General features: G+C 57.3%; 54 protein-coding genes (1 of these 54 running past the window's edge). 19 read left to right on the top strand and 35 right to left on the bottom strand.

The genetic code is table 11. The annotated features are described in order from the left end of the window. A protein-coding gene (gene cysD / locus ACM6J5_RS20745; protein ID WP_371918278.1) for a sulfate adenylyltransferase subunit CysD crosses the window boundary here: on the top strand, nt 1-38 show its 3' end. The gene continues 904 nt to the left of window position 1, outside the view; 38 of the gene's 942 nt are visible here — the last part of the coding sequence; its start codon lies off the left edge, out of view; its stop codon occupies nt 36-38. Beyond that, nucleotides 38-1933 (top strand): sulfate adenylyltransferase subunit CysN, encoded by a 1896-nt coding sequence (cysN, locus tag ACM6J5_RS20740; protein WP_150673532.1) that lies wholly within the window; start codon nt 38-40, stop codon nt 1931-1933. The genes cysD and cysN overlap by 1 nt, the downstream gene beginning before the upstream one ends. A 190-nt stretch (nt 1934-2123) precedes the next feature. Here cysN and ACM6J5_RS20735 read toward each other — a convergent pair whose 3' ends face one another. The 15 genes from ACM6J5_RS20735 to cysK form a co-directional block, all read right to left on the bottom strand. Next, nucleotides 2124-3458, bottom strand: coding sequence for a sulfotransferase family protein (locus tag ACM6J5_RS20735; protein ID WP_095945338.1), 1335 nt, complete (start codon nt 3456-3458; stop codon nt 2124-2126). A gap of 326 nt (nt 3459-3784) precedes the next feature. Continuing rightward, nucleotides 3785-4189, bottom strand: a complete 405-nt coding sequence (locus tag ACM6J5_RS20730) for a hypothetical protein (protein WP_095945339.1) — start codon at nt 4187-4189, stop codon at nt 3785-3787. 163 nt (nt 4190-4352) lie between these two features. Then, complete coding sequence (locus ACM6J5_RS20725) at nt 4353-5792, bottom strand: mannose-1-phosphate guanylyltransferase/mannose-6-phosphate isomerase (RefSeq protein ID WP_095945340.1); 1440 nt, start codon at nt 5790-5792, stop codon at nt 4353-4355. A gap of 5 nt (nt 5793-5797) precedes the next feature. Continuing rightward, nucleotides 5798-6769 (bottom strand): GDP-mannose 4,6-dehydratase, encoded by a 972-nt coding sequence (gmd, locus tag ACM6J5_RS20720; RefSeq protein ID WP_095945341.1) that lies wholly within the window; start codon nt 6767-6769, stop codon nt 5798-5800. Further along, entirely contained in the window at nt 6762-7679 is a 918-nt protein-coding gene (locus ACM6J5_RS20715) for a GDP-mannose 4,6-dehydratase (RefSeq protein WP_095945342.1), read from the bottom strand. Before ACM6J5_RS20715 ends, gmd begins: the two co-directional genes overlap by 8 nt. Before the next feature lie 313 nt (nt 7680-7992). Further along, nucleotides 7993-12147, bottom strand: coding sequence for a glycosyltransferase (locus ACM6J5_RS20710; protein WP_095945343.1), 4155 nt, complete (start codon nt 12145-12147; stop codon nt 7993-7995). Continuing rightward, the gene (locus ACM6J5_RS20705; RefSeq protein WP_172435385.1) at nt 12140-13468 is read right to left on the bottom strand and encodes an ABC transporter ATP-binding protein; all 1329 of its coding nucleotides are present in this window, start codon (nt 13466-13468) and stop codon (nt 12140-12142) included. The genes ACM6J5_RS20710 and ACM6J5_RS20705 overlap by 8 nt, the downstream gene beginning before the upstream one ends. 52 nt (nt 13469-13520) lie before the next feature. After that, nucleotides 13521-14342, bottom strand: coding sequence for an ABC transporter permease (locus tag ACM6J5_RS20700; RefSeq protein WP_095945345.1), 822 nt, complete (start codon nt 14340-14342; stop codon nt 13521-13523). Then, entirely contained in the window at nt 14342-14887 is a 546-nt protein-coding gene (gene rfbC / locus ACM6J5_RS20695) for a dTDP-4-dehydrorhamnose 3,5-epimerase (RefSeq protein WP_095945346.1), read from the bottom strand. The genes ACM6J5_RS20700 and rfbC overlap by 1 nt, the downstream gene beginning before the upstream one ends. Continuing rightward, nucleotides 14884-15771: a glucose-1-phosphate thymidylyltransferase RfbA gene (gene rfbA, locus ACM6J5_RS20690; protein ID WP_095945347.1), complete on the bottom strand. Its 888-nt coding sequence runs from the start codon at nt 15769-15771 to the stop codon at nt 14884-14886. Before rfbA ends, rfbC begins: the two co-directional genes overlap by 4 nt. 2 nt (nt 15772-15773) lie before the next feature. Further along, nucleotides 15774-16670 carry a dTDP-4-dehydrorhamnose reductase gene (gene rfbD, locus ACM6J5_RS20685; RefSeq protein ID WP_095945348.1) on the bottom strand — a complete coding sequence of 299 codons (897 nt, stop codon included), beginning with the start codon at nt 16668-16670 and terminating at the stop codon, nt 15774-15776. Continuing rightward, complete coding sequence (gene rfbB, locus ACM6J5_RS20680; protein ID WP_095945349.1) at nt 16667-17737, bottom strand: dTDP-glucose 4,6-dehydratase; 1071 nt, start codon at nt 17735-17737, stop codon at nt 16667-16669. Before rfbB ends, rfbD begins: the two co-directional genes overlap by 4 nt. A 4-nt stretch (nt 17738-17741) precedes the next feature. Further along, the gene (locus tag ACM6J5_RS20675; RefSeq protein WP_172435384.1) at nt 17742-18725 is read right to left on the bottom strand and encodes a glycosyltransferase family 2 protein; all 984 of its coding nucleotides are present in this window, start codon (nt 18723-18725) and stop codon (nt 17742-17744) included. Between the two features lie 485 nt (nt 18726-19210). Beyond that, the gene (locus ACM6J5_RS20670; RefSeq protein ID WP_414929241.1) at nt 19211-20149 is read right to left on the bottom strand and encodes an aspartyl/asparaginyl beta-hydroxylase domain-containing protein; all 939 of its coding nucleotides are present in this window, start codon (nt 20147-20149) and stop codon (nt 19211-19213) included. A 264-nt stretch (nt 20150-20413) separates the two neighbouring features. Then, the gene (gene cysK / locus ACM6J5_RS20665) at nt 20414-21388 is read right to left on the bottom strand and encodes a cysteine synthase A (RefSeq protein ID WP_095945351.1); all 975 of its coding nucleotides are present in this window, start codon (nt 21386-21388) and stop codon (nt 20414-20416) included. Nucleotides 21389-21518: 130 nt separating this feature from the next. Here cysK and ACM6J5_RS20660 point away from each other — a divergent pair, with 130 nt between their 5' ends. Then, nucleotides 21519-22595, top strand: coding sequence for a DUF748 domain-containing protein (locus ACM6J5_RS20660; protein ID WP_095945352.1), 1077 nt, complete (start codon nt 21519-21521; stop codon nt 22593-22595). Here the strand turns inward: ACM6J5_RS20660 and ACM6J5_RS20655 are convergent. Further along, entirely contained in the window at nt 22592-23092 is a 501-nt protein-coding gene (locus ACM6J5_RS20655; RefSeq protein ID WP_095945353.1) for a DUF2442 domain-containing protein, read from the bottom strand. The two genes, ACM6J5_RS20660 and ACM6J5_RS20655, sit on opposite strands and share 4 nt — an antisense overlap. Next, a complete protein-coding gene (locus ACM6J5_RS20650) occupies nt 23080-23310 on the bottom strand; it encodes a DUF4160 domain-containing protein (protein WP_095945383.1) in 231 nt (76 codons plus the stop codon). The genes ACM6J5_RS20655 and ACM6J5_RS20650 overlap by 13 nt, the downstream gene beginning before the upstream one ends. Nucleotides 23311-23515: 205 nt before the next feature. On the opposite strand from ACM6J5_RS20650, the gene ACM6J5_RS20645 reads away from it, so the two are divergent. Together ACM6J5_RS20645 and ACM6J5_RS20640 are read left to right on the top strand one after the other, a co-directional pair. Next, complete coding sequence (locus tag ACM6J5_RS20645; RefSeq protein ID WP_007984829.1) at nt 23516-24361, top strand: AAA family ATPase; 846 nt, start codon at nt 23516-23518, stop codon at nt 24359-24361. Nucleotides 24362-24373: 12 nt separating this feature from the next. Continuing rightward, nucleotides 24374-25552: a vWA domain-containing protein gene (locus tag ACM6J5_RS20640; protein ID WP_046043874.1), complete on the top strand. Its 1179-nt coding sequence runs from the start codon at nt 24374-24376 to the stop codon at nt 25550-25552. 102 nt (nt 25553-25654) lie between these two features. On the opposite strand, the gene ACM6J5_RS20635 is transcribed toward ACM6J5_RS20640, so the two are convergent. The 4 genes from ACM6J5_RS20635 to ACM6J5_RS20620 form a co-directional block, all read right to left on the bottom strand. Further along, complete coding sequence (locus ACM6J5_RS20635; RefSeq protein WP_414929240.1) at nt 25655-26581, bottom strand: biotin-dependent carboxyltransferase family protein; 927 nt, start codon at nt 26579-26581, stop codon at nt 25655-25657. Beyond that, nucleotides 26578-27282, bottom strand: a complete 705-nt coding sequence (locus ACM6J5_RS20630) for a 5-oxoprolinase subunit B family protein (RefSeq protein WP_150673547.1) — start codon at nt 27280-27282, stop codon at nt 26578-26580. Before ACM6J5_RS20630 ends, ACM6J5_RS20635 begins: the two co-directional genes overlap by 4 nt. After that, nucleotides 27279-28031, bottom strand: coding sequence for a 5-oxoprolinase subunit PxpA (locus tag ACM6J5_RS20625; protein WP_414929239.1), 753 nt, complete (start codon nt 28029-28031; stop codon nt 27279-27281). The genes ACM6J5_RS20630 and ACM6J5_RS20625 overlap by 4 nt, the downstream gene beginning before the upstream one ends. Nucleotides 28032-28104: 73 nt before the next feature. Then, on the bottom strand, nt 28105-29391 hold the full coding sequence (locus tag ACM6J5_RS20620; RefSeq protein ID WP_095945357.1) for an MFS transporter: 1287 nt from the start codon (nt 29389-29391) through the stop codon (nt 28105-28107). A gap of 146 nt (nt 29392-29537) precedes the next feature. Here ACM6J5_RS20620 and ACM6J5_RS20615 point away from each other — a divergent pair, with 146 nt between their 5' ends. From ACM6J5_RS20615 to ACM6J5_RS20600, 4 genes are all read left to right on the top strand, one after another. Continuing rightward, complete coding sequence (locus ACM6J5_RS20615; protein WP_414929238.1) at nt 29538-30467, top strand: LysR family transcriptional regulator; 930 nt, start codon at nt 29538-29540, stop codon at nt 30465-30467. Nucleotides 30468-30579: 112 nt separating this feature from the next. Next, on the top strand, nt 30580-32502 hold the full coding sequence (locus ACM6J5_RS20610; protein ID WP_414929237.1) for an IucA/IucC family protein: 1923 nt from the start codon (nt 30580-30582) through the stop codon (nt 32500-32502). Further along, the gene (locus ACM6J5_RS20605) at nt 32492-33703 is read left to right on the top strand and encodes an MFS transporter (RefSeq protein WP_414929236.1); all 1212 of its coding nucleotides are present in this window, start codon (nt 32492-32494) and stop codon (nt 33701-33703) included. Before ACM6J5_RS20610 ends, ACM6J5_RS20605 begins: the two co-directional genes overlap by 11 nt. A 15-nt stretch (nt 33704-33718) precedes the next feature. Next, entirely contained in the window at nt 33719-35830 is a 2112-nt protein-coding gene (locus ACM6J5_RS20600) for a TonB-dependent receptor (RefSeq protein ID WP_414929235.1), read from the top strand. 44 nt (nt 35831-35874) lie between these two features. Here the strand turns inward: ACM6J5_RS20600 and ACM6J5_RS20595 are convergent, their stop codons facing one another. From ACM6J5_RS20595 to ACM6J5_RS20585, 3 genes are read right to left on the bottom strand one after another with little or no spacing between them, the layout of a single operon-like run. Further along, nucleotides 35875-36417, bottom strand: coding sequence for a DUF2937 family protein (locus ACM6J5_RS20595; RefSeq protein WP_095945362.1), 543 nt, complete (start codon nt 36415-36417; stop codon nt 35875-35877). 13 nt (nt 36418-36430) lie between these two features. Then, nucleotides 36431-37207: a class II glutamine amidotransferase gene (locus ACM6J5_RS20590; RefSeq protein ID WP_095945363.1), complete on the bottom strand. Its 777-nt coding sequence runs from the start codon at nt 37205-37207 to the stop codon at nt 36431-36433. 32 nt (nt 37208-37239) lie between these two features. Beyond that, nucleotides 37240-37737, bottom strand: coding sequence for an MFS transporter (locus tag ACM6J5_RS20585; RefSeq protein WP_095945364.1), 498 nt, complete (start codon nt 37735-37737; stop codon nt 37240-37242). Between the two features lie 211 nt (nt 37738-37948). Here ACM6J5_RS20585 and ACM6J5_RS20580 point away from each other — a divergent pair, with 211 nt between their 5' ends. Both ACM6J5_RS20580 and ACM6J5_RS20575 read left to right on the top strand, forming a co-directional pair. Then, nucleotides 37949-40003 (top strand): S9 family peptidase, encoded by a 2055-nt coding sequence (locus tag ACM6J5_RS20580; protein ID WP_414929234.1) that lies wholly within the window; start codon nt 37949-37951, stop codon nt 40001-40003. Between the two features lie 205 nt (nt 40004-40208). Further along, complete coding sequence (locus ACM6J5_RS20575) at nt 40209-40682, top strand: cyclic nucleotide-binding domain-containing protein (protein WP_414929233.1); 474 nt, start codon at nt 40209-40211, stop codon at nt 40680-40682. On the opposite strand, the gene ACM6J5_RS20570 is transcribed toward ACM6J5_RS20575, so the two are convergent. After that, nucleotides 40679-40969 (bottom strand): hypothetical protein, encoded by a 291-nt coding sequence (locus tag ACM6J5_RS20570; protein WP_008049201.1) that lies wholly within the window; start codon nt 40967-40969, stop codon nt 40679-40681. The genes ACM6J5_RS20575 and ACM6J5_RS20570 overlap by 4 nt on opposite strands. A 95-nt stretch (nt 40970-41064) precedes the next feature. On the opposite strand from ACM6J5_RS20570, the gene ACM6J5_RS20565 reads away from it, so the two are divergent. The 4 genes from ACM6J5_RS20565 to ACM6J5_RS20550 all read left to right on the top strand — a co-directional run bounded on the left by ACM6J5_RS20565 (nt 41065) and on the right by ACM6J5_RS20550 (nt 43313). Beyond that, a complete protein-coding gene (locus ACM6J5_RS20565; RefSeq protein ID WP_046043858.1) occupies nt 41065-41751 on the top strand; it encodes a spermidine synthase in 687 nt (228 codons plus the stop codon). Between the two features lie 50 nt (nt 41752-41801). Beyond that, entirely contained in the window at nt 41802-42173 is a 372-nt protein-coding gene (locus tag ACM6J5_RS20560) for a YajD family HNH nuclease (protein ID WP_007944009.1), read from the top strand. 212 nt (nt 42174-42385) lie between these two features. Beyond that, on the top strand, nt 42386-42856 hold the full coding sequence (locus tag ACM6J5_RS20555) for an RNA methyltransferase (RefSeq protein WP_046043857.1): 471 nt from the start codon (nt 42386-42388) through the stop codon (nt 42854-42856). A gap of 79 nt (nt 42857-42935) precedes the next feature. After that, nucleotides 42936-43313, top strand: coding sequence for a DUF2892 domain-containing protein (locus tag ACM6J5_RS20550; RefSeq protein WP_414929232.1), 378 nt, complete (start codon nt 42936-42938; stop codon nt 43311-43313). 112 nt (nt 43314-43425) lie between these two features. Here the strand turns inward: ACM6J5_RS20550 and ACM6J5_RS20545 are convergent, their stop codons facing one another. Beyond that, nucleotides 43426-44655, bottom strand: coding sequence for a hypothetical protein (locus ACM6J5_RS20545; RefSeq protein WP_414929231.1), 1230 nt, complete (start codon nt 44653-44655; stop codon nt 43426-43428). A 28-nt stretch (nt 44656-44683) separates the two neighbouring features. Next, nucleotides 44684-45133: a YcgN family cysteine cluster protein gene (locus ACM6J5_RS20540; protein ID WP_414929230.1), complete on the bottom strand. Its 450-nt coding sequence runs from the start codon at nt 45131-45133 to the stop codon at nt 44684-44686. Between the two features lie 164 nt (nt 45134-45297). Here ACM6J5_RS20540 and ACM6J5_RS20535 point away from each other — a divergent pair, with 164 nt between their 5' ends. Continuing rightward, nucleotides 45298-45891, top strand: coding sequence for a nitroreductase family protein (locus ACM6J5_RS20535; RefSeq protein ID WP_095945370.1), 594 nt, complete (start codon nt 45298-45300; stop codon nt 45889-45891). 122 nt (nt 45892-46013) lie between these two features. Here the strand turns inward: ACM6J5_RS20535 and ACM6J5_RS20530 are convergent, their stop codons facing one another. From ACM6J5_RS20530 to ACM6J5_RS20505, 6 genes are all read right to left on the bottom strand, one after another. Then, nucleotides 46014-46946 carry a D-2-hydroxyacid dehydrogenase gene (locus tag ACM6J5_RS20530; RefSeq protein ID WP_414929229.1) on the bottom strand — a complete coding sequence of 311 codons (933 nt, stop codon included), beginning with the start codon at nt 46944-46946 and terminating at the stop codon, nt 46014-46016. A 120-nt stretch (nt 46947-47066) separates the two neighbouring features. Next, nucleotides 47067-47360 (bottom strand): YcgL domain-containing protein, encoded by a 294-nt coding sequence (locus ACM6J5_RS20525; RefSeq protein ID WP_033048390.1) that lies wholly within the window; start codon nt 47358-47360, stop codon nt 47067-47069. Then, entirely contained in the window at nt 47357-48490 is a 1134-nt protein-coding gene (gene rnd / locus ACM6J5_RS20520; protein WP_095945372.1) for a ribonuclease D, read from the bottom strand. The genes ACM6J5_RS20525 and rnd overlap by 4 nt, the downstream gene beginning before the upstream one ends. Before the next feature lie 123 nt (nt 48491-48613). Further along, complete coding sequence (locus tag ACM6J5_RS20515) at nt 48614-49276, bottom strand: class I SAM-dependent methyltransferase (RefSeq protein ID WP_095945373.1); 663 nt, start codon at nt 49274-49276, stop codon at nt 48614-48616. 72 nt (nt 49277-49348) lie between these two features. Further along, the gene (locus tag ACM6J5_RS20510; protein WP_095945374.1) at nt 49349-50998 is read right to left on the bottom strand and encodes a phosphoethanolamine transferase; all 1650 of its coding nucleotides are present in this window, start codon (nt 50996-50998) and stop codon (nt 49349-49351) included. 190 nt (nt 50999-51188) lie between these two features. Then, nucleotides 51189-52571, bottom strand: coding sequence for a glutamine synthetase family protein (locus tag ACM6J5_RS20505; protein ID WP_414929228.1), 1383 nt, complete (start codon nt 52569-52571; stop codon nt 51189-51191). A gap of 472 nt (nt 52572-53043) precedes the next feature. On the opposite strand from ACM6J5_RS20505, the gene ACM6J5_RS20500 reads away from it, so the two are divergent. The 3 genes from ACM6J5_RS20500 to ACM6J5_RS20490 all read left to right on the top strand — a co-directional run bounded on the left by ACM6J5_RS20500 (nt 53044) and on the right by ACM6J5_RS20490 (nt 56212). Further along, the gene (locus ACM6J5_RS20500) at nt 53044-54228 is read left to right on the top strand and encodes a cyanate transporter (protein ID WP_150673556.1); all 1185 of its coding nucleotides are present in this window, start codon (nt 53044-53046) and stop codon (nt 54226-54228) included. A gap of 13 nt (nt 54229-54241) precedes the next feature. Further along, entirely contained in the window at nt 54242-55159 is a 918-nt protein-coding gene (locus ACM6J5_RS20495; protein WP_414929227.1) for a DMT family transporter, read from the top strand. A 114-nt stretch (nt 55160-55273) separates the two neighbouring features. Next, nucleotides 55274-56212, top strand: coding sequence for a LysR family transcriptional regulator (locus ACM6J5_RS20490; protein ID WP_150673558.1), 939 nt, complete (start codon nt 55274-55276; stop codon nt 56210-56212). A gap of 3 nt (nt 56213-56215) precedes the next feature. Here ACM6J5_RS20490 and ACM6J5_RS20485 read toward each other — a convergent pair whose 3' ends face one another. Continuing rightward, nucleotides 56216-56581, bottom strand: a complete 366-nt coding sequence (locus tag ACM6J5_RS20485) for a 5-carboxymethyl-2-hydroxymuconate Delta-isomerase (RefSeq protein ID WP_095945380.1) — start codon at nt 56579-56581, stop codon at nt 56216-56218. Nucleotides 56582-56638: 57 nt separating this feature from the next. Continuing rightward, on the bottom strand, nt 56639-57565 hold the full coding sequence (locus ACM6J5_RS20480; RefSeq protein WP_095945381.1) for a LysR substrate-binding domain-containing protein: 927 nt from the start codon (nt 57563-57565) through the stop codon (nt 56639-56641). Nucleotides 57566-57671: the final 106 nt, after the last annotated feature.

The following is a 57671-nucleotide window of genomic DNA, read 5'->3' as shown; positions in this document are numbered from 1 at the left end:
CCAGCATGGAAAAGAAAAAGAAAGAAGGATACTTCTGATGTCCCCTAAAGCCCTGGCAATTGCCCCGCAACAACCCTCGACCATTGAGGCTTACCTCGAACAGCAACAGGGCCAGGACCTGCTGCGTTTTATCACCTGCGGCAGCGTCGACGACGGCAAAAGCACCCTGATCGGTCGCCTGCTGTGGGACTCCCGGCAATTGACCGACGATCAACTGGCAACCCTGAAAAACGAATCGAAAAAATATGGCACCCAAGGTGCTGACATCGACTTTGCGTTGCTGGTCGACGGCTTGTCGGCGGAGCGTGAACAGGGCATCACGATCGATGTGGCCTACCGGTATTTCGCAACTGCCAAACGCAAATTCATCGTGGCCGATACGCCGGGCCATGAGCAATACACGCGCAACATGGTGACCGGTGCATCCACTGCCGACGTGGCAATCATCCTTGTCGATGCGCGGCAAGGCGTGCTGACCCAGACCCGGCGTCACGCCTACCTGACATCACTGATGGGTATCCGTCACGTGGCGCTGGCCGTGAACAAGATGGATCTGGTCAACTTTGATCAGGACACCTTCCAGCGTATCGTCGAGACCTTCCAGGCATTCACCCAGACACTGGGCTTTGAGAAGGTCACGGCCATTCCTGTCAGTGCGCTCAAGGGCGACAACATCACCCAGCGCTCGGCCCACACGCCGTGGTACAACGGCCCAACGCTGATGGGTTACCTGGAAACCGCGCAAATCACCGCACCAGAAGCCGAACGCCTGGTGTTTCCCGTGCAGTGGGTGAATCGGCCGAACGCCTCGTTCCGCGGGTTCAGCGGCTATGTTGGCGAAGGCAAGGTCAACGTCGGCGACGAGATCCGCGTGACCCTCTCCGGTCAAACCGCAACGGTGGCGGAAATTGTCAGCATGGACGGCTCGATGCAACAGGCCGAGCGCGGCGACGCCGTCACCTTGAAGCTCGACCGGGAAATCGATGCATCTCGCGGCGACATCATTTCACTGAGCAAGAACCCGCTGGAAACCACCGACCAGTTTGAAGCAACGCTGGTGTGGATGGACGAAGAAGCCGGGCTGCACGGCCGCAACTACGACATCAAGCTTGCCTCGCAATGGGCCAGCGCCTCCATCACCACCATCAAATACCGGGTGGACATCAACACCCTGGCCCACGACGCCAGCACCCAACTACTGCTGAACGATATCAGCGTGTGTACGCTCGCCATCAGCAAACCAATGGTCTACGACAGCTATCAACACTCGAAGACCCTTGGCAGCTTCATCCTGGTCGATCGCATCAGCAACGCCACGGTTGCCGCCGGCATGATCACCCACAGCCTGCGACGCGCGCAGAACGTGCATAAACAGGCCCTCTCGATCAGCCGCGAAAACCGCGAGAAACTCAACGGCCACAAGGGCAAGGTCATCTGGTTCACCGGCCTGTCCGGTTCGGGCAAATCGACACTGGCCAATGCCCTCGAAGTCGAACTGCACGCCAGTGGTTATCGCACCTACCTGCTTGACGGCGACAACGTCCGCCAGGGCCTGAACAAAGACCTCGGCTTCACCGATGCCGACCGCGTAGAAAACATCCGCCGAATCGCCGAAGTGGCCAAGCTGATGATGGATGCCGGGTTGGTGGTCATGACTGCATTCATTTCACCGTTCAGGAGAGAGCGGCAGATGGCACGGGAACTGATCGGGGAAGAGAATTTTGTCGAGGTCTACGTCAACACACCGTTGGAGGTCTGCGAGCAGCGGGATGTGAAGGGGCTGTACAAGAAAGCGCGGGCGGGGCAGCTACCGAATTTGTCGGGGGTGGGGAGTCCTTATGAGGCGCCGCTTGCGGCAGAGGTTGAGGTGGGCTCAGACGGAATGACGATTAGAGAAACGATTGCAAAAGTCGTAGAAACTATAAAATCATAACCGTGCAGCCCATTGCTCAATAGTGATTATCGAGTCAGGGACGGCAGGCAGCCCCCCTGACTCGATCAGTAGTTTCCTTCCATGGCACCTACTCCATCCGGTTTAAAAACGCCTTTGGAAACTTGGCGCAACTGTCGACGAAAAGCGCGCAGTAATTTCTATGGGAGGAATCCCATGAAACACCCTTTTGTCACGTCGCCACTTCCAGGCTTTCGAACGCATGGCCCTCATCTTCGGCAACCGGCAAAATTGATAACTCAATACCGCCGACAATGTCGCCACTTGCTTTACTTTTTAATACCAACGGCATACTGCAAGGCGTACAGGTCAAGCTGGGGAGCACTTCGAGAGTGATTACACTGAAGTCCTTGGACAATACCGCAGGCAATACATTTCCACCCAGCTCAACCTGGACATCATCTACAACGCCACGAACCTTAAGCCAGAGGGCTGAAGCCCCATTCGCTTGAGCATTGAAAGGTTGCCCTGCATAGATCTCTTTTGGCCCCCAATCAATAACCTCCAGGCTCGCCCGCATCAAATCAGATTTAAGTTGTACACTTTCAGCTTTCAGCCGCTGATTTTCGGCATATAGGCGGGTTACATTAGCATTGTAATCTGCGATACCCTTTTGACTCCGTGAAAAAATATAATCTGCATCTTGAGACTTGCATAGACGCAGCGCTTCCAGATCCCCTCTGGGCGCGATTTCCTTATCTTGCAGTAACTGCTGATAGAGTAGGAAAGCTTTTCTTACATAAAGCCTGGAGTCGTTAATATTGCCTTCGATGGAAATATCCATTGGCTGCTTATGTTTGGACGAGTTCACCTTCAGCGAAAATGGCCCCAAGCAATCAGCCTGATAGGCTTCACCAACAAATTCGAGACACTCCCTGACGACCTGTTCCGGATTTGCAACAATATCATCATAATAAATTCGCTTTACTACGTCGGTGCCAAAGGCTTTCTCTGCAAGTTGGCATGCAGTCACCAGGCGCGTCCAGGTATTGTAGGCATTTTCCTCTTCATAGTCATTGGCACCAACACCACTGAAGTTCATCAGAGAGCTCGCCACCAACTTCGGATTGCGCAAAATATGTATAAATTTTGCATTGGGAAACATACGTAACAACGAGTACACAAAATGCGCATTTTCTGGTGTCGCATCCAACCAGCGCTTCTTGTCGGGGCTGGTGGAAAACTTGACAAACTCGGAGGCGTCCGCCGCATGTTGCGGCTGTGCAGCATTCTCAACAATATTGCTACGCGACTTGAGGATCAAATCATTGCAGGAGACCCCGGCCGCAATACAATAAGACCTGCGCGAGATGTTAGCCGACAAAAGAAACGAACGAGCCAGGCCTTTTGTCCCGAGATCATGCTGCGCTGCCGCATCAGTACTCATTTTATAAATATAATGAGTTTCTTCCAAAGGAAAGATATTAGAGTGCTGCCCCAACACCCATCCCATCAGACTTGTTGCGGAGCGATAACTACCGATAACAAATATTGGTTGAACACTCATTCACTACTCCCGAGCCCCTGAAAACAGGGAAAATTTTAAACTTACAAACAGCAATCGAGACATCACTCTGTACAACCTGCAAACATCCAGAAGCCACTAAACCTGTTAAAAACCAATGCACCTTACAGCGTCTTATGGAATTTCCCTGGCGACTTCTTTATGGTATCGCAACAGCTAAAATTTAATTTTTCTTATCTATTTTCTTGCACCACCCATCAAAAAATCGCTCACACAAAACATCAAATTCAGTAGCTGCGCCGATTATTTCCTAAAGGCGCAGCCTTTAAACTAAAGCATAAAACATACTAAACGATCAAACCGCAAAACTAGCACTTCTTACCAGCAACAACAAACTCATCCACAATTGAATTATCTTTCTTCAATTTAGCAACAATCTTAAACCCAGGGTTCACCCATTTGCCAGTTTTGGCTTCACCTACCATCCCACCTTCAACCCAGAGTTTCGACTCTCCGGCTATTGGCTCAAGCCAAATCTGTATAAGTCCGTTTTTTTGCTCGGCACCCAGCTTATTGGCATCCCACGCGACATCGACAACAGAGCCAGAACAGCTCAGTTCGACAGAAGAGTCACGAGTCACTTTGATGATACCAAAATTCTGGCCCGCTTTTATTTCGGCCCTGGCGACCTCTGTCTTTTTCGGGACATTATCCCCACCGCATGCAACCAAAGCCAATGTCAGGACTGAGAGTACTAGAACTTTTACGCGCACAAATCACCTCTTTAATTGATTAAAATAACTTCAATAAAACTTACTATTGCGAGCACTTCCAGAATTGCTTACCCGGCTTTGCACTTCCCATGAGAGCGAGAAATCATCCGGGTTGGCGTTGACGGATTCGTTGCCATAGGAACAGTCAAGAATCCATCCACCATTACTGAACCCGTCCGTATTGGTCTTCGAAACGCACAATATCGTCTTCACCCAGATACTCACCGCTTTGCACTTCGATCATCATCAGATCAATAACGCCAGGATTTTCCAGGCGATGTTGGTGCCCCGCAGGAATAAAAGTCGACTCATTGGTATTGATCAATCGAGTTTCGCCGCCATTGACTACCTTGGCCATGCCCTGCACTACGATCCAGTGCTCACTGCGGTGGTGATGCATCTGCAGTGACAGTGCCGCGCCGGGTTTAACCACAATGCGCTTGATCTTGAAGCGTGGACCTTCCTCTAGCACGGTATAAGTGCCCCAGGGACGAGACACTGTACGATGCAGGCGATAAGCCTGATGGTTCTGCAACTTCAGACGCTTGGCAACCTGTCTTACCTCTTGCGCCCGATCGGCATGCGCAACGAGCACGGCGTCGGCAGTCTCCACCACGATCAGATTATCTACACCGACAGTTGCAACCAGACGCCCTTGGCTCTGTACAAAAGTGTTGCGACTATCGATAAAGATTGCATCGCATTGAGCACGGTTTTGCTCTGCGTCAGACTCCACCAGATCGCGAAGTGCGGTCCACGAGCCAATGTCGTTCCAGTCGAATATCCCTGGAACCACCGCCACCTTGGCTGAACGTTCCATCAACGCATAGTCGATGGAAATATCAGGCATGGCCGCAAAACTTTGCGCGTGCAACTCGTGCATTTGCGAATTGGCTCCCGTCGAACGCGGGCTTTGCGCGACACAAGCACGGGCCAGCTCGAGCAGCTCAGGCGCATGCTCTTGCAATTGGCTGATCAGCCCCCCGGTGGTGAAGCAGAACATCCCCGAGTTCCAGAGAAAACAGCCGCTATCAAGGTACTCTTGCGCAGTGACCTGATCAGGCTTCTCGACGAAACGCACTACTCGACAACCACCACTTTCATCCAGTCCCTCTCCAGCCTCGATATAACCAAAGCCGGTTTCTGGCGCGGTAGGGCGAATTCCGTAGGTGACCAGATAGCCTTGTCGAGCCAGCGCTACGGCTTGCTCGGTAGCAACCTTGAACCCGGGCAAATCATGGATCAGGTGATCGGCGGCCATTACCACCATTACCGCATCGTCACCCTGCTCTTCGGCCAGTACCAAAGCAGCCACGGCAAGTGCCGATGCGGTATTGCGACCTTGAGGCTCCAGCAGAAAGCGCGCCTGGTGATGGCCAAGCTTGGTACTGGTGAAATGATCACGGCTCTCGAAGTAGTGTTCACGGTTGGTCACCGTAACAATTTCACCACCCTCGGCAATCAAACTGGCGGCGCGCAGGTAGGTTTTCTCGAGCAGCGTCTGACCACCCGGTAAACGCATAAAGGGTTTCGGATGATCCTCGCGTGACACGGGCCACAAACGGGTGCCGGCGCCACCGGAAAGAATGACGGGGATAATCATGGGACTTACTCCCTACCAACGCGGCGCAGGTCAGCTTCAACCATCATCTGAATCAAAGTGTTCAAACTGGTTTTTGGCGCCCAGCCAAGTTTCTGCTCGGCCTTGCCTGGATTACCCAACAACACTTCAACCTCGGCAGGGCGGAAAAATTGTGGATCAATGACAACATAATCCTGATAGTTCAAACCAACATGCTCGAAGGCCAGTTTGCACATATCACGTACTGTGGTGGTTACACCGGTAGCTACCACGTAATCGTCGGCTTGTTCTTGTTGCAGCATCAACCACATGGCTTCGACGTAATCACCGGCAAAGCCCCAGTCACGCTTAGCGTCGATATTGCCCAAGCGCAGTTCTTTCTGCTTGCCCAGCGAGATCCGCGCGACAGCATCAGTAACCTTTCGGGTGACAAATTCAATGCCGCGCAGTGGCGACTCATGGTTGAACAGGATCCCGCTGGAAGCGTGCAGGCCAAAGCTCTCACGATAGTTAACGGTAATCCAGTGGCCATAAAGCTTGGCCACGCCATAGGGGCTACGCGGATAGAACGGAGTGTTCTCGTCCTGGCGCTCGGCCTGAATCAAACCAAACATCTCGCTGGTCGATGCCTGGTAAAAACGCGTCTCCGGTGAAAACTGGCGGATGGCTTCAAGCAAATGCGTGACGCCCAGACCATCTACAACAGCCGTTGTTACCGGCTGGTCCCAAGAGCTACCGACAAAGCTCTGAGCACCAAGGTTATAGATTTCATCAGGCTTGGATTTGATTACGGCGCGCTGAATCGAACAGGCGTCGGCCAGATCGCCTTCATGATAGCGAATCTGATCCTCAACGCCCAGTTCACGCAGCCGCCAGCGCGTATCGCTACTACGTCTTGCCACGAGACCGTGAACCTCGTAACCCTTTTCGAGCAACATCTTGGCCAGGTAAGCGCCGTCCTGCCCGGTAACACCAGTAATCAATGCAGATTTAGACATTTTTTAGTTCTCTTGCTTCCCATTCAGAGAGCACACTCTGAAGAGTTTTCGTGATTGACACTCCAGGCTTCCACCCAGTTTCTTTTTGTAATTTGTTTGAACAGCCAACGACTCTGCGCTGTTCAGACAAACGCAATCGACTTGCGTCCTGTACCAGTTCAACCTCAACTCCGGTCAAACCAGCCATTTGCATGATCAGATCGCGCACTCGCCACTCCACTCCCGAGCAGACGTTGTAAATTTCACCGTTACGTCCATGTTCCAACAACCCCAGATAGGCCTGTAGCACATCACGAACATCGAGAAAGTCACGGGTTACATCAACATCACCGACCTCCAATTGGGCCGGCTGCAAGCCTTGGCGCACGCGAATCAGTTGGCGCGCCATACTCGGAATAACGAAAGATTCACCCTGCCCCGGACCGATATGATTAAACGGACGGGCAATAACAATTCGCCAAGGTTCGCTATAACTCCACTGCTGGCAAAGCAGTTCGGCAGCAACCTTGCTCACGGCATAGGGATTACGCGGGCGTGGTGCCAGACACTCACTGATCGGCAGGTTCTTTTCCTCGACCTGACCATAAACGTCACCCGAGCTGACATATAGAAAAGTGCCGCAAAAGCCGCGGCGCTTGAGCGCTTGCAGCAAGTTCAACGTACCCAGCAAATTAATCTGCAGTGTCCGCTGCGGATCACGAAATGCCTCAGGAACGAAGGTCTGTCCGGCCAGGTGAACGACAGCATCGGGACACTCTTCCTGCAGCCAGGCATCCAGCGAAGCACTATCCAGCAGATTATAAGGCTTAGGTGCAAGTACCTGCCACGATCCAACTTCAGTTGTCGCTAACAGCGCTTGGAGATGCCCGCCGACAAAGCCGGTCAAACCTGTAACAAAAAGTTTTTTCATGTTGGAGTTTTCAATTTCAGTGACCTCATGCGCTTTGAACGGGGCACAATGCAAGCCCCGCATGATAGAGCACTACGGACAAGACAGCGATTGCTTGCAAGCCATCAATATCTGGCCGATAGGCAACACTTATAGAATTTAAACTACGCATCATTCCCTACCCTGCACCAATAAGCCAAACAACAGTTCGCCCATCCAATAGACCCGCACTTCACTGCAGGCCACGCCTACAGAATTCGCCCTAGGCTTAAATGTTTGAGCTGTCAAGCTCCAACAACTCAAACATCGACCAAGAGGTGTACCAAGATCTGCTTTATGCCAGGTTTTTTTCGGCGAACGAGTACGAACTTAGCGGCAACTGGGAGCGGGTTGTGCTGAAGCCGATATCATCAAGAATATTGCTTAGTGATACCCACGCGGCTTCTACTCCCCATTCCTGCAGTGCGAAGCGTTGCCCCGACTCGCTCAACTCATTCCAAAGCGATTCACTTTCATAAACCCGCACAATCGCTTCGGCGAAAGCTTCAGCATCGTCGGCCACAAGAATATTTTTATCGGCCGTCAGCAACATTCCCTCTGCCGCCAACGATGTAGCTACAACTGGCAAACCGTGAGCCATTGATGTACCGATTTTGCCCTTGATACCGGCACCGTAGCGCAGAGGCGCGACGGACACCCGCATCTTGTCCAGCAGTGGTGGCAAGTCTTCGACAAAACCGGTGATGACTACGTCTTCACTTTCGAGCGCCAAAATTTCTGCCGGCGGCTTACTGCCAACCGCGTAGAAGCGCACACCTGGCAATCGCTCTCGCAAAAACGGCATGACTTCGGCAACAAAATACTGAACGGCATCGACGTTTGGAGTGTGCTGGTAACCGCCAACAAACAGGATGTCTCGTCTAGCCTTGTAGCCTACTTCAGTACCTGTGACGTCCATGATCAAAGGGAACAAATGGATTTTTTCATTCGGCAGTTGAGGGCGCAATAATTCTAGTTCATTTGTGCTGACCACAATTGCAGCATCCGCGCCCTTGATTGCCGAGAACTCCACTTCCTTCATGTCTTTAGCTGCACTGGCCTTTGCCGGATCATCCAGCAACTTGGCCTCGCGCTCCATTCTCAGGAAATGCAGGTCTACCGTATGATACAAGACCTTGGCGCGGGGGCAGTGCTTGCGAACCAGTTCCAGATTTCGCTCAACTACTTTAGGGCGCAACAGGTAAACAAGATCATAACGATCCTTGGCTTCCAGCAAATGCTCTTCAACCGTCTTGACATAAGGCCTGTAAAGCACTTCGATGCCTACTCGTTGCAGAGCTTCAGTGTAGCCCGGCATATACAGAAAATTATCTTCCGGAATAAACGTTACTTGGAAGCCCATTTCACGCAGCAGCAAGAACGTATTGAAAGCCAATACTGAACCAGCATCTTCATTGGGCGTTGGGGTGCAGTGATCCAGAATCAAAACCCGTCGAGTGGCCATACGATCCTTTGCAAGATCAAGGTTTTGCCCGTTCTTTTGATATGTCTGCAGACGTTCCTTCCAGCGAGCGAACATTTTTTGCATGTTCACAACCTGATAGGACTTGGCTCCCTGGGTTTCATCCCGCCCCGAAGTCACACCCTCATAATGCACTACGACTGAAAGCGGTTGATAGATAACACGATAGCCCCGATCCCTGATCTTCAGAGCCAGATCGGCATCCTCACAATAGGCTGGCAAATAATGTTCATCAAAACCGCCCAACTCTTCGAATAGATCTTTCGGGACTAGAATCGAAGCCCCTGAGCAGTAATCAACTTCGCGCGCATAGTTATAGACAGGCAAGTCCGGATTCTGATTTCTACCAAAATTCCACGCACTGCCATCTTGCCAGATTATCCCACCGGCTTCTTGCAGAGTACCATCTGGGTAAATAAGCTTCGAACCTGCCAGTCCGGTACCAGGGAACTCCTGGAAAGTCCTGAGCAGCTCATCGAGCCAGCGAGGCAACACTTTTGTATCGTTGTTCAAGAAACACAAATACTTTCCTTTCGCTGCAAGTGCACCATTATTGCAAGAGCGAATGAAGCCCTGATTGACTTCGTTGCAAACCAGGCGAATTCCGTTTACTGCCTTAAGCAGCTCAACGGAGTTATCCGGCGAGCAATCGTCGACAACGATGACTTCAAAAGGAATTCCAGTGGTGTTTTCAGCCACAGAAGCCAGGCAGCGCAGCGTGTAATCACACTTACCGTAGATAGGTACAATGATAGAGACGAGCGGTTGCAACGAGGTCTCGATGCTTATTTCGCCGAACGTATCCTCTGCACATTCGGCGAATTCTTCATTCAATGTCGAAGGATCGACCGAGGGCTGCTTGTATCCAACCTGAACATCTGCCGCCGCAACTACGGACGGAAATTTATTAATCAATAAATTTCTATGTGACGCCTTGGCTTTTGGGCTAAACGGCAATTTCTGATATACACACTTAGCGTTCCTGAGCAAAAGTTTGATGTAGCGTTTGGTCTGTTTGATCGGTGAAAACACCCAACGGCTAATTTCGCGAAGAGGCATAGTCAAACGCCAAGAACTACTACCTTCCAGTTCTGCAATTCGTTCCCGAGCTTCTTTTAGCTCTTCGGTCAACCTGAGTGCCCACTGTCCGCGACGAACGACCTCTTCCTTTTGAGCTTCGTGGTCGACCACTTTCATATTCAGATCAAGCAGTCTCTTATCGTAATCGGCTACGCTGCGTTCGAGGTACGCAATTTTTTCAGCACTCGCAGAAACCTGGTTATTCAGGTTGGCGACTTGGGCATCATGCACCGAGCGAGCCTCATTTGAAGTAGAAAGATGCTCAGTTTGTTCAGCCAACGCTTGAATAAGGCTCACAGTGTGCTCTTCATGCTCAAGTAATAGTTTTTCGAGCGTCTTGAGCTTCAATTGCTCTTCAATCAGAGCTTCACACGACTCAGACAGATTATTGTCTCTTGCGCTATCCAGACTAGCAATTTGCCGATCTTGCTGGAGCAGTAACTCATCAAGTTCCGCCAGTTTTTCCTGCGCATCGCTCAATGCCTGATTGAGCGCCGTCAGCTTGATATCACGCTCGACCAGATTCTGATCAAGACTCGCAATCTGGTTTTCCTTCTCGAGCAACAGGTGCTCAAGGCCCCTTAGTCGTTCCTGCTCTTCACCTCTGACTGCACTCAGGTCAAATAGACTTTTATCAAGGCTCGCAATTTGCAGATCACGCTTGAGTAGCGCCTCATTGAACTCCGCAATCTTGCTATCGCGTTGCTTCAACATCTCGCCCTGATCCGACAGTTCGGCTTCCCGGCTTTCGACGAGCTGATTCAGTTGAATAACTTTCGCATCGCGCTCCAGTACCAAAGCCTCGATCGTCCGAATCTGCGCCTCTCGCTCATTCAAGAGTTGGTCGCGCTCGCCAACGGAGTGGCCAAGGTGGTGTATTTGATTTTCGGAAGCCAGTACCGATTCTTTCAGTATTTCAATATGTTTTTCGCGCTCAGCGACTATTCTACCTAGTCCCTCGACGTTCCGTTCCTTTTCGCCGAGGATCTGGCTGAGGTCACCAATCTGGTTTGCCTGCTGAGTTATCGTGGCTGAGTACCTTGATGCAGTACTACTCGAAATTTTAGCAACGAGGTTCAATAACTCGGCCTGATCGGAGATCAGTTCAACTGAGTAAATCTCGGCGCTAGGAACCTGTATACGATCCAACTCCTCCCACGAGTGAACATCCAGGCAGAGGAGCGTTGCCGTTTCGACACCGTTCGTACTGATATTTCTCGACTTGCTTAGACCGACATAAATATACTTTTCGCTGACGCATATACCTCGTGCATATCCTCCCAGCGCCCTGGAACGGAGCAATTCACCTGCCGGAGAATATTCGCAAAGCCCTTGCTCTTCAGAGTTAGCGATCAGAAGGTTCTCACCAAACGCAGTGAGACTGTGGGGCTGTGAAAGCCCTGCGATCAAATGCTTCCCTGTATTCAAATCTCGTACGTAGCCCGAGTTCCGGGTATGGCCTTTGTAGCCGCGATGTTCGGCGAATTTTCCGAACGCAGAAAATACAACTGCGCCGCCCCATACAGCGAGACAGTTTATATGCAGCGAGTCATCCTCACCTGGGAAGACCCAACGCTGCTCTTCTTCGCCTTCAAGGTTCAACTTGACAATTTCGTTCCCGGTCGTGGCAACGATATAGATATGATCATCGACAATAAGCGCATCGTGAATATCATGAAACTTTACAGTCGACTCGGTTACCTCAAGTGTCTGCTCGCCGTGAATCAACAAAGTGGCAGGTTGCAGTCCTCTTACAAAGTGCCTGGAAGCACGTCCCAAGCCTGTCGCACTAGTGCCATCCAGCTTATGAACTTTATTTTCATTGACTAAAAACAAACCGCCTTCGTTAGGGCTGGAAACCAGAAGCCCCGAGAAAAAGTTAATCATTTATCAAAACCCTAGGAGAAAAGCCAAAATCAATGATTTCCGTCACTATGTCCTGCTTTATCGGCAGCACGCGAAATGCCACGGCATCGATCAACCGATGCAATACGGTTTCATCCTGCCCGAGCGCACCAAATGTTCCGGCATTAAAAAAGTACACTCCCGAACTCAAGATACAATTAAACTCAAACTCCACGTCAATTACTGTACCGGCGCTGACATAGGGAATGGTTAGATCTTGCGAAGGCACCGACAAAACACCGCCTAGTGGAAAACCTGACTTTGTCTTTATTACCGTACCAAATCTGACCAACGTCGCTGACTGGGAAAAATGCACTTGATAGCTATATTTGTACTTTCGACCACGCACCAGCGTATTGACCGGACGACCGTCCAGCGTCTTTATCCCTGGATTCTGAATGTGGGCACCTTGTGAGTCCGTTTCGATCATGCAATCGGACTTCAATCCAGCATCGAAATAGTCTTCAGCTTCTTTCACTGGTACCGGCAAAGCCGTATCGACACCCATTACAGGAACAACTGCAGCCAGCGCGATATCAGAACGAATTTCAGCCCGCTTTTCCTGTGGCGCATAGAGCAATTGCTGATATTTACCGATAATCTCTTTTGGCTCGCCCACCAACAGCAATTCTCCAGCATCCATCAGAATTGCTCTATCGCAAAGCTCCACGACAATATTGCCAGAGTGCGACACAAACAAAATGGTCGTGCCTTTGGCCTTGATACTTTCAATCCGCGAAAAGCACTTACGCTGAAACAATTCATCGCCTACCGACAGGGCCTCATCAACGACGAGCACTTCAGGATCCGAGTTTATCGCCACGGCAAACGCCAATCGAACCGACATACCGCTGGAGTATGTTTTTACGGGCTGATCGATAAACTGGCCTATATCGGCAAACGCTTCGATTTCTGCGTAACGGGCGTCGATTTCTTTTTTTGTGAGACCGAGTACAGCGGCGTTCATATAAACATTTTCACGCCCGGTAAACTCGGGATTAAAACCGGAACCAAGCTCCAAAAGCGCTGCGATCCGACCGTCGACCTTGATATCCCCACCGCTGGGATTCAATGTGCCGCAAATCATTTGTAACAGCGTTGATTTGCCACTGCCATTACGACCGACGATACCCACGGTCTCGCCCTTTCTGACCTCGAACGAAACGTCCTTCAAAGCCCAGAATTCACGATAATATTTCTTGAAGCCACGGGCTAACATCTGCAACAGTCTGTCGCTGGGCTTTTCATATATTTGAAAGCACTTGCTCAGGTTGCTTACCCGAATGGCTACCTGACTACTCAAAGCGGGAATCAGCGCTATTTCATCAGGACTGACGCCGGCCTGCATTTTCTCTTCAGAGGACATCGGCAAATCCCTTTCGCGTTTTCTGGAACCAGGCAAAGCCAAGCCATGAAAAGGTCAATGCGCCAGCAGAATAGCCCAGCAATACCAGGTAATTCGGCCATTCCCCCCAAATCAACACAGCCCTTGCTTGCTCAATAATTGGAACAAGTGGATTCATCTGCATGATTTGTTGGTATTCGGCAGGCAATGACGAAACGGAATAAAATATTCCTGAGAGAAACATCAGCATTGTAATCACGACACCGATGACTTGCGTAATATCACGCAAATACACTCCCAGCGAAGCCAGAGCCCAAGAGATCCCCATTGAAAACATTAATAAGGGCAACATGACAAAAGGCAGAAACAACGCAGTTGAATGAGGTACGCCGAAGAACACGGAATAAAACACCAGCCACACGACAATACTAATTAAACTATGAAACAGTGCGGCGCCCATCGATACCCAAGGAAGAACCTCTAATGGGAAAACAACTTTTTTCACATAGTTCACGTTCGACAGTATCAAGCTTGGGGCACGCCCGACGCACTCCGAGAACACGTTAAAAACAATTAGACCGGCAAACAACACCAAGGCATATTCTGTTTTAGACCCCTCTTCGTGCCCTCCCCATCTTGCATTGAAGACAACGCTGAATACGAAGGTGTAAACCCCAAGCATTAATATCGGGTTAAACAACGACCAAAACAAACCAAGACTGGAGCCCCGGTAACGACCCAATATTTCTCGCTTGGTGAGCGCGGCAATCAGTGCGCGGTTACGCCAGAAACTGGCAACCATTTCGATCGGAGAAGTCGAAAAATGTTGCATTAACCAAACACCTCAGCCTGCGCCAACAAAGCGCCTTGTGCATCTTTCGCCGACAGTGCCGGAGGCTCATTTATCGGCCAATCGATACCCAGTGCCGGGTCATCCCAGCGTATGCACCGCTCATGGGATGGCGCGTAGAAGTCCGTGGTCTTGTAAAGGAATTCCGCGGTGTCCGAGAGCACGACAAATCCATGGGCGAAACCTTCGGGCACCCATAGCTGATGGTTGTTTTCCGCTGACAAATAAGCGCCGACCCACTGCCCGAATGTCGCGGAGTCACGACGAATATCAACGGCCACATCAAACACTTCGCCCTGGACGACGCGAACGAGTTTCCCCTGGGGCTGTTGTACCTGATAGTGCAGGCCGCGTAATACGCCCCTGGTTGAGCGAGAGTGATTGTCCTGTACGAAATGAACGGAACGCCCCACTACCTCTTCAAAAGCGCGCTGATTGAAACTTTCAAAGAAGAACCCGCGCGGGTCACCAAACACTTTAGGTTCGAACAACACAACATCGGAGATGGCTAACGGTGTGGCTTTCATCTGAAAATCGTCTCCTGCAGGAGACGCTTGAGATATTGGCCATAGCCGTTTTTCGAAAGCGGAGCAGCGAGTTTTTCAAGCTGTTCGGCATCGATCCACTTCTGGCGGAAGGCAATCTCTTCCGGGCAGGCGACTTTGAGACCCTGGCGATGCTCAAGTGTGGCAATGAAGTGACTGGCCTCCAGGAGCGAGTCGTGGGTGCCCGTATCCAGCCAGGCGTAACCGCGGCCCATGATTTCCACGGACAGGTTGCCTTGCTCAAGATAAATGCGGTTAAGGTCAGTAATTTCCAGTTCGCCACGAGGCGACGGCTTGATGCTTTTGGCAATCTCGACAACTTGCTTGTCGTAGAAGTACAGACCGGTCACGGCGTAGTTCGACTTTGGCTGGAGCGGTTTCTCTTCCAGGCTGATCGCCTTGCCTTGAGCATCGAACTCCACCACCCCGTAACGTTCCGGGTCGTTGACGTGGTAGGCAAAAACACTGGCCCCATCGACGCGCTCCATGGCGCTCTGCAACAGTTCGTTGAAATGATGGCCGTGATAGATGTTGTCGCCCAGCACCAAGGCGCACGGATCGTTACCGATGAAATCCTCGCCAATGATGAATGCCTGTGCCAGACCATCCGGCGACGCCTGCACCGCATAGGAAATGTTCAAGCCCCAACGGGCGCCATCCCCTAGCAGTTGCTCGAAGCGCGGGGTGTCTTGCGGCGTGGAAATGATCAGGATATCGCGGATACCGGCCAGCATCAGGGTGCTCAGCGGGTAGTAGATCATCGGCTTGTCGTATACCGGCAGCAACTGCTTGGAGATGGACAATGTTGCAGGGTGCAGTCGAGTTCCCGAGCCGCCGGCCAGGATGATTCCTTTACGATTGAACATATTCACTTCTCTAGAATTTCTGTAAGCATCCGTGCCACACCGACTTGCCAATCAGGCAGGCTCAGCGCGAAGGCGTTTCGCAGTTTATGGGTATCGAGGCGGGAGTTGTACGGACGTTTTGCTGGCGTTGGGTATGCTTCAGTACCAATCGCTCCGACCTGCGTCGGGGAGACTTTCAAGTCCACGCCTGCCAACTCGGCTCGTTCAAGCACAAAGCGCGCATAGCGGCACCAGGTGGTTTCACCTGAGGACGCAAGATGGTAGAGCCCGCTCAGTTCCGGGCTTGCGAGGGTGCTGCGCACAGCATGGGCAGTGACGTCGGCCAACAGCTCCGCCCCGGTCGGTGCACCGAACTGATCGTCGATGACGTTCAAGTTCTCGCGCTCACGGGCCAGGCGCAGCATGGTCTTGGCGAAGTTGTTGCCTCGTGCGGCATACACCCAACTGGTACGGAAAATCAGGTGCGCGCAGCCACTGGCCTGAATCGCCTGCTCGCCCGCGAGTTTGCTGGAGCCATAGACACTCAACGGTGCGACCGGATCACTTTCCTGCCAAGGGGTTTCACCGTCGCCGGCGAATACATAGTCCGTGGAGTAATGCACCAGCAAGGCATTCAGAGCCAACGCTTCCCGGGCCAGCACTGCCGGCGCTTCGGCATTCACCCGATGCGCCTGCTGCGATTCGCTTTCAGCCTTGTCGACAGCGGTATACGCCGCGGCATTGACAATAACGTCGGGCGCAAAGCGCTGTACGGTGGCGGCGAGCCCCGCCAGGTCATTCAGATCGCCACAGTAATCCGGGCTGCGGGAGTCCAGTGCGAGCAACTCACCTAGCGGGGCAAGACTGCGTTGCAACTCCCACCCGACCTGGCCGTTTTTACCGAGCAATAGAATTTTCATGCAGTACGTCCGGCGTAGTTTTTCTCCACCCACTGAAGATAAGCACCGGACTGGATATTGCTGACCCAATCCTGGTTATCCAGGTACCACTGGACGGTTTTACGGATGCCGGTTTCAAAGGTTTCTGCCGGTTTCCAGCCCAGTTCGCGCTCAAGCTTGCGAGCGTCGATGGCATAACGGCGGTCATGCCCGGGACGATCGGTCACGTAGGTGATTTGAGCGTTGTAAGGCTGACCGTCGGCGCGTGGACGCATCTCGTCTAGCAAGGCGCAGACCGTATGCACGATGTCCAGGTTCGGCTTTTCGTTCCAGCCGCCCACGTTATAGACCTCACCCACGATGCCGGCTTCCAGCACGCGACGAATGGCGCTGCAGTGGTCTTTGACATACAGCCAGTCACGAATCTGCTGGCCATCACCGTAGACAGGCAATGCCTTGCCGGCCAGTGCGTTGACGATCATCAGCGGAATGAGTTTTTCCGGGAAGTGATACGGCCCGTAGTTGTTCGAGCAGTTCGTCGTCAGTACCGGCAGGCCATAGGTGTGATGGTAGGCACGTACCAGATGATCACTGGCGGCCTTGCTGGCCGAGTAAGGGCTGTTCGGCTCGTACTGGTGGCTTTCGCTGAACGCGGCTTCATCCTTGGCCAGCGAGCCATAGACTTCGTCGGTAGACACATGCAGGAAGCGAAACGACTGCTGCGCATCGGATGCCAGGCCCTTCCAGTAAGCGCGCACGGCTTCCAGCAAGCGGAACGTACCAACGATGTTGGTCTCAATGAAGTCTTCCGGACCGTGAATGGAGCGATCAACATGCGACTCGGCGGCGAAGTTCAGGATTGCGCGAGGTTGATGCTCTTCCAGCAGGCGGGCCACCAGGGCGCTGTCACCGATATCACCACGCACAAATACGTGCCGCTCGTTACCGGCCAGGCTGCTGAGGTTATCCAGGTTGCCTGCATAGGTCAGCTTGTCCAGATTGACCACAGTCTCATCAGACTGAGCCAGCCAGTCCAATACGAAGTTCGCACCGATGAAACCTGCACCGCCAGTTACTAAGATAGTCATTGATTTAGATCTTTTTCAGTAAAGTTGCGAGGATCAGCCCCAGGTTTCCAGCGACCGTCTGCCGGTACAGACCGGCACGCTTGAAACCCAGAATCCTTGGTAAAAGTGGTTTGCTACGCGCTGCCTTGAATTGATCAAGCTTCACCCGATGCTCTTGGCTCAATCGATGACGCATAGATTCCAAAGCATGAATATTTTGAGTATTCCATTCGTAAAAAAGACCCCTGAACGCCATGCGCAAGCGCTTGAGGCGTGCCAGCCAACTGGAGTTGGTCCCTACCACGTTTTCATTGTGCTGACGGTATAGCACCGTTGGTACAGGGTCATAGTGGACAGCGCCACCCGCACCGGAAATCAACTGATACGCCCACCAGTCATGCGAAGGTACATTCAGATTGTCGCCTGCCTCTTGCAGCAACGCGCGTGCGGCCTGGTTAAAAACCATTGTGTTGCCGCCCCCGATATTTTGCACGAGCGCATTGGAAAAGTGCGGCGCAAGAGCAAATTTGGGAGAGTAGCCAAAAGAAAAACCTGATTCGCAAATCAGTTCGGTACGCCCACAGTAAAGGGCCGGCACACCTTCCGGGGCTGACTTCAGCCAGGCTATTGCCTTCTCGAGTTTTTCTTGCTTCCAGATATCGTCCTGATCAGCCCACGCATAGAAGTCTGCGTGAATGTCTGTCCGACAAGTGAGCGAAAGGAAGTTTGCGACGAAGCCTCGACCAGGCCCCTCGATAACCTGGAGACGCCCCGCCCCCCACTGGTCCGTCGTGGCTTGAAGGATGTCCAGCGTCCGGTCCTGGGAGCCATCGTCCGAGACATAGACAGTCCAGTCACAATGAGACTGCTGCTGAAATGACTCAAGCTGCTGGGCTAAAAACGATTCTCCATTGTAGGAACACATCAGTATTGCGACTTTTTCAGTTCGGCAATCACTCAACGTGGTACCGGCGCAAGAATGAAGAAAGCTGGATCCCAAGATACCCACAAAATCTCCTTCCGTGTACATGACAGGTGTAATGTCAATTAGTACTTCTTTATTAAAATCAACACGATAAGGATTCGAATCGTTTTCAGAGCTTGATTATTCAGACAGCGCAAGCGGAGTCAGAACTGCACATCCGAATTCCCACACAACATCCCAAGCAACACTGCCACCCGGCCATCAGCGGTATCTCCACTGGGCTGGGACTGCGTTCTTGAGCACATCCTTCTTGGCTTTCAGCCTGAATTAGGTGAGGGTTCGAACATCTTGCGTACAAACTCCATGTAAAACGAACTCAAATTTTAAAGCAAAATGGAGGCCAACAACACCAGTGAAGCCTGAGACGACATAAATCCGACACAGGACTACCACTGTGGTCTCAGGGCGTTTACGGGGACGAATCGTACTACAAAGCTGTAACAAAGTTCCCACATTACCGAAAGAAAGATCGCCGTTCGGCGGTCTTTTTTCCTATCCGGCGGGACAGCTCAGACAAACAACCAATAGACAAGCAATCCAGATACCGCTGCGGCCAAAACCGGCCGCAAAGCGCGATATGCCTTGGGGTGAAGACGTTTCCACTGCTTGACCACGCCACTGAATTTATCGCTGGAGTTCTTGCTCCAGGCGTAGACCTGGTTGATGCCGCCCACACGTTCGTCGTCCAGGTTCTGAGGGGCAGTGGCGCGGCCCAGCCAGGCGCTGACACTGCGATTGATGCGGGTCATGAAGCGATTGCTCAGCGGACGTTCGATATCGCAGAACAGGATGACACGGGTCTTTGGCGTTTCATTCTTGACCCAGTGCACGTAGGTCTCGTCGAACATCACGTCTTCACCATCGCGCCAGGCGTAAACCTGACCGTCGACAAAGATGCGGCAATTATCGGAATTGGGGGTGGAGAGGCCCAAGTGATAACGCAGGGAACCGCCAAACGGATCACGATGCGGGTTGAGGTGGCTGCCGCCCGGCAGCAGCGCGAACATGGCGCCTTTGACGCTGGGAATGCCGTTGACCAGTTCCACGGTCTTCGGGCACAAGGCTTCGGCGGAAGGCAGCGGTTTGTCATACCACTTGAGATAGAAACGCTTCCAGCCCTTCTTGAAGAACGAGCCAAAACCGGCGTCGTTGTTCTTTGCCGCCGCGCGGATATACCCCTCGTCGAACAAGTGCATCGCTTCGTCGCGAATCACCTCCCAGTTGTCCTTGAGCACATCCAGTTCCGGGAACTTGCTGCGATCCAGATACGGTTTCGAAGGCACACCGGAAAACAGGTACATCAAAGCGTTATAGGGGGCGAACAGTGCCGAATGGTTAACGAACTGGCGCAAAACCGGCAGACGCGCCTTGCCGCGCAAATGCACATAGAGAGTGCTACCGAGAAACACCAACAACAACGAGGCCTTCGCGGCAACCGATAAGGTCATCAACAACTCCTTTGAAGATAAACGACACCGCACCACGTCCATTGCCCGACGTGGCTGCCAGCACGATAAAGACTACTGCCCCGGTGAAAACCTGCACTTTTCAACATTCTTTGTTAATGAATGTGCAACAAAGCACTCATTAACATAAGGTGCCTGAACGCTGACTGATGAAAATCCATCATCAGCCGGACCAGATCAATGGATCGCAACCAGCGACAACGCCTCAACCGTCACCACCAGCCACGACCCGCCAATGTTCAGCGCTTACTGCTGATTCTCCTGCTCGGTAAACAGATCACTGAACAGCATGCTCGACAGGTAACGTTCACCGGAGTCCGGCAGAATCACGACGATGGTCTTGCCCTGCATTTCCGGGGTCTCGGCCAGTCTTACGGCTACCGCCATGGCGGCGCCACAGGAAATCCCGCACAAGATTCCTTCTTCCTGCATCAAGCGCAAGGCCATGGCCTTGGACTCTTCGTCACTGACCAGTTCCACCCGGTCGACGATCGACAAATCGAGGTTCTTCGGCACAAAACCGGCACCGATACCCTGGATCTTGTGCGGGCTTGGCTTGATTTCCTCACCGGCCAGGGCCTGGGTGATCACCGGCGACACCACCGGTTCCACCGCCACCGAGAGTATCGGTTTGCCCTGGGTATTCTTGATATACCGCGAAACGCCGGTGATGGTTCCACCGGTTCCGACGCCTGCCACCAGTACGTCGACCGCGCCGTCGGTATCGTTCCAGATTTCCGGGCCGGTGGTTTTTTCGTGGATGGCCGGGTTGGCCGGGTTGTCGAATTGCGCCGGCATGAAGTACTTCGACGGGTCGCCGGCAACGATTTCACCGGCTTTCTCGATGGCGCCCTTCATGCCTTTGGCCGGCTCGGTCAACACCAGTTCGGCCCCCAGAGCCTTGAGCACCTTGCGGCGCTCGATACTCATGGACGCCGGCATGGTCAGCATCAGTTTGTAGCCACGGGCGGCGGCCACAAAGGCCAGGCCGATGCCGGTATTGCCGGAGGTGGGTTCGACGATGGTCATGCCCGGTTTGAGTTTGCCACTGCCCTCGGCATCCCAGATCATGTTCGCGCCGATCCGGCACTTGACCGAGTAACCCGGGTTGCGCCCTTCGATCTTGGCCAGGATGGTCACACCACGCGGCGCAATGCGATTGATCTGCACCAGCGGCGTGTTGCCGATGGAGTGGGCGTTGTCAACGAAAATGCGGCTCATGGCTGGGTCCTTAACGACAGCATTGAAATAGGGCATCAAGGTAAGCCCTCTTGCCCGCAGGCGTCCAGTCAGGTCGAACGTCCGCTTATCAGTGCAGTCAATGGCTTTAGATCGCCAGAGATTTGCCGCCATGAAACGTCGATACAGCTGGCCCCTGGGGACCCTCATCGGCCTCGTTATGTTGCTGATAACGCTCCACATCGCCTTGCCCTATCTGGTGCGCGACTACCTCAATGAGCGGCTGGCGAACATGGGTGACTACCGCGGCCAGATCACCGACGTGGACCTGGCCCTTTGGCGCGGCGCCTACAAAATCAACGGACTGAAAATCGTCAAGATCGACGGCAAGGTGCCAGTGCCTTTCGTCAACGCGCCGCTGGTCGACCTCTCGGTCAGTTGGCGTTCGCTCTGGTACGACCATGCGGTGGTGGCCAAGGTGCAGTTCATCAATCCCGAGGTCAATTTCGTCGACGGCGGGGCCAACAAGCAAAATTCCCAGACCGGCGAAGGCACCGACTGGCGTGCTCAATTAGGCAAGTTGCTGCCCATTACCCTGAACGAAGTGCGGATCAGCGACGGCAAGATCAGTTTTCGCAACTTCAATTCCAAACCACCCGTGAACATGAATGCCACAAAAGTGGATGCCAACATCCACAACCTGACCAACATAGTCGACACCAAAGGCAAGCGTGATGCGCGCTTCGAAGGCAAAGCGCTGCTGCTGGGGCACGCGCCACTGGAAACCACGGCCACTTTCGATCCATTGAGCGACTTCGAAGACTTCGAGTTTCGCTTGCGCACCACGGATATCGAGCTCAAGCGCTTGAACGACTTCGCCGCGGCCTACGGCAAGTTCGACTTCAATGCAGGCCATGGCGACGTGGTGATCGAAGCCTCGGCCAGCAAGGGGCGACTGACCGGCTACATCAAGCCACTGCTACGCGATGTTGATGTGTTCAACTGGCAGCAGGATGTGGAAAACAAGGACAAAGGACTGTTCCGCTCGATTTGGGAAGCTCTCGTCGGCGGTACCGAGACCCTCTTGAAAAACCAGGGCAAAAACCAGTTTGCGACACGGGTCGAACTCAAGGGCAATGTACATCAGCAAGATGTCAGCGCATTCCAGGCTTTTTTGCAGATTTTACGCAATGGATTCATCCAGGCGTTCAATGCGCGGTATGAACAGCCCCAGCCGGATGCAGGCTAATTTTTGCGCGTGACGATATACCGGCCAGTGTCTTCTGCCGCACGGGGCGAATTCGATTGCTGTTGCAGGAAATCCCAACCCAGACAGGCCAGGGCTAACGATCGCGGCACCGCTTCGCGACCACTGCTGTATCGGGTGATACTGCGGGTACTGACCCCCAGCGCTTCAGCCGCCTGATTAAGCGGTAACCCGGTGCGAGCACGCCAATCGATAAAGATTCGGGTGTTCTCGTCGGCTGCATTTTGCGCCAAGGCATCCAGGTAGAGAGTGTCTGCACCAATCTGGATATCGAGTTCAGGCCATTCGACACTCCAGCCATCGTCACCCAACGTTGCATACTCAAAAGCGACTCCCTGCAAAGGTTGCAGGCCTGGATAGGCCTGCAGGTCGCGGCTCAAATCGAGTATCAGTTGCTGGCCATCGATAAATGTCAGCGCCAAACGATGATCCGACAACGCTTGCACTGCCGATAGCCGTGGTCGTTTCATGGGTAGCATCGTTTCCAATCCTCCAGCAATTGAGTCTGGTGAGCTCTGACCCACTCCAGAGCTTCCCTGAGAATCAGCGGCGGTGCCTTGCCCATCATCACTTCGACAGTTTCCAGGCTCAACATGACGTCCAGTCCGCCACCCGTCAGATGAACATGTGGCGGTGGATGATTTTTTTCGCGCAACTGAATGCGGTATGTATCTCGAAATCGGTGTTTTGTAGACATGCCCGGCATGCTATCGCCAAAATGGCGATATCTCTATACTGGCCAGCAACCGAGACTGAGTCAAGATGTGACGCCCCATTCAGAGACTGAATAAGCCGTCTGCGTTCACAGTCGACCGGGCACCGCGTTATAGTCGGGGCTGACCATTTTATTGCGCCCCCGCCCTGCCTCCTTCAGGTCGGCGTTACCGTTCGAGGATTAGCAGATGAAGTTCGAAGGCACCCAGGCCTACGTCGCCACCGATGACCTGAAGCTGGCGGTCAACGCCGCCATCACCCTGGAGCGGCCGTTGCTGGTCAAGGGCGAACCGGGCACCGGCAAGACCATGCTCGCCGAGCAACTGGCCGAATCCTTTGGCGCCAAGCTGATCACCTGGCACATCAAATCCACCACCAAGGCCCACCAGGGCCTGTACGAGTACGACGCGGTCAGCCGCCTGCGCGATTCGCAGCTTGGCACGGAAAAGGTCCACGACGTTCGCAACTACCTGAAAAAGGGCAAGCTCTGGGAAGCCTTCGAATCCGAAGAGCGGGTCATCCTGCTGATCGACGAGATCGACAAGGCCGACATCGAATTCCCCAACGACCTGCTGCAAGAACTCGACAAGATGGAGTTCTACGTTTACGAGATCGACGAGACCATCAAGGCCAAGAAGCGCCCGATCATCATTATTACCTCCAACAACGAAAAGGAGCTGCCGGACGCCTTCCTGCGCCGCTGCTTCTTCCACTACATCGCCTTCCCCGACCGCGTGACAATGCAGCGGATCGTCGACGTGCACTACCCGGACATCAAGAAAGATCTGGTCAGCGAAGCGCTGGACGTGTTCTTCGACGTGCGCAAGGTGCCGGGCCTGAAGAAGAAGCCTTCGACCTCCGAGCTGGTGGACTGGCTGAAGCTGCTGATGGCCGACAATATCGGCGAAGCGGTGCTGCGCGAGCGCGATCCGACCAAGGCCATCCCGCCTCTGGCCGGTGCGCTGGTGAAAAACGAACAGGACGTGCAACTGCTGGAGCGACTGGCGTTCATGAGCCGTCGCGGCACCCGCTAAGAGGCTGATGCCATGCTGCTCAACCTGTTCAATGAAATGCGCGCAGCCAAGGTACCGGTCTCGGTGCGTGAACTGCTGGACCTGATCAACGCGCTGAAACAGCGCGTGACGTTCGCCGACATGGACGAGTTCTATTACCTGTCCCGGACGATCCTGGTGAAGGACGAAAAGCATTTCGACAAGTTCGACCGAGCGTTCGGTGCTTACTTCAACGGTCTGGAAAAGCTCGACGATCACCTGCAGGCGCTGATCCCCGAAGACTGGCTGCGCAAGGAGTTCGAGCGCTCGCTGACCGATGAAGAACGGGCGGCGATCCAGTCCCTCGGTGGCCTGGACAAGCTGATCGAAGAGTTCAAGAAACGCCTCGAAGAACAGAAGGAACGCCATGCCGGTGGCAACAAGTGGATCGGCACCGGGGGCACCAGCCCGTTCGGCTCCGGCGGTTTCAACCCGGAAGGCATTCGGGTTGGCGATGCCGGCAAGCGCCAGGGCAAGGCGGCCAAGGTCTGGGACCAGCGCGAATACAAGAACCTCGACGATTCCGTCGAGCTGGGTACGCGCAACATCAAGGTCGCCCTGCGGCGCTTGCGCAAGTTTGCCCGTCAGGGCGCGGCGGAAGAGCTGGACATCGATGGCACCATCGACCACACCGCCAAGGATGCCGGCCTGCTGAACATCCAGATGCGGCCGGAGCGGCGCAACACCGTCAAGCTGTTGTTGCTGTTCGACATCGGCGGCTCGATGGACGCCCACGTGAAGATTTGCGAGGAATTGTTCTCGGCCTGCAAGACCGAGTTCAAGCATCTGGAGTACTTCTACTTCCACAACTTCATTTATGAATCGGTGTGGAAGAACAACATGCGTCGCACCTCCGAGCGCACGTCGACCATGGACCTGCTGCACAAGTACGGCGCCGACTACAAGGTGATCTTCATCGGCGACGCCGCCATGGCGCCCTACGAAATCACCCAGGCGGGTGGCAGCGTCGAGCACTGGAACGAAGAAGCCGGTTACGTGTGGATGCAGCGGTTCAAGGAGAAGTACAAGAAGCTCATCTGGATCAACCCGTATCCGAAGGACACCTGGGGCTATACCTCGTCGACCAACATCGTGCGGGATTTGATTGAGGACCAGATGTATCCGCTGACTCTTCGCGGGTTGGAAGAAGGGATGCGGTTTCTTTCCAAGTAATCTTTGTTGTCTGGTCTGACGCCATCGCGAGCAGGCTCGCTCCCACATTGGATCTTTGTCGTGCATAAGATCCCTGTGGGAGCGAGCCTGCTCGCGATGCTTTTAGCTGTTGTTGAAGCGGCGCAAATACTCGATTTGCTCGCGGTGCGCCACTTCCTGCACCACCGGCCGCAACCGCACCCGCGCACCCGGCAAACACTGCGCCAGCCGCGCCAGCGCCAATGGCGTCAACGCTCCCAATCGCGGATATCCACCAATGGTCTGCCGATCATTGAGCAGCACAATCGGCTGCCCGTCGGGCGGCACCTGGACCGCCCCCAACGGAATGCCTTCGGAAATCATCGGTTTGCCCTGGTACTGCAGCGCCGTACCCAACAGGCGAATGCCCATCCGGTCGGCACGACTGTCGAGGCTCCACACGCTGTTGAACGCATCGAACAGGCTCTGCCCGCTGAACTCGCCGATCTGCGCACCAAGCACCAGATCCAGCAATGGCTCGCGAGTGAAATCCGGCACCCATCGGCTCGGCAACTCCCGCAGTAATAGCAGCGAATTCCCCGAGTAGTTCAAGGTCGCGCCTTTGCTCAGCGCATGGCCCATTCCGTCCAGGCCGCCGAGCTCTTCACGGACTACCGTCGCGCTGCTGCCCAGCACTTTCGGTGCATCAAACCCGCCCGGCGCCGCCAGATAGGCCCGGGCGCCGAGCAACGGGCGGGTGAATTGCAAACGCTGGCCTTTGTGTAACCTGAAACTGCGCCACGGGGCCAGCATTTCGCCGTCCACCTGCGCGCCCAGATCCGCTCCAGCCAGGGCCAGCACGCAGTCTTCCTCGGCAACGACAGTGAACCCGCCGAGGGTGATTTCGACTACCGGCGCATCCAGTCCGTTGCCCAACAGCCAGTTACCCCAGGCCATCGAACGCCAATCGGCCGCTCCACCCTGGGTCACGCCCAGATGCCGCACGCCGAATCGACCGGCATCCTGCAACAGGCACAGCGCCGTACTCACTTCAATCGTCAAACGGCTCATGCCAGGGCCTCCAGTGGCGTGTCGTCACCGCCCAGGTTAATGAATTCGGCATGGCCGACCGCTTCGAACCGTACCGTGTCACCGGGTTGCATCAGGCTGTAGCCGTCACGGTTGCGATCGAACAATTTGGCCGGCGTGCGGCCGATCAAATTCCAGCCGCCCGGCGACACCACCGGATAGGCCGCCGTCTGCCGTTCGGCGATGCCGACACTGCCGGCGGCGACTTTCTTGCGTGGCGTGCTCAGGCGCGGCGCGGCGAGCACCTCTTCCACCAGCCCCATGAAGGCGAAGCCCGGGGCAAAACCCAGCGCGAACACTTGATATTCATGCGCGCTGTGGCGACGGATCACCTCCTCTACCGGCAGCCCGCTGCGCTGCGACAACAGGCTCAATTCCGGGCCGACGCTCAAGTCGTACCACACCGGCAACACATGGCAGGTGCCACGAGTGCGCGCGTTGGGCGTCAGGTCGACCAAGGCTTCGGCGATCAGTTCCCGGGCCTGGTTCGGACTCAACGCGGTCAGGTCGTAATGCACCATCAACGTTGTGTAGGACGGCACCAGATCGATCAAACGTTCAGCGAACGCCGCGCGCAGGCTTTCGCTCGCGGCGAGCATCCACGGCACGTTGGTTTCGGCGATTTCATCGAACAGGCGCACCATCAGGCAATCCAGCGCCACCACTTCTACCCGCGGCTTCATGACGCGCTCTGCCGGTTCAAGGCTTCACGGATGCGTTGCACGGCAGCGACCGAGCTGGCGTTGTCGCCGTGCACGCACAAGGTGTTGGCCTGCAAATGCAGGGCGCTGCCGTCGCTGGCGGTGAGCGGATCGCCACGGGCGATGGTCAGCGCCTGCTCGATGATCTTTTCCGGATCGTGATGAACCGCCCCCGGCAGTTGTCGCGACACCAGTCTGCCGGCGCTGTCGTAGGCGCGGTCGGCGAAGGCTTCGAACCACAGGGTCACGCCGTATTCATCGCCCAGTTGTTGGGCGACGCTGTTGTCGCGGGTGGCCATCAACATCAACGGCAGGTTGCGGTCATAGGACGCTACCGCTTGCAGCACCGCACGCAGCTGCGCCGGGTTGGCCATCATGTCGTTGTACATCGCGCCATGGGGTTTGACGTAGCTGACCCGTCCACCCTGGGCTCGGCAGATGCCGTCGAGGGCGCCGATCTGGTAATGCAGGATGTCTTGAAGCTCCTGGGTGGCATAGGCCATGGAGCGACGGCCGAACCCCACCAGGTCCTGATAGGCCGGATGCGCGCCAACTTGCACACCGTGGCCGAGGGCCAGGCTGACGGTCTTGCGCATGATGCTCGGGTCGCCGGCGTGGAAACCGCAGGCGATGTTGGCGCAATCGATGAAGGGCATGATTTCCGCGTCCAGACCCATGGTCCAGCTGCCGAAACTCTCGCCGATGTCGCAGTTCAATAGCAGGCGGCTCACGCTGAACACTCCTGTAGGCTTTATTCTTTTCAGCTGCGGGACATATCCATAAGACAGCCCCGCAGGTTATCAGTTACTGGGCATCGAGTTGCTTGCCACGGGTTTCCGGCAAACTCAGGGCCGCGAGGATCACCACGCCGTAGGAAACCGCCGCAAAGGCACCGATGCCCACACTCAGCGGTACTGTCTGGCTGAGCAGGCCGATCAGCAGCGGGAACAACGCCGCCAGTGCCCGGCCGATGTTGTAGCAAAAACCCTGGCCCGAACCGCGAATGCGCGTGGGGAACAACTCGGTCAGGAATGCGCCCATGCCACTGAAAATCCCCGAGGCAAAGAAGCCCAGCGGAAAGCCCAGCCATAGCATCACGCCGTTGCTGACCGGAAGTTGGGTGTACAGCAACACAATGGTGAACGAGCCGACGGCGAACAGAATGAAGTTCTTTTTACGTCCGAGGATGTCGGTCAAATAGGCGCTGATGACATAACCGACGTAGGACCCGATGATCACCATCGCCAGATAACCGCTGGTATTGAGTACGCTCAAACCCCGTTCGTTCTTCAGGAAGGTCGGCAACCAGGACGTGATCGCGTAGTAGCCACCCAGCGCGCCGGTGGTCAGCAACGAAGCGCGAATCGTGGTGAAGAGCATGCCGGGGGCGAAGATCTCGTAGAACTTCGACGGGTTGCTCGGCTCCTGTTTCGCCTTGGCTTCACGATAGATTTCCGGGTCCTTGACCAGACGGCGGACGAAGATCACGAAGATCGCCGGCACGATGCCAAGGATGAACAGCGCGCGCCAGGCGTCTTCCGGTGGCAATACCGAGAACAGCAGCGCATACAGAATCGCCGTCAGCCCCCAACCCAGCGCCCAGCCGGATTGCACCATGCCAACCGCCTTGCCACGGTCCTGGGCACGAATCACTTCGCCGATCAGCACCGCGCCGGCCGTCCACTCGCCGCCGAAACCGAAGCCCATCAGGGTCCGTGCAATCAGCAGTTGCTCGTAGCTCTGGGCAAAGCCGCAGAGGAAGGTGAAGAAGGCAAACCACAGCACGGTCAGTTGCAAGGTGCGCACACGACCGATGCGGTCGGAGAGAATCCCCGCCACCCAGCCACCGATGGCCGAAGCGATCAGCGTGCTGGTGTGAATCAGCCCGGCCTGGCCGGTGGTGATGCCCCACATGGCAATCAGGGTCGGCACCACGAAGCTGAGCATCTGGGTGTCCATGCCGTCCAGGCCATAACCGATCTTGCAGCTCCAGAAGGTGCGGCGTTCCTGCTGATTGATATTGCGATACCAGTCGAAAGGTCCCGGACGGGACGAGGCTTTCGCAATGAAGGGGGTGTCGGGCGCACTCATGGCAAATCTCCGCGCTGATTTTATTGGTATTGTTCTGAGCCCCGACGACGCCTATCGTGGGAACCGGATGCGTCGATTCTTGGATGCGCGCCCCTGCTGCGTCCAACTAATAAAAACCCGCCTTAGACATAAGAAATCTTTATCCCATGAACCTGAAGTTTCTCGAGACCTTTGTCTGGGTCGCCCGGCTCAAGAGTTTCCGCCTGACCGCCGACAAGCTCTTCACCACTCAGGCCTCGATCTCCAGCCGCATCGCAGTGCTTGAAGGCGAGCTCGGGGTAAAGCTGTTTCTGCGGGATTCGCGCGGTGTGAGCCTGACGCCGGAAGGCCTGAAAGTGCTCGATTATGCCGAGCAGATGATGGACACCATGCAGGCACTCAAGCAGTCGATCGAGACCCGTTCGAGCAAGGCCGGACGGGTGCGCATCGGCGTGATGGACACGGTGATCCACACCTGGCTCAGCCCGTTGGTGGCGCAGATGACTGATCACTACCCGTTGGTGGAAATCGAGCTGGTGGCCGATACCTCGCTCAACCTCTGCGATCAGCTGCAAAAAGGCTTCCTCGATGTAATCCTGCAAACCGATCTATTGCGCCAGGAAAGCGTGCGCAGCCTGGAGCTGGCCAGCCACCCCATGGGCTGGATCGTCGCCAGTAACTCGATCTACAACCGCCATTACATGAACGTCGCCGAACTGGCGCGTGAGCGGATCATCACTTATTCGAAAAACTCCCATCCGCATCAGGAAGTGCTGGCGCTGATGCAGGCCAATGGTGTCATGACACCGCGACTGAACTGCGTGAATTCGGTGTCGGCCATCACCCGTTTGTTGCGCGACGGTTTCGGCGTCGGCGCTTTGCCGCCGGTACTGGTGGCCGAGGAACTGGAGCGGGGGGAATTGACCTTGCTGGCCATCGACCAACGCCCGCCCAACCTGCAAGTGGTGGTGTCATGGCGGGTCGGTGCAGAGCTGGTCGAAGAGATCGTGACGCTGTGTCAGCACGTGGTGGAGCACTATGCGCAGAGGGTGGGGGAGCACTACATGGTTTTGAGCAAACCCCTGGCCGGCCTCTGAAAAGGAGCTCTAAACGTCACAAGTAGTAATTGCTATCATTTGCATTAATATTTTGAAAATGTATTCTCTGCGCGCATTCAGCTAAATCACTGTCCAGAAGGAGTCGGACTCGATGCGCGCTTACACGCAAAAACAGCAGCAATTGCTCTCAAACTGGAGCGAAGCACTCGGCACTCCGGCCTTCCAGTCCCACCGCATCACCCTCGACCACTTGAGCAATGCCCTGGAGCCCGCCGCGCAGCGCAGCTTCCAACGCCTGATCCAGGCACTGTTTCGAGAAGGTCTGATCAACCCCGACGCTTGCGATTACGACGATGACAGTCGTTGCTGGCTGCCACTTGGCGACGGTGCGCAGCTTTGCTTCGATCACCTGTCGGGCGGAAGAATGAACAGCTGGGACGTTCGCGGCAGCATCGTCCTGCACACCCCCGACAGCCTGCCCCACAAGATCCAGTTGCCCAGCGAACTGCTCGCTCACCTCAGCACTCAGCTCAACCCGCCCGCCTCCCCACAGGTACTGGAGCGTTTGGCCTGCGAGCTGGACGATAGCTACAGCAACGACACCCTGTGCCTGGCGTTCCACCATGGATGGACCGAGCGCCTGAGAGAGCAGATCGACACCGAGCACAACGACAATCTGCTTGCCTGGCTCAAAGCCAGCCCCGACCATCAGAACCCGACGTCATTGCTCGAACAGTGGGGCACGCTCGGCCACCCTTGGCACCCGAACTACAAGACCAAACTGGGCTTGAGCGCTGCGCAGGTCATCGCGTTCTCGCCGGAATTCGAAGCGAGTTTTCCGATTGTGCTGTGCGCCCTGCACCGTCAGTACGCACACGTCGAGTCACTGGCCGGCACCGCCGATTACTGGGACTGGTGGCAGGGCCACTTCCCGCAGGCCGCCGAGCATTTGCAGCGCCATTTGCAGCAACGGGGCCTGGAGGTAACGGACTACCTCCCGCTGCCGTCGCACCCATGGCAAGTCAATGAAGAACTGTCCAGTTCGTTCGCCGGCGAGATCGCCGACAACCTGCTGATCGTCACCGACATCGTTGCCTTCACCGGCCACCCGACCATGTCCTTCCGCACGGTCGTACCAGAGGCCAGCCGCGTTGCGCCGATGGTCAAACTGCCGGTGGCCTTGCGCCTGACCAGCGTGCAGCGCACCGTGTCACCGCGCTCGGCCCGGATGGGACCGCGCATCAGCCAACTGATACTGCAGATTCTCGATCATGAACCGCGGATTCAGCGCCTGCTGAACATCGTGCCGGAACGCATCGGCGTTCATTACGCGCCACAACCGGCCAATGACGAACGGTCCCGGCATGCCGCCGTGTTGTACCGCGACAACCCTCTGACCCTGCTGCAAGAAGGCGAGCTGGCCGTGCCGGTCGGCAGCCTGTTCGCCGTCAACGAATTCGAACAACCGTTGCTGCGCGACTGGGTGCAACTGGCTCAGGGTCGTGACGACAGCGAAGCCATGCTGGCGTTCTTCGATGATTACCTGTCGATTGCCGTCCCGAGCCTGCTGGGCATCTACCTGAAGTACGGCGTAGCCTTCGAAGCGCACCAGCAAAACAGCTTCATGGTGATGGGCGCTGACGGGCAATTGAATCGGCTGCTGCTGCGTGACTTCGGCGACATTCGCATCGATCGCAAAACCCTGCACGCCAAGGGTCTGGATATCCAGCTGCACGATCCGAAAATGACCCTGTACGACGACGCCGGTTTTGTCCGCGACAAGCTCCTGCACACCACGTTCATGTGCCACCTCGGCGAGTTGACGTTGCTCTGCGCCCGCCACTGGAATGTGCCGGAAAACAGCCTTTGGGGTCGCCTGGCCACGCACGTTGAACAGTGCTTCGAGAACGTGCGCGAACACGTCGAACCGGCACGCTGGGAAAGCGAGCGTCACGCCCTGCTGGAACAGGACTGGCCGGCCAAATCGTTCATGCGCATGCGCTTGCACGACAGCCACGCCGACATCGTCGGACGCCTGAGTAATCCGCTGCGAACCAATGCCCATGCTCGCTGATGGTCGTGCGTTGCGACTGCTGATCGTCATCCAGTTTGTCTCCATGGGCGCCATGGAAATGAGCGGCCCGTTCTGGCCCTTGCAGATCCAGCATCTGCTTGGGCCAGCGGGTGCCGGCTACACGGCGCTGCTATCGGCGCTGGTGTATGCCGGTCCGATGCTGGCGGCCATGCTGCTGACGCCCGCATGGGGACGGTTGGGTGATCGCACCGGGCACAAACCGATGATCGTTCGGGCGTTGCTGGCACTTGCACTATGCCAGGGGCTGGCGGCGATTACCCTCGACCCGTGGCTGCTGGTGGGCATTCGCGTGATGCAAGGCGCATTGGCCGGATTTCTCGCCGCCGCGCAAGCCTATGCCCTGGCCTGCTGCGACAGTTCCCGGCGCGGTCACACCCTGGCCCGCCTGCAATCGGCAACCGCCGTCGGCTCGCTGATCGGCCCGGTACTGGGCGGCTGGCTGATGGACATCTCGGGGTTTGCCCTGCTCTGTTATGGCGCGTCGGCGATTTGCCTGCTGTGTGCACTGGGGAGTTTTTTCCTGCCGGCCGACAAGGCGCGAGCCTCGACGAAGAAACCGGTTGCGCCTGTGGCCCTGCCAAAAAGCTGGCTCAGTGGAATCCTGTTGGTGATCGTGTTGATTCAAGCCGCGAAGATGATGCCGCAACCCTTCTACGCGCTGTACGTCGCCGATATTCTGCACGCACCGGGTTGGCTGATCGGCGCTACTTACGCGGCGAGTGCGGCGACCCTGGCCATCTCCGCCCCGCTGTGGGGACGTCTGTTCGACCGCTGGCAGCCGGCTTACACCTTGCGTGTCATCGAAGGCGTTGCCTGGCTCTGCGCCCTGACGCTCGCGGCCACGGCACTGGCCAGCGAATGGCTGGGTTTTCTCGTCAGCCGGTTGGTCTGGGGCATCTGGCAAGGCGCACTGCTCCCCGTCGCCTATGCGCTGATCGCCAACACCGTGTCTTCAAGCCAGCAGGGGTTTGCCCTCGGCCTGGGCAACAGCGCGGCCAAGGCTGGCGCCCTGCTCGGTGCCGTCCTCGGCGGGATCGGCATGGGGCTGGTCGGCCTGGCCCACAGTTTCTGGCTGGTGGCGCTGACCTACGCACTGGCTGCCATCGGAATCCGTTGGGTGCGCTCATTCACCTCCACGCCTGCCCCCGCAATTTTATCCACCCACACTTATCACGACTAAAAAAAAGACTAACTCATGACCCGAACCAAACTTTCCCTGTTGATTCCATTGCTCGGCTCCGTCGGCGCCCAGGCCTGGGCCGAGGACACCGAGCAGCAACCCGGCACATTGAACATGCAGGCCACCGTCGTTTCCGCGACGCGCAGCGAAGCGACCATTGCCTCGATTCCAGGCTCGGTACAGGTGATCGACGAACAGCAGATCCGCCAACAGAGTGGCGCCGGGCGTCGGGTCTCCGACATCCTGGGGCAACTGGTTCCCGGCCTGGCGCCGTCCAGCGGCGGGATGAGCAACTTCGGTCAGACCCTGCGCGGGCGCAACATGCTGGTGTTGATCGACGGCGTGTCGCAGAACGCCACGCGTGACAACTTCCGCCAGCTCAACAGCATCGCACCGGCCAGTATCGAACGCATCGAGGTGGTTTCCGGTGCCAGCAGCATCTATGGCGCCGGTGCTTCGGGCGGCATCATCAACATCATCACCAAGCGCAACCAGGGTCAGGACCTTGCCTACAGCAGTAAACTGGGCCTGACCACCGGCAACAACCTCAACAGCAAGGGTTTTGCCTACGAGGCCTTTCAGAGTGTGACCGGGCGCAAGGATGCCCTGGACTGGTACCTGTCCGCCGACCTGACCCAGCGCAACGATCAGTACGACGGCAACGGCAATCGCATCCCTCAGGACACATCCCAGGGCAGCAACATGGACACCGACACCTATGACCTGCAAGGTCGTTTCGGTTACGAACTGGATGCCGATAAGAAACTCAGCCTGTCGCTGCAGGACTACAAGGACCAGCAGGACACTGGCTACACAAAAGACCCGAAAAACCCGCAAGAGGCCGTGGCGGTCAAAGGACTGAAACTCGACGACCAGCCCTACACCCATAACCAGGCGGCCAACCTCAACTACACCGACAACGACTTCTACGGCCAGGGCCTGCAACTGGAAAGTTACTGGCGCCGGGCCGACGCGCTGTTCTTCCCGGACCTGTCGCGGGGCAAGGCCGGGATCGCCGACAACAACAGCGTGCAGGATGTGTACGGCCTGCGTGCCGCCATCGACACGCCGTTGCCGGCCATCGGCAACGCCACGGGTAACCTGGTCTGGGGCGCCGACTACGATCACGAACGCTCCCGCCAGCGCGGTGACCAATACACCCTCAAAGGGCTGACCTACACCAAGACCGGCACCACATACGAGATGGGCCCGGATATCGAAACCACCACCAAGGCGCTGTTCGGGCAGATGTCCTGGGACATCGGTGACTGGACCTTGCGTGGCGGTGTGCGCCGCGAATGGATCGAAAGCGAGGTCTCCGACAGCATCGCCTATGGTCAGATCGTCCAGACCGGCGTACGCGCCATCCTGCCCGGCGACACCCTCAAATACGACGCCACGCTCTATAACCTGGGCGCGGTCTATCACCTGAGCGAACATCAGGACGTCTTCGCCAATTACAGCCAGGGGTTTTCGCTGCCGGACATCCAGCGCTTCTTGCGTGACGTGAGCAGCACCTTCGACATCCAGAGCCTCAACGCCCAGGCCCTCAAGGTCGACAGCTACGAGTTGGGCTGGCGCGGTGACTGGGACCGGTGGCAAGCCGACGTCACCGTCTATGAAAACACCTCGGACGTGACCCAGTTCTACGATGCCAATAGCCGTGTCTTGCGCCTGATCAATCAGAAGGAACGGGTTCGCGGCATCGAAAACAGCCTGACCTATCGCGCGACCGATCAATGGTCGGTAGGTGGCACCTATGCCTGGGCCAAAGGCGAAACCCAGCAGAACGGGAAATGGATCGATCTGCCGGCGACACGCATTTCACCGGCCAAGACCACGCTGTTCGTCGGCTACACCGAAGACGATTACTCCCTGCGCCTGCAAGGCATGCACCTGGCCAGTTACGACGCCGCCGCCAAGGACAACAACGGGCGCGACATCGAAGGCTATACGCTGGTGGACCTGCTCGGCTCCGTGGACTTGCCGGTCGGTCGCCTGGAAGGCGGGGTGTACAACCTGACCGACCGCACATACGTCAACCTGTTCGCCCAGGCCAACGCCAGAGCGCCATACCCCAACGCCGAAGGGCGTACCTTGAGCATGACCTATTCGATAGATTGGTAATCAAACAAGGAGCCGGCTTGCCGGCTCCTTGACGTTCGACGGTGTTACAAGCCGCGCAAATCCCGCTCTTCGATCGGTCGGCTCTGGCGCAGACGCTTGCCGCCCAACACCACCCAGTCAATCAGCCGGAACAGGCACTCGATCCCGAACGACAGCAGCAACGCGCCGCTCATGCCCCAGACCATTGCTTCGGGCGTCAACAGGATCTGGTAGCTGTAGCCATTCCAGGTTTCCTTGCGGATATCCGGATCGGCGGCCAGCACCACTTGCAGGAAGCGGATGTACCACGGGCCCTGCATCGCCTGGAATTGCTTGTCCAGCGCCACCTGACGGGTCAGCAGGTTGCCCAGGCTGTCGGCATCGCTGCGAAAGATCGGGTCTTCGCTGGCGCGGTAATGCGCGACCAGAGCCTGCATATCCCCCTTGAAGAACTGATTGGCGGTGTTCTGGAAGCCACTCAGACTGGCCTGCGCCTCGATCAGATGCGCCTCGACCCGCTTGGCGTAATCGCTGATGAACCCCGGCACCTGGACACCGATCAACAGGCCCGCCGCAAACAACACCAGCCGTAGATAACTGAGCAACATGGGGGTTGAATCCTTATGAGGTCTGGCCCTGGCTGACGCATTCGCCGCGTCGCCACAGGCTCCATTGACCCGGTTCGTAACGGGTCCAGGTTTCGTTTTCGGTCAAGGGTTCGGTGGCGATGACGGTCACCACATCGTTCGGCGTGGTTTCGGCCTGAAAGTCGACGATTACGTCGACATCTTTCAAGCGTGCCGGGCCAAACGGTGCGCGCCGGGTGATTTGCGCCAGCTTGGTCGAGCAATAGCAGAACAGCCAGTCGCCGTCGCTGAGCAGGCAGTTGAATACGCCTTTGCTGCGGTACTCGGCGCAAGCGGCCACCAGATCCGGCAGCAATGCTTCGACCTCGACCGGTTCGGGGAAGGCCGCGCGCACACGGTTGAGCAAATCGCAGAACGCCGCTTCGCTGTCGGTATCGCCGACCGGGCGATAGAAACTGGCCGCTGGCTGAAAGTCCGCCAACTGGCCATTATGGGCGAAACACCAGTTGCGCCCCCACAGCTCACGAACGAATGGATGCGTGTTGGACAGGCAGACCTTGCCGACGTTGGCCTGACGGATGTGCCCGATCACCACTTCGCTCTTGATCGGATAACGCTGCACCAGGTTCGCGACTTCCGACTCGCAACTCGCCGCCGGGTCCTGGAACAGCCGCAGCCCACGGCCTTCATAGAAGGCAATGCCCCACCCATCGCGGTGCGGGCCGGTGCGCCCGCCGCGCTGCATCAGCCCGGTGAAGCTGAACACGATATCGGTCGGGACATTGGCGCTCATGCCCAATAACTCACACATGCTCGGACTCTCGCTCAATCGCAGGGGCACGGTTACAGACGGGGTTCGACTCGCATCCGCTGAGGGCTGCTCGGCACCGGTGGACGACCATAACGATCATCGCCAGCACCGCCGAACGGTTGATCACCCTCAGACTCGTCGGCGCGAACGGCGGCTTTGGCGGCGGCAGCCTGTTCCTTGCGGGCGTTGGAGGCGCGTTCGATAGGGAAGCGGATAGCCACCAGCACCAGATAGAGGCCGAACGCGATCATGCCGTACATGAACAGATCGGAAATCGCCCGCCAGGCGTTGTTGCCGACCTTGAACAGCAGGTCGAGGGCGGTAATGGCGACAGCCGGTGCGACTTTGTCCTTCACCGGGTCGATGATGGTCGGGCTGAACAGCAACACGGCCATCGCCAGCCGCAGCGGCTCGCGCAGCCAACGCCACATCCAGCGGGTCAAGCGCATCCACACCAACAGGCAGCCCAAAGCGGCGAAGGCGTAGAGGCCCCAAGCGATCAGATAGTCGTTCTCGGTCATGGTGTCCATGGCAAGGCAGGCAAAGAGGCGCTTATGATAACGGCTTTTCGCCCGTCAGGCTGCATCAATGCCTTCGGTCAAAACACATAACCCTGTGTGCGAGCTTGCTCGCGATGACGGACTGACAGTCAATATTAATATTGGATGTACTGGCCTCATCGCGAGCAGGCTCGCTCCCACAGGTTCCAAACCTGTTTTGTACACTGTTCGAGAGCCCTTCATGCCCCTATCCGCCAACATTCAAGACGCTCCGATTGCCCACATGGCTGATGGCTCCGATCCGTATGCCTGGCTGCAAGAACGCGACACCAAGGCAGTGCTTGACTACCTGAAGGCTGAAAACAGCTATCAGGAAGCGCAAACCGCCGACCAGGCCGAGCTGCGTGAAACCCTGTTCGAAGAGATCAAGGGGCGGATTCTCGAGACCGATCTGTCCCTGCCCTCGCCGTGGGGACCCTATCTGTATTACACCCGCACCACGGCGGGCGATGAGTACGCTCGGCACTACCGCTGCCCGCGTCCAGCCGATGACAGCCTGACCCTCGACGAAAGCCGCGAACAGTTGCTGCTGGACCCCAACGAACTGGCCGACGGCGGCTTCTTTTCGCTCGGAGCGTTCAGCATCAGCCCGGACCATCAGCGCCTGGCCTACAGCATCGATTCCAGTGGCGATGAAATTTACACGCTGTTCGTGAAGGAATTGTCCGACGGACGTGTCAGCGAACTGGAATTCCAGGACTGCGACGGCAGCATGACCTGGGCCAACGACAGCCTGACGTTGTTCTTTGGCGAACTGGACGACACCCATCGCCCCCACAAGCTATACCGCTATCGCCTGGACGGCACGGCGGCCGAAGAAGTGTTCCATGAGCCGGACGGGCGCTTCTTCATGCATTGCTACCGTTCAAGCTCCGAACAGCAATTGCTGCTGTCCGTGGGCAGCAAGACCACCAGCGAAGCCTGGGTCCTCGATGCCAACCAGCCGCAGCAAGCCTTTATCTGCATCGCGCCACGTGTCGAGGATCATGAGTACGACGTCGATCACGGTGTGCTCGACGGTCAATGGACCTGGTTCATTCGTAGCAACCGTGACGGTATCAATTTCGCCTTGTACACCGCCGTCGATACCGGCGCCGCTCCCACCGAAGCCGACTGGCGGAACCTGATCCCCCACAGCGACACGGTGATGATCGACGGCATCAGCCTGAACACCGGGGCCATGACCCTGAGCCTGCGGGTTGGCGGCTTGCCGGTCATTGAAGTTCACCCGCAAGGCCTGGCGCCTTATCGCGTGCAACTGCCGGATGCGGCCTACAGTCTGCACGTGCAAAACAGCCTGGAGTTCGAAAGCGAGCGGATTCGCCTGCGCTACGAAGCGTTGAACCGTCCGGCGCAAATCCGCCAGCTTGAACTGGCGACCGGCGAGCAGAAAGTCCTTAAGCAAACCCCGGTGCTCGGCCCCTTCGATGCCGACGCCTATGTCAGCCAACGCCTGTGGGCCACCGCGCCGGACGGCACGCAAGTGCCCATCAGCCTGGTAATCAAACGTGCAGACTTGGGCAAACCCGTACCGCTGTACCTCTACGGCTATGGTGCCTATGGCGAAAGCCTCGACCCGTGGTTTTCCCATGCGCGCCTGAGCCTGCTGGATCGCGGTATGGCGTTTGCAATTGCCCACGTGCGTGGCGGCGGCGAACTGGGGGAAGCCTGGTATCGCGCCGGCAAGCAGGAGCACAAGCACAACACCTTCAGCGACTTTATCGCCTGCGCCGAACACCTGATCGCCCAAGGTTTCACCACTGCACCACAGTTGGCGATCAGTGGCGGCAGCGCCGGCGGCTTGCTGATCGGCGCGGTGCTCAACCAACGGCCGCAGCTGTTTGGCGCCGCCATCGCCGAAGTGCCGTTCGTCGACGTGCTCAACACCATGCTCGACCCTGACCTGCCATTGACCGTGACGGAATACGACGAGTGGGGCAACCCTGAAGAACCGGACGTCCATGATCGGATCAAGGCCTACGCCCCGTACGAAAACGTCACCGCGCAAGCTTATCCGGCGACCCTGGTGATCGCCGGCTACAACGACAGCCGCGTGCAGTATTGGGAAGCGGCGAAGTGGGTGGCTAAATTGCGCGCGACCAAGACCGACAGCAATCCCCTGCTGCTCAAGACTGAACTGGGTGCCGGGCATGGCGGGATGAGCGGTCGATATCAGGGATTGCGTGACGTAGCACTCGAATATGCATTTTTGTTCAAGGTTCTGGGTATTGCCTGAGGAACCTGGCGCGGTGTGCCGGTCTTAACTCCACGCACCGGCGGCCGATACAACCCGTATCCCTTGTAGGAGCGAGCCTGCTCGCGATAGCGGTGGCGCATTCAACATCAATATTGAATGTGCCGGCCTCATCGCGAGCAGGCTCGCTCCTACAAAGGCCATTCAATACCCGGAACAACAGACACTACAAAAAGACCGTGACGACATGTCTGAACCAACCTTTCTGAACAACGAAATTCGCGACTGGCTGATGGATTGCGGCCTGTTCAATCAACTGCTGCCAGCGGACTTCGCCGCGGCTTCGGGGTACTTCAGTATCAGCACCATTGCCCAGGGCGAGGAGATCTTCCAGGAGGGCGATGCGGGCAGCTTCATGTGCATCATCCACACCGGTCAGGTGGCAGTGCAAAAAACCAACGCTGACGGGCAGCGAGTCACCATCGCCACGTTGCGCAGCGGCCGCTCGTTCGGCGAAATGGCCGTGCTTGATGGCGAACGGCGCTCAGCCAGTTGCCTGGCTGCAAGCAACTGCCAGTTGCTCAACCTGGGCAAGGACTCGCTGGAAAAGATGCTCAACGACGCTCCGAAGATCGCCGCCAAGATCATCCGCGCCCTCGCCGTGTCCCTTTCCAAACGCCTGCGCATGGCCGACGGCCAACTGCTTTCGCAGCAGGTCTAGCCGCCCGGCGACTTGACTTTCGGCGGATTGGGCTCAATCCCCGGCACGGGCTGGTCCTTGGTCGGGGGGCTCGGCATTTCAATTGGCACCAACGGCGGACCGCTACTGCCGGGGCCGACTTTAGGCAAAGGTGCCGGGCTGATCTGCGGGTACGGGGTGGGCGTCGCAGTGCCGGGTGAACCGGGCATCGGCGCGGGGCTGACGGGAATCGATTGCAGCTGTTGAGCCTGCACTGCAGTTATCGAGAGCGCGGCCAGGGCAATGACCGTTAGAATGGTGCGCTTCATCAATGGCTCCGTTGGCCTTGTCGTCATAAACAGGCTACTCCCAACTGCGTCTGTTTGCCCTCCCGAGTTCTGCCAATTTTCTTCAAGTGAGCCCCATGAAACGTTTCGTTCTGCTGGACACCACCCCCATCCCTGAAAACGGCGGCGCCCTGTGCCTGTTCGAATACGGCGAGGATTTTGTCATCAAGATCCAGGGCGGCGACGGCGGACAATTGATGAACACGCGCATGCACGGCTCCGAAGATGCCCTGGCCGAGATCCCGTGTCGCAAGGTCGCCGGTCGACCGAATTCACGGGTGCTCATCGGCGGCCTGGGCATGGGGTTCACCCTCGCCTCGGCACTCAAGCACCTGGGCAAGACCGCCGAAGTGGTGGTCGCTGAATTGGTGCCTGGTGTTGTGGAATGGAATCGCGGGCCACTCGGCGAGAAAGCCGGAAACCCGCTTCAAGACCCGCGGACCGTGATTCGCATGGAAGACGTGGCCAAAGTCCTGCAGGCCGAGCCCCAGGGTTTCGATGCGATCATGCTCGACGTCGACAACGGTCCCGAAGGCCTGACCCAGAAAGCCAACAGCTGGCTGTACTCCGCCGGCGGCCTGAGCGCCTGCGCCAAGGCCCTGAGACCAAAAGGCGTGCTGGCCGTCTGGTCGGCCAGTGCTGACCGGCAATTTTCCGACAAACTGAAGAAGGCGGGTTTCAAGGCCGAGGAAGTGCAGGTCTTCGCCCACGGCAACAAGGGCACCCGCCACACCATCTGGATTGCCGAGAAGCTCAAGGGCTAGGCTAAACTTCACCCTATAACCGTCATTAGTCTTTCTACAAAGGTGAACCCATGAGTTCGTCCACCCCGACCAACACTTCAAAGCTGGATCGCATCCTCGCCGACAACCAGCGCGACAAGGAAATGGGCTACCGCGACAAGGCCCTGAAGATGTACCCGCACGTCTGTGGCCGCTGCGCCCGTGAGTTCTCCGGCAAGCGTCTGAGCGAACTGACCGTGCACCACCGCGACCACAACCACGACAACAACCCGCAGGACGGCTCGAACTGGGAGCTGTTGTGCCTGTACTGCCACGATAACGAGCACTCGCGTTATACCGACCAGCAGTATTTCGGCGAAGGCTCGCTGAGCACGCCGAAAATCGCCAAGGCCACGCACAACCCGTTTGCGGCGCTCGCCGGGTTGATGAAGAAAGAAGACTGAAGATTTTCAGGGCTTGATCTGACCTCATCGTCGGAACGCCGCCCGGAGCAAGCTCGCTCCCACATTGTTCTGCGCCCGTCAGGACACCTCGGTCAACTGTGGGAGCGAGCTTGCTCGCGATAGCAATAGCCCTGCCACCGCCAATCTCCAAACTGACCGCTGCCGCCCAATCCCCGTATAATCGCGCTTTTTTCCCGAAAGGCACCCCGCTCGTGGCAGACAAACGGTACAGCTGCATTGGTTTGTATAACCCCAAGTCACCGGAGAACGTCGGTTCGGTGATGCGCGCCGCCGGCTGTTACGGCGTGGCGTCGGTGTTCTACACCGGCAAGCGCTATGAGCGCGCCGCCGACTTCGTCACCGATACCAAGCGCGTGCACTACGACATCCCGCTGATCGGCATCGACGACCTGAAGAAAATCCTGCCCCTCAATTGTGTGCCCGTCGCCGTGGAACTGGTCGAGGGCGCCCGCCCGTTGCCGGAATACACCCACCCCGATCGCGCGCTCTACATCTTCGGCCCGGAAGACGGATCGCTGGATAAAGAGATTCGCGACTGGTGCGAAGACGTGGTCTACATTCCGACCACCGGCTGCATGAACCTGGCCGCCACGGTCAACGTCGTGCTCTATGACCGCCTGTCCAAGGGGCTCAATACCCGTTCCGGGCCAAAATTCCGCTAATCGCCGCACATCCGATTGAACAAGCTGCCCGCCCTGGCAGTCAGCTTGACTATCGATCCCTGAAGCCTGGAGACAGACCATGAGCGAACTCAAACGCGTCGAGCGTATCGAATCCACCCCATTCCAGAGCCCTTCCGAGCAGAACGTGCAGGGCTGGGAGCGCGTCGGCTCCCTGGCCGGCGGCGTGGTGATGGTGGGCAAGGGCCTGCGTCGTGGCGGGATCTTTGGCCTGATCCAGGTGGCCATCGGCGGCGTGGCCCTGGCCCGTGGTATTACCGGCCACAGCTCGGCGAAAAGCCTGCTGGAGAAAGGCCGTCAGGACATGAACAACGTGCGGGCGAAAATCCAGCGGGCGGGTGAAGAGTTGAGCCAGTTGAAGGCCAATGCCGATGCAGCGACCAAAACCGCGACCGTTACCGGGAATGATTCCTTGAAGTCGCCGAAGGCCGGGGCTTGATCCTGGATTTGCGCTGAAGCATCTGGCCTCATCGCGAGCAAGCTCGCTCCCACAGGGGATTTGTGTACGACGCAGACCAAATGTGGGAGCGAGCCTGCTCGCGATGGCGGTGCTACTGAATCAACTCGGTATTCAGCACTTTTGAAGAACCACCGATCACGCTCTCGCTGAGCTGAACAACCGCTTTGGTATCGATATCCCCCAGCCGTATCGCCCCGCGCAGCACGTCGTCCAGCGAACGCTTGTTGTGGGTTTTCAGGCGAATCTCGCGATCCAGTTCCTGCAGCAACACCACCGCCCTGGCCACCTGCGCCGGGCCGACCTGCTCACCGCGCAGCGTGGTGACTTTCTGGCTGCTCCTGACCAGTTTGCCGTGCAGGTTTTCGTAGCGCTCATCGCTCATGCCGCCGGCCCGGCGCACCAGTTCGATGGCGTAATACTCGGCAAAGCCTTCGCCGATCCAGTCACTGCGTTGGGTGCCGTTGATCCGCCCGAACATCTGGGCCAACTCACGGACCAGGGCACTGGTACCGCTTTCGCTGACCAACGGCAGGCGACTGTTGAGGTAGATCGACTCGTGCGCCGACTGGCTGCCGCGCCACATGGGGTCATTGGCCCCGACGATTAGCAGTTTGCCCGGGTGTCGCGGATACAGCGCCTGCACTTGCGGCCAGACGAAGGTCAGCAGCGTCAGCACATCCATACGTCGCATGCCCTGCCCCAGCGGCGAAGCAACGGTGACTTCGGTCTCGCCCAGACGAGTACGGCGACTGCCGAGCTGGCCAGCGAGCATCCAGCCCGTGGGCCGGTCGAACAGTCGGGAAGGGTTATCGATACGGAATTTGTTCGGGCCGATTCGTGGCCACGCGGTTTCAACGCTTTTCCAGCCACCGGGCAGCTCGAATTCGAGGCGTGCAACCAGTTCGATGCCGTCCTGTTGATCGAGCCTGGCAGCCGGCACCAGATCGTCGCCGCGCATCAACGCCCAGTTTTGCGTCATGCGCGTGTCGAAGCCGCCGTTCTTGCGGCCGTGGTTGATGTTCACGCGGTAGGTCAGGCTGGCTTTGTCGGCGGTCGGATGCCAGACACCGCGCACCGCTTTGCCCGGGGTCAGTTGCCATTGGCCGTCAGCCTTGAAATCACTGTAGTGGCTACCGTCGCCAAGGTCGAAATCCAGGCTGCGCACCGCCGAACCCCGGGCGAGCGTCAGGCGCACCTCGGCCTGATCGCTCTGGGGCAACAGCCGCACGTGATAATCCAGATTGACCTTGTTCGCAGCCCATGCGGGCGAACTCACGACCAGTAATCCCACGACACATGCCTGCCGCCACCCCACAGCCATACACACTCCTTCGCGAAACGTCAGGCAATCAGCCCGCGCGAAAAATCAGGTGATCTTCCCAGTCATCTTCCGGCACGCTGCCTTCGGCGAGCATGCGCCCGGACTGGGAAATCCGCTCGTGATGAACGGCATCGCGATCACCGCACACCAGGTGATGCCACAACGGCAGGTCCTTGCCTTCGCTGACCAGGCGATAGCCACAGGTCGGCGGCAGCCATTTGAATTCGTCGGCCTTGCCCGGCGTGAGCTGGATACAGTCCGGAACGGAGTCTCGACGGTTGGGATAGTCCTTGCACTGGCAGGTTTTCAGGTCCAGCAGTTTGCAGGCGATGCGCGTGTAATAGACGCTGTTGTCGTCTTCGTCTTCAAGCTTTTGCAGGCAGCACAATCCACAGCCGTCGCACAGCGAATCCCATTCCTCCTGATCGAGTTGATCGAGGGTCTTGCGTATCCAGAACGGTTCTACTTTGGCGGCCATGGTTCGGGTATCGACATCAGGTGGTGAAAAGGCCGCCAGTCTAGTGCCCGTAGCCCCGCGGGCCAAGCATTGGCGACTGTCGGTAGAACGGGCTTGTCAGTTTTTGCGCTGCCAAGTAGGGTTTTGCGTTGCTCCCACTTTCAAACGTAGCCAGGAATCTCTTGATGAGTGCCAACCCACGCGTTGCCGATTACGCCATTCACCCTCAGTTCACCGATCGCTGGTCGCCCCGCGCCTTCACCGGCGAAACGATTCCAGAGGAAACCCTGCTGAGCTTCTTCGAAGCCGCCCGCTGGGCACCCTCGGCCTACAACTCGCAACCCTGGCGCTTCCTTTACGCACGTCGCGATACGCCGAACTGGGAGCGTTACCTGGGTCTGCTGAACGAATTCAACCGCAGCTGGGCGCAACATGCATCGGCCCTGGTGATCGTGATTTCGAAAACCACCTTCACCGCACCCGGCGCCAGCGAAGAAACCCCGGCCCTGTGGCACACCTTCGACACCGGCTCCGCCTGGGGCCACCTGGCCTTGCAAGCGAGCCTGAGCGGCTGGCACACCCACGGCATGGCCGGTTTCGACCAGGAGCTGACCCGCAAGGAGCTGAACATTCCCGAAGGCTACGCACTGCACGCGGCCGTCGCGGTGGGCAAGCTGGGGGACAAGGCCAGCCTGGCGGATTACCTGCAAGCCCGTGAAGAACCCAGCCCGCGTCGTCCGTTGAGCGAGTTGGCGGCCGAAGGTGACTTCACCCTCTAATCCACTACACATAGCAATGTGGGAGTGAGCCTGCTCGCGATGAGGCCGTGTCAGTCAACGTTAATGCGAATGACACACCGCTATCGCGAGCAGGCTCGCTCCCACATTGGGTAGTGGTGATTTCAGTAACCGCGATCGAAATCCACTTCCCCGCGCAATGCCTCTCCCGCCTCATAAGCCCGCAGGTTCTCGACAAACAGCTTCACCATCATCGACGGCGAAGTCGGTGCCGAGCTGTGCCCCGTCAGCAGCAGGCCCCAGGCCGTCCAGAACGGATGTCGCTGGGGCAAGGGTTCCTGACGGCACACGTCGATCACGGCGCCCGCCAGATGCCCTTCCTTCAAGGCATCCACCAGATCCGCATCGACCACTGCCACACCGCGCCCGGCGTTGATGAACAACCCGGTCGGCTTGAATTGCTTGAACAGCGCCGCATCGTAGACATCGTGGGTTTGCGCAGTGTTTGGCAGCAGATTGACCACGTAATCGACTTCACCGACCAACCGCGGCAAATCCGCCATCGAACCAACTTCGATAAACGGCGCCTGTTTCCGCGCGCTACTGGCCACGCCATACAACTCGACGCCGAATGGCACGAGGAACTGCGCCACACTTTGACCGATATCACCGGTGCCTACGATCAACACCTTGCGCCCCGCCAGGCTCTGGCCATGGCGACTGTCCCACTTGCGCTCGACCTGGCTGACCAACCGCGCCAGCACTTCACGTTCGTGACCGAGCATGTACGTGAGCACGTACTCGGCCATGACCTGGCCGAAGATTCCGACTGCACGGGTCAGCCGATAGTGCCGCGGCAAGCCATCGGCCAGCAGCGGTGTGATGCCGGCCCAGGTCGATTGCAGCCATTGCGGCTGATGGCCCTGGCGTAACAGGGTCGCCAGCAAATCAGGCTGGCCGAGCCACACCGGGCAATCGCCGGCCTGGCTGGCCAGTTCGGCGGAATCACCGCTGGTCAGCACCTCCAGGTCCGGTGCCGCCTCGCGCAACAGTTGGGCGTACACGGGGTAGTCGTGTTCAGCAATCAGGACGCGCATGCTTCAAACCTTTCAAAAACGGTGCAGACGGCCGCCGACAGTGCTGTGCATCCGTCGATGCGGCCATCGCTAAAATCAATCAGTGTTTCATAACCACTCTGAACAGAGCCTGTCTGCCGCTCACACCGGATCGTTGCGACGCAACAACTCTTCCGGCAAATGCTCGATGTACTCGTCTTCGGCAGGTGGCATTTGCAGGTGATAGCCCTGTTTTTCGAGGTTTTCCAGCACGACCGCGATGTCCTCGCGCGACAGCTTGCGCTCGGGGCTCAGCACCAGGTCGAACGCGTGGATGGCCTTGCCGAAGGCTGCCATCAGGGGGTCCGGCACGCGCTCCAGAGCATCGCTCTTGAGCACATACAGGTACATTTCGTTTCTCTTCGAGCTGCGGTAGATGGAACAAATACGTTTCAAGGCTGTTCTCCGGCGGTGGCCAGGCTGTCGAGCAGCGCCTGGCCCATCAACTCGCGGCGCCAGCCACGCAGCGAATCAGGCAATTGGTAGGGACCATTGGGGAAGCCGCTTTTGAGCAGCGCTTCCAGGGTTTTCTTGCGCAGCATCAGTTCCGGCGCGATGTTCAGGCGCTCGGCTTCGGCCTGGCCTATGGCCTTCATTTGTTTGAGCAGTGCAGCGGCATCCACCGGCAACGGCTCCGGCACGGCTGGCGGCCACTGATCAGGCGACACACTGCCAGAGCGCTTGATCAGATCAAGCAGAAACTCGCCGTCCTGACGCACGGTACGCGGGTGCATGTCTTCGATTTTCGCCAGGGCGCCAAGGTTATCCGGTTGCGTACGCGCCAGCGGCCACAACGAATGTTCGCGGATAATCCGGTTGCGCGGCAGGTCACGGGCCCGGGCTTCCTTTTCGCGCCAGGCGCAGAGCTCACGTAAAACGGCAAGTTGGGCGCGGGACAGCTTCCAGGCCAGCTTGGCATCCCGATAGACCTCGTACGGATCGATCTCGCGGCGCAGGTTGGCCACCAGTTCGGCACCGTCTTCCAGGACCCAGGCGCATTTGTCGTCAGACAGCTTTGGACGCAGCTTTACGAAGACTTCAGCCAAATGCACGGCGTCTTCGGCCGCATAGCTGATCTGGGTTTCGGAAAGCGGACGTTGCAGCCAGTCGGAACGGGTTTCACCCTTGGGCAGGTCGATGCCGAGTACTTCCTGCACCAGTCGCGAATAGCCCATGGAAAAACCAAGGTTCAGGTAAGCGGCAGCCAGTTGCGTATCGAACAGCGGCACCGGCAGGCTTCCGGTCAGACGTAGCAGAACTTCGAGGTCTTCGCTGCACGCGTGGACAACCTTGAGCACCGCCGGGTTTTCCAGCAACGCGGCCAATGGCTGCCAGTTGTCGATGGTCAGCGGGTCGATCAGATAGGCGCGAACACCGTCTCCGATCTGCAGCAGGCCGGCGATTGGGTAGAAGGTGTCGACCCGCATGAATTCGGTGTCGAGGGCAACGAATGGCAACTGTTGCCACTCGGCGCACAACCGTCCGAGGCTATCGTTGTCGCGAATCCAGTGAATATCGATGGCCACACGGCTCTCCCTTGAAGAATGGCGCGCAGTATATATCGCCCCCGGCGATTTCCGCGCATCCACTGAACAAGAGCGTTAGCGAAATTTACTACGTGACATACAGAATAGTCCGACAACGTCGGGCTAGCTGGTCTTACCCAGCACGTAGATCCGCATCCGCGCGCAACCGGGGAAAAAGTCCTGATGGCTGAGCAAACGAAACCCCGCCTGCCTGAACTCGCGTTCCAATCCGGTTTTGCTCGGCAACGGCCGGGCCGGAACGCCCTCCACGCCTGAATGCGCGCCCTTGAAAAGGCCATCGAGGCGTAGTGCGACTATCACCGTATCGCGACTGACCCGGTAAAACTCACCCAGCATCGCCAGACGATGTTCCGGGTTATGGAGGTGCTGGAACAATTGCATGCAGAAAATACAGTCAACCGCATTCTCCGACAAGCCAATCGAGAACGCGGAGCTTTGAAAGGTCTTGACCCGCTTCAACAGGCTCTGCGAATGATGTGTCCGGGCATGATCGAGGATGTCCTGGGACGGATCCGTTGCGAGGATCACCCGATTCGCGTGCTCGGCCAGCACTGGCCAAAAACGTCCCACACCACAAGCCACATCAAGGATCAGACCAGGCTCGCCAGCGACCTTGAGTGCATTGCGCACCAGACGCTCCTCACGCCAGAGCGCCAAGCGCCCGGCCAGACTCGGCGCTTGCGGCTGAAGGCAAACGCGCGCGTGCTCCTGGTCGTAGTGCCGGGCGATCTCAAGCTCGATGGCGGATGGAGGCTGAGCGGACATGTGCAATGGCTCTTGGTGATAGTTCTACCGGCCGCAGATCTGCGGCCGCCGCGTGAAACAGAATCGGAGTACTCAATCCTTGGCCAACACGCCGTCAGTCACTGGACCACGACATCCGGTAAACATGTCCAGATCCTGGTTGTAGACCTTGCTGTTGACCTCCAGAAGCCCAAGCATCGAATGGAAAAGGTTGTCCTGGCTCAGGGGCTTTTCACGGCCCTGTTGCAGACAGTGGGTATCTACCGCAAAGGACTTTTTATAGCTGTCGGAGAACCAGGCAAACATGGCTACATGCTTTTGCTGCTCCGGTGCCAGCATGTAAGGCGTGCCGTGGAGGAACAAGTTGTATTCACCCAGGGACTCGCCGTGGTCAGACAGATACAGCATCGCGGTATCCACTTTGTCCTGGTTGCTGCGAAGCAGATCGATCAGGGTCGACAGCACATGGTCGGTATAGACCAGAGTGTTGTCGTAGCCATTGACGATACTTTCGCGACTGCAATTGTTCAGGGCATTACTCTCGCAAACCGGAGTGAAGCGCTCGAACTCTTTCGGATAACGCTTGAAGTATTCCGGACCGTGGCTGCCCATCTGGTGCAATACCAGTACCGTGTCCTTGTCCAGGGTATCGATGAAGTGTTGCAGGCCTTGCAGCAGGATTTCGTCACGGCATTCGCTGTTGGCGCACAGCGCCGGGTCCTTCAGATTGCTGACGTCTTCAACGGTGACGCGATCGCAGGTACCTTTGCAGCCTGACTGGTTGTCACGCCAGATCACGTCAATACCCGCATGCTTGAGCACGTCCAGCAGGCCTTCTTCGTTTTTTGCCATGCTGGCGTTGTAGTCCTTGCGCCCCATGTTGGAGAACATGCAAGGCACCGATACGGCGGTTTCAGTTCCGCAGGAATGCACATCGGTGAAAGCGATCAGGCCATCTTCCTTACTCAGTTTCGGAGTAGTGTCGCGGCTATAGCCAAGGATGCCGAAGTTCTCAGCCCTGGCACTTTCACCCACGACAAGTACTGTCAGGGATTTGCGTCCGTGAGTTTGCCAGACCGGATTAAGCCGGGCATCTTCACCGATCTTGACAAAGGGTTGCCGCGCAGTCGCTACTTTCTCGCGCAAGAAACCGGACGTGGCACCAATGTAGTTGCTTGGCACCACCATCAGGCGCAACTCGTGGTGATTGCGAAACAGCGAAGACAGGCCTTGATAGTTAACCAGTGCAACACCGCCAATGACCGCTGCCGAGGCAAAAATCACCAGAACTTTACTGAGTAGTTCACGGTGCCAGCGACGATAATTAATCGGCGCCTTCCACAATAGCCAGGACGGTAAAATGCCGAGCAGCACAATATAAACAAACAACTTTGGCGACAGTAAGTCGCGCACTTCCGTAGCATTGGTTTCAGCGAAGTTACGCAACATGCCGGTGTCGATAAGAACACCATACTGGCTCATGAAATACGCCACGCCCGCGCTGGTCATGAACAGCAGGATCAGGACCGGCTTGAGCACCGACCGGAATGCCAGCAGGGTCAGCACAATGTTGAACGCTGCGAAGATCATCACCCCAAAGGCCACACGCATGACGATGCCTTTGCCATCGGATGCAGTGATTTCGAACAGGTGCTGCCAGAGTACAAAATTGAAGCCAACTAACAAAAAAGCACTGGCAATCAGTGTCACCCATTCGGGGCGCACGGCTTTAATCTTAAGCATGAGATTCGGCGGGTCCTGAAAAAAGGTGTCTTCGGCAAATGTGAAAATTTCATTTACCGAGACAGCTCTAATTTTAGGTAGCCAACCATCAATTTTTTGTGAAAAAGAAGCCAACAATTAGTTGGCTTACTTATCCCGCCTTACACTTACAGACTATTTGAGAATGTTTCAGCTCTGGCTTAGCGTCGACTCAAGCCTGGTGCAAATACCAGCGCCAGTCCTGCTCACCGACCTCCCCCATGAATTGACGATATTCGGCGCGTTTCACCGCCAGGTAGACGCCGAGGAATTCACCGCCGAAGGCTTCCCTGGCCCAACTTGAACCCTCCAGCGATCGCAAGGTGGTCAGCCAGTCTGTCGGCAACAGTTTCGTGGCCTGGGCGTAGCCGTTGCCTTCCACCGGCGCACCAGGGTCGAGTTGTTCGCGGATACCGCGATGAATACCGGCCAGAATCGCCGCAGCTGCCAGATAGGGGTTGGCATCTGCGCCACAGATTCGATGTTCGATGTGCCGGGAATACGCCGGCCCGCCAGGTACGCGCAGGCTCACAGTGCGATTGTCCACGCCCCAGGTGGCCGCCAGGGGGGCATAGCTATTGGCCTGGAATCGACGGTAAGAGTTGGCGTTGGGGCAGAACAGCAACAGCGAATCGAGCAAGGTGCTGAGCATGCCGGCAACGGCCTGCTTGAGCAGCGGCGTTCCATCCGGGGCTTCACTGGCGAAGAGGTTGTTGCCGTCCTTGTCCGCCAGGCTCACGTGCATGTGCATCCCGGTGCCGGCCAGGTCATCGAAAGGCTTGGCCATGAAGCAGGCTGTCATGCCGTGCTTGTGCGCCACACCCTTGACCAGACGCTTGTAGCGCACCGCTTCATCCATCGCCTGTAGTGCGTCGCAGCGGTGCTCGAGGGTGATTTCCACTTGCCCCGGCGCGTATTCGGAAATGGCCGTGCGCGCCGGAATCCCCTGGAGCTTGCAGGCGCTATAGAGGTCGGCCAGGAACGGCTCGATCTGTTCAAGTTCACGCAACCCATAGACCTGAGTGCCGTGCGGACGTCCGCCATCGACATCCCGTGCCGGTTGCGGCCGGCCATTGCTGTCGCGTTGCTGATCCAACAGGTAGAACTCCAGTTCCGCCGCCATGACCGGGTAATAACCTTCAGCCTGCAAACCTTCGATGACTTTAGCCAGCAAGTGGCGGGGATCGGCAATGGTGGCGGGCATTCCCTCAGTCGGGTGCATGCTGACCTGCACGGCCGCGGTCGGTATCAGGCGCCACGGCATACGCGTGAGGCTGCCGCTGATCGGGTAGGCGCGGCAGTCGATATCACCGACATCCCAGACCAGCCCGGAGTTCTCCACGTCATCGCCGTTGATGGTCAGGCCGAGGATTGTACTCGGCAATGGCCGCCCGCTTTCATACACCGTCAGCAACTCATCACGATGCAGCAGCTTGCCCCGCGGCACACCGTTGTTGTCGAGGATGAACAGCTCGAACATTTCAATATCCGGGTTCTGCTCCAGAAAGGTCAGCGCTTCTTGCTTGGTGGCAAACGAGGTCGTGGCACAACTCATGGGAACTCTCTTTTTCCGTGTCAGACAGGTACGCAAAAGCACCCGCACTTTAATCCCGCCATCGAGCGGAATATGTAGGAACAATCAGCGGAAAAAGCAGGAATCCGGCGGGCGCGCATGGCGGCAATGCCACAGCGCCCAAAAAGCCAGTTCAGAAGGAAGTGCAGAGAGGTTTGGCGCGGTGGCTGGCGTGAATCGACGACCAAGGCTCGACGCCCGAGCGTCGATGGATGCCTTGAAGTGGATTGCGACTGGCCAACCGTCCATAGAGAGAACCGCAGAAAACAGATGACCCGCAGACTCACACGATGGCTTAAGTCGTTAAATCAGGATTTGAAGAACCTTGGATATCGTCTGACTAAACATTTGGCTGCGACGTGTATTTAATTTCTAAATACTTCGCCGGAGTTTCTGATTTGCCGCCTCCAGGCCTCGCGCGCCTAATCGGAACCCTTCTGTTCAAGGTCCGATCATGGAAAACACCCGAGCCACTTCCCGCCCTGCCCTCTGGTTCATGTTCAGCATTGTCCTGGCTGCCCTGAACCTGCGCCCTTCCATGGCGGCTGTCGGGCCTCTGCTCTCGGCGATTCGCGACGACATTACGCTGAGCTTCAGTCAGGCTTCACTGCTGACCATGTTGCCGGTGACGGCCATGGGACTGGCGATGTTTGTCGGCCTGCGCATCAGCCAGCGACTCGGCGAGCAGCGCACGGTGGTGTTCTCGTTGCTGATCATCGGCGTGGCCACGGTTTCGCGGTTGTTCCTTGATTCAGCCGCGGAGCTGCTATTGAGCGCCGTGCTGGCAGGTATCGGGATCGCCCTGATCCAGGCCCTGATGCCGGCGCTGATCAAATCCCGCTTCAGCGACCACGTTGCCCTGTGCATGGGGCTCTACGTCACGTCGATCATGGGCGGTGCCGCCTTGGGTGCCTCCTTTGCGCCGCTGGTGATGGAGCGTACCGGCAGCTGGCGTATAGGCCTGGCGATCTGGGCCGTTCTCGCCGTGCTGGCATTGCTCTTCTGGCGCAGCCAAAGCGCGGGGATGCCAACACTGGATTCGAGGGCATCCAGCAAAGGTTCGTACTTCGCCAATTCCCGCGCGTGGTTACTCGCGATTTTCTTTGGCCTGGGCACTGCGTCCTACACCTGTGTTCTGGCCTGGCTGGCGCCGTACTACGTGGAAAAGGGCTGGAGCGAACAGCACGCCGGATTGCTGCTCGGGTTTCTGACCGCCATGGAAGTGCTGTCGGGCCTGCTGACGCCCGTCATCGCCAATCGCAGCCGCGACCGCCGCGTCGTGCTGATGGTATTGCTGGCACTGATCATCGCCGGATTCTGCGGACTGATTCTGAGCCCTGGGCATTTGAGCCTGATGTGGCCATGCCTGCTGGGGCTGGGCATTGGCGGCCTGTTCCCGATGAGCCTGATCGTATCGCTGGATCACCTGGACAATCCATTGCGTGCCGGTGGCCTGACCGCATTCGTTCAAGGCATCGGCTACTTGATCGCCGGCCTGTCACCGCTGCTGGCGGGGGTCATCCGCGACCGGCTCGGCAGCTTTGAATGGGCCTGGTGGTCGCTGACGGCGGTCATGGCGCTGATGATGTTGATGGTTCTGCGTTTCAACCCAAGGCACTACACCCGCCACATCCATTGACCCGGAGCCTGCCATGAAATCCACCGGTTTCGCCGTCGCTCACGCCAGCATGCTGCTTTGGGCCTTGTTGATCGCCGCATCGTTTTCCGCGGCGGCGCAAGTGAGCCAGGCCATCGACCCGATTCTGCTGACCGGTTTGCGCCTGCTGTTTTGCGCCTTGGTGTTTCTGCCATTGTTGCTGCTAAAAGGCAATACCGTCATGACCGCCCGCGCGCTGTTCGGCCATGCTGTGCTCGGCCTGCTGCTGGCGCTGTACTTCGGTTCGCTGTTCGAAGCATTGCGCTACACCTCAGCCGTCAACACCGGGACGATGTTCACGCTGGTGCCGCTGATGACCCTGTGTTTCGAAGCCGTGCTGACACCTGACAGCCGTCTGAAACAACGGATTGTGCCGATGCTGCTCGCCGCTGCCGGGGCGGTTTTGTTGATCATGAAAGGCACCGGCCCCGGCGAGTTGCCATCGCCCTATGCATTGATGGTGTACGGCATCGGTTGCCTGGCGATGGCGCTCTACGCGCCCCTCAGCCATCGCCTGAAAGCCGATAGCCTCAAGGGACGCGGCCCCGTGCCCATGACGTTCTGGAACATGCTGTTCGGTGCACTGTTCCTGCTGGTGTTCTGTGGATTGAGTGGCGGTTGGCGCTCGGCATCATTACTGACGCTCAACGATTTCTATTGGCTGATGTACCTGGCGGCGTTCGCCACACTGGCGACGTTCTGGTTGCTGCACCGGGCCATCGGCGTGATCGCACCGTCCTCGGTGATTTCCTATATCTACCTGAGCACGCTGTTCCTCACCTTGTTTCACTGGCTATGGGGGCGCCAGATGCCGCTGCCGCTGGAAGTGGCCGGCGCGGTGCTGGTAGGCCTCGGCATGTTCGCGTTATTGATGTCCAGCCGCCGCGCCGTGTCGGCGATCGTCCAGGGCTGACAGGGTCTTGGGCGAAACGTCCTGCAAGGCATTTTCCCTGCTCGCTCATTCCGCTAGGATAATTCACCCACCCTTGCGCATGGTCAGTACAAGGGACGTAGCGAGATGGAATGGATGCTCAACAGTAATTCGCTTAGAAAACTCGACATGCAGGACCTCATGGTGTTCGTCGCCGTGTATGAGCAGAACAGCGTCACCGTCGTATCCGAGACGCTCTGCGTCAGTCAGTCCACGGTGAGTTACTGCTTGAAAAAGCTGCGCACCAGTTTCGAGGACGAACTGTTCATCAATACCCGTACCGGCGGCATGCAGCCCACCGGCAAGGCCGGCGCGATGTACCCTCACGTGCTGAAAATCCTGGATAGCATCAACCTGTGTCACGCCGGCTTACCCACGTTCGACCCCGGCCTGCAACCGGTGACCTTCAACATCTGCGCACCGGAATACTTCGAGCAACTGATCCTGCCGCGCCTGTTGAAAACCTTCGACCTCGCCGATCTTCCAGTGATGGTCAATGTGTTCAAGCTCCAGACCGATATCCCTGCCGAAGCGTTGCGCGAAGGCAGCCTGGACCTGGTGATGTGCTTCGGCCCGAACTTTCATCGCAGTCACGTCGATTTCAAATCACAAACGCTGCTCGAAGATGACCTGGTGTGTGTGTTCGACAAACGCGCCACGCCGGCGGAACCACGTCTGAGCCTGCAAACCTATGTCGAACGTCGACACGTGTTCCCGACACCCTGGACGTCCGCCACCAACATGGTCGATGGCTGGCTCGCGCAGCAGGCACAACAGCGCCAGATCGTTGCACGCGCCAACAGCTACAGTGCAGCGCTGAAGCTGATTACCGGCACCGACTATGTCCTGACCCTGCCCCGGCGCATCCAGCGATTGCTGGCCAGTGCAGACACCTTCAAGCACTGTGAAGCGCCCGAAGGCTTGCCAGGTTTCACCCTCGACATGCAGTGGAGCCAGGGTGTCGATCAGGACAGCGCCAGCACCTGGTTGCGAACGCAAGTGATCCAGGCCTGCGTCGAGCAGGAATCAGCCTGATGTTCAGTTGTTAATGGCGGTCTTGCTGTAGGAGTCGCGATCAATGTCGAGAATTTCCACGCACAACTGGACCTCAATGCTGCTCGGCCACTCACACAGGTCCCGCACCACCGCCAGCAGGCTTTCAGACAGCTGTTTTTTGATCTCAGCGGAACGACCACTCAACAGCGCCAGTTTCACATGCACGAACGCCCGCTCAGCCAGTGCTGTGCCGACCTTGAATGTATTGACCTTGACCGCGCGACTCTTGATGTCGAATTCGGCAGCAAACTGACCGGAACCCACCAACGTATTGTTCAACCGCATCAATGCCACATCGGCATTCAGATCAGTCAGGTTGGCGGTGTATTCCATGTGCAGGTGAGGCATGAGTCAGTTCCTGTAAGTGGGTGGAGAGGTCGTACATATAACACAGCACCGCCCCGTTCATTCAGGCAGTGGCAAAACGGCACGCTCACTCATGAAGGCTTCCAGGCGCGAGCGCAACCAGCGCTCGGCAGGGTCGCTATCGACATGACTGAGCCAGACCATGGACAGGTCCAGGGTAGGTGTCTGGATGGGAAAAGGTTCCTTGAACAGCACTCCCGATGCCGCCATCGCCTCGGCGGTGTAGTCCGGCAGGCTGGCAATCAGGTCCGTCCCGGCAAGCAGGGCCGGTAAAGAACTGTATTGCGGTACCGAGAGCACCACCTGGCGCGTGCGGCCGATGTCCGCCAGCCACTCGTCGGCGTAGCCACTGACGTTGGCGGTATGGGACACCAGCACGTGCGGTCGCGCGCAATATTCATCGAGGGTCAGCGGTGTGTCGGAGGCATCGGCGCGTAAAATGCTGGGCTGGATGTGCCGCAGCAACTTGCGCTTGGCATTGGCCGGCAAGCCACGGGTCTGGCTGATACCCACCGTGATATCGCCGGACGCGAGCAAGTCGGGAATCCGCCAGTAATCGACATGCTGCACAACGAACACGACGTTGGGCGCTTCCTGGCGCAACGCTCGCAGCAATGGCGGCAACAGCCCGAACTCGACATCGTCGGACAACCCTATGCGGAATGACATCGTGCTGCTGGCCGGGTCAAAATCATGGGTCAGGCTCAAGGCCACGGACAAGGAGTCCAGCGCCGGCGACAAGTGCCTGATGATCTCCTCGGCCCTTGCCGTCGGCTCCATGCGATGGCCAACGCGTATGAACAGCGGATCATTGAACATCGCACGCAAGCGGTTGAGCGCCGAACTGATGGTCGGCTGACCGAGAAACAGCTTCTCCGCCACCCGAGTGACATTGCGTTCAAGCATCAGCGTTTCGAATACCACCATCAGGTTGATATCCGCCTTGCGAAGTTCGTTGCGATTCATCCACTGCCCCCCCGATCCCCAAATCTGCTGACAGTTTAGGTAGCGGATGGGACTGTCGTCTATCCGACTCAGGTTCAATAGTCTGATACGGTGTACGAACTTTTCC

It is taken from the genome of Pseudomonas sp. IT-P74 (assembly GCF_949768175.1).
GTDB lineage: Bacteria > Pseudomonadota > Gammaproteobacteria > Pseudomonadales > Pseudomonadaceae > Aquipseudomonas.
The sequence above is the reverse complement of the archived record's forward strand: the minus strand, read 5'-3'. Positions and strand labels throughout refer to the sequence as shown.

What these genes read in the sequence shown, in the direction of transcription:
- ACM6J5_RS20530 (WP_414929229.1), bottom strand. Translation starts at nt 46,946, where the DNA reads ATGCGCGTCCTGATTGCTGAACACGACTACCCCGTGTACGCCCAACTG.
- rfbA (WP_095945347.1), bottom strand. Translation starts at nt 15,771, where the DNA reads ATGTTCAATCGTAAAGGAATCATCCTGGCCGGCGGCTCGGGAACTCGA.
- ACM6J5_RS20500 (WP_150673556.1), top strand. Translation starts at nt 53,044, where the DNA reads ATGGAAAACACCCGAGCCACTTCCCGCCCTGCCCTCTGGTTCATGTTC.
- ACM6J5_RS20480 (WP_095945381.1), bottom strand. Translation starts at nt 57,565, where the DNA reads ATGAATCGCAACGAACTTCGCAAGGCGGATATCAACCTGATGGTGGTA.
- ACM6J5_RS20615 (WP_414929238.1), top strand. Translation starts at nt 29,538, where the DNA reads ATGAACCTGAAGTTTCTCGAGACCTTTGTCTGGGTCGCCCGGCTCAAG.
- ACM6J5_RS20605 (WP_414929236.1), top strand. Translation starts at nt 32,492, where the DNA reads ATGCTCGCTGATGGTCGTGCGTTGCGACTGCTGATCGTCATCCAGTTT.
- ACM6J5_RS20505 (WP_414929228.1), bottom strand. Translation starts at nt 52,571, where the DNA reads ATGAGTTGTGCCACGACCTCGTTTGCCACCAAGCAAGAAGCGCTGACC.
- ACM6J5_RS20670 (WP_414929241.1), bottom strand. Translation starts at nt 20,149, where the DNA reads ATGACCTTATCGGTTGCCGCGAAGGCCTCGTTGTTGTTGGTGTTTCTC.
- ACM6J5_RS20580 (WP_414929234.1), top strand. Translation starts at nt 37,949, where the DNA reads ATGCCCCTATCCGCCAACATTCAAGACGCTCCGATTGCCCACATGGCT.
- ACM6J5_RS20575 (WP_414929233.1), top strand. Translation starts at nt 40,209, where the DNA reads ATGTCTGAACCAACCTTTCTGAACAACGAAATTCGCGACTGGCTGATG.
- ACM6J5_RS20725 (WP_095945340.1), bottom strand. Translation starts at nt 5,792, where the DNA reads ATGATTATCCCCGTCATTCTTTCCGGTGGCGCCGGCACCCGTTTGTGG.
- ACM6J5_RS20565 (WP_046043858.1), top strand. Translation starts at nt 41,065, where the DNA reads ATGAAACGTTTCGTTCTGCTGGACACCACCCCCATCCCTGAAAACGGC.
- cysK (WP_095945351.1), bottom strand. Translation starts at nt 21,388, where the DNA reads ATGAGCCGCATTTTCGTTGACAACGCCCACTCCATCGGCAACACGCCG.
- ACM6J5_RS20655 (WP_095945353.1), bottom strand. Translation starts at nt 23,092, where the DNA reads ATGCTACCCATGAAACGACCACGGCTATCGGCAGTGCAAGCGTTGTCG.
- ACM6J5_RS20735 (WP_095945338.1), bottom strand. Translation starts at nt 3,458, where the DNA reads ATGAGTGTTCAACCAATATTTGTTATCGGTAGTTATCGCTCCGCAACA.
- ACM6J5_RS20590 (WP_095945363.1), bottom strand. Translation starts at nt 37,207, where the DNA reads ATGTGTGAGTTATTGGGCATGAGCGCCAATGTCCCGACCGATATCGTG.
- ACM6J5_RS20535 (WP_095945370.1), top strand. Translation starts at nt 45,298, where the DNA reads ATGAGTGCCAACCCACGCGTTGCCGATTACGCCATTCACCCTCAGTTC.
- ACM6J5_RS20490 (WP_150673558.1), top strand. Translation starts at nt 55,274, where the DNA reads ATGCTCAACAGTAATTCGCTTAGAAAACTCGACATGCAGGACCTCATG.
- ACM6J5_RS20645 (WP_007984829.1), top strand. Translation starts at nt 23,516, where the DNA reads ATGAAGTTCGAAGGCACCCAGGCCTACGTCGCCACCGATGACCTGAAG.
- ACM6J5_RS20600 (WP_414929235.1), top strand. Translation starts at nt 33,719, where the DNA reads ATGACCCGAACCAAACTTTCCCTGTTGATTCCATTGCTCGGCTCCGTC.
- cysN (WP_150673532.1), top strand. Translation starts at nt 38, where the DNA reads ATGTCCCCTAAAGCCCTGGCAATTGCCCCGCAACAACCCTCGACCATT.
- ACM6J5_RS20715 (WP_095945342.1), bottom strand. Translation starts at nt 7,679, where the DNA reads ATGAAAAAACTTTTTGTTACAGGTTTGACCGGCTTTGTCGGCGGGCAT.
- gmd (WP_095945341.1), bottom strand. Translation starts at nt 6,769, where the DNA reads ATGTCTAAATCTGCATTGATTACTGGTGTTACCGGGCAGGACGGCGCT.
- ACM6J5_RS20630 (WP_150673547.1), bottom strand. Translation starts at nt 27,282, where the DNA reads ATGAAGCCGCGGGTAGAAGTGGTGGCGCTGGATTGCCTGATGGTGCGC.
- rfbD (WP_095945348.1), bottom strand. Translation starts at nt 16,670, where the DNA reads ATGAAAATTCTATTGCTCGGTAAAAACGGCCAGGTCGGGTGGGAGTTG.
- ACM6J5_RS20620 (WP_095945357.1), bottom strand. Translation starts at nt 29,391, where the DNA reads ATGAGTGCGCCCGACACCCCCTTCATTGCGAAAGCCTCGTCCCGTCCG.
- ACM6J5_RS20710 (WP_095945343.1), bottom strand. Translation starts at nt 12,147, where the DNA reads ATGATTAACTTTTTCTCGGGGCTTCTGGTTTCCAGCCCTAACGAAGGC.
- ACM6J5_RS20510 (WP_095945374.1), bottom strand. Translation starts at nt 50,998, where the DNA reads ATGCTTAAGATTAAAGCCGTGCGCCCCGAATGGGTGACACTGATTGCC.
- rfbB (WP_095945349.1), bottom strand. Translation starts at nt 17,737, where the DNA reads ATGACTATCTTAGTAACTGGCGGTGCAGGTTTCATCGGTGCGAACTTC.
- ACM6J5_RS20485 (WP_095945380.1), bottom strand. Translation starts at nt 56,581, where the DNA reads ATGCCTCACCTGCACATGGAATACACCGCCAACCTGACTGATCTGAAT.
- ACM6J5_RS20610 (WP_414929237.1), top strand. Translation starts at nt 30,580, where the DNA reads ATGCGCGCTTACACGCAAAAACAGCAGCAATTGCTCTCAAACTGGAGC.
- ACM6J5_RS20545 (WP_414929231.1), bottom strand. Translation starts at nt 44,655, where the DNA reads ATGGCTGTGGGGTGGCGGCAGGCATGTGTCGTGGGATTACTGGTCGTG.
- ACM6J5_RS20635 (WP_414929240.1), bottom strand. Translation starts at nt 26,581, where the DNA reads ATGAGCCGTTTGACGATTGAAGTGAGTACGGCGCTGTGCCTGTTGCAG.
- ACM6J5_RS20495 (WP_414929227.1), top strand. Translation starts at nt 54,242, where the DNA reads ATGAAATCCACCGGTTTCGCCGTCGCTCACGCCAGCATGCTGCTTTGG.
- ACM6J5_RS20540 (WP_414929230.1), bottom strand. Translation starts at nt 45,133, where the DNA reads ATGGCCGCCAAAGTAGAACCGTTCTGGATACGCAAGACCCTCGATCAA.
- rfbC (WP_095945346.1), bottom strand. Translation starts at nt 14,887, where the DNA reads ATGAAAGCCACACCGTTAGCCATCTCCGATGTTGTGTTGTTCGAACCT.
- ACM6J5_RS20550 (WP_414929232.1), top strand. Translation starts at nt 42,936, where the DNA reads ATGAGCGAACTCAAACGCGTCGAGCGTATCGAATCCACCCCATTCCAG.
- ACM6J5_RS20560 (WP_007944009.1), top strand. Translation starts at nt 41,802, where the DNA reads ATGAGTTCGTCCACCCCGACCAACACTTCAAAGCTGGATCGCATCCTC.
- ACM6J5_RS20585 (WP_095945364.1), bottom strand. Translation starts at nt 37,737, where the DNA reads ATGGACACCATGACCGAGAACGACTATCTGATCGCTTGGGGCCTCTAC.
- ACM6J5_RS20515 (WP_095945373.1), bottom strand. Translation starts at nt 49,276, where the DNA reads ATGTCCGCTCAGCCTCCATCCGCCATCGAGCTTGAGATCGCCCGGCAC.
- ACM6J5_RS20570 (WP_008049201.1), bottom strand. Translation starts at nt 40,969, where the DNA reads ATGAAGCGCACCATTCTAACGGTCATTGCCCTGGCCGCGCTCTCGATA.
- ACM6J5_RS20595 (WP_095945362.1), bottom strand. Translation starts at nt 36,417, where the DNA reads ATGTTGCTCAGTTATCTACGGCTGGTGTTGTTTGCGGCGGGCCTGTTG.
- ACM6J5_RS20700 (WP_095945345.1), bottom strand. Translation starts at nt 14,342, where the DNA reads ATGCAACATTTTTCGACTTCTCCGATCGAAATGGTTGCCAGTTTCTGG.
- ACM6J5_RS20660 (WP_095945352.1), top strand. Translation starts at nt 21,519, where the DNA reads ATGAAACGTCGATACAGCTGGCCCCTGGGGACCCTCATCGGCCTCGTT.
- ACM6J5_RS20640 (WP_046043874.1), top strand. Translation starts at nt 24,374, where the DNA reads ATGCTGCTCAACCTGTTCAATGAAATGCGCGCAGCCAAGGTACCGGTC.
- ACM6J5_RS20650 (WP_095945383.1), bottom strand. Translation starts at nt 23,310, where the DNA reads ATGTCTACAAAACACCGATTTCGAGATACATACCGCATTCAGTTGCGC.